The organism is Coleofasciculus sp. F4-SAH-05 (assembly GCF_040222985.1).
In the GTDB taxonomy this organism is placed as follows: Bacteria; Cyanobacteriota; Cyanobacteriia; order Cyanobacteriales; family Coleofasciculaceae; genus Coleofasciculus; species Coleofasciculus chthonoplastes.
In genome coordinates this window covers 1-51,431 of the sequence record NZ_JAVKBY010000191.1, presented here as the reverse complement: position 1 = coordinate 51,431, position 51,431 = coordinate 1, and the positions used below count along the sequence as shown (strand labels likewise).

Below are 51,431 nucleotides of genomic sequence, written 5' to 3'. Positions count from 1 at the left end.
TGGTTAAGGCTGATATCGAGCAACAATGCCGGGTATCAGCCAAGCGTCAGCGTTAACGGTTATCGACCAAAAGTTACACCGTGGACTTATACCAAGGCAGAATTACTTATGGGTAGGTTTGTCTAGGTTTTTAGAAGCGGTTGTTGTCGTGTTTTGGGTGGGGTGCGATCGCGTTGGTTTATTGAATACTGAACATCCCCTGACTGAGACGACAACTGGGAATTGTTTATCAAAGCGCGTTGGCGGAGCCTGTTCCGAAGATAACGTATCGCATCGACTTTTTTACAGGTTCACTCTTTAACTGATTCACAGACGTTGTGCTTCCTTGAGACCTTTCACACTCTTACTGATGAGACAAACTTCAACTCCTGGTTTCAGTTATAGTAGTGGTGTTAAATCGGGATGAAATCGACCCTATAGGCGGGCACATTTTCCCATTATGAAGTAAGTCTCCCACAAAACTACGGCATTTGTCAACACTGAAATGGAATTTATTTTCCCCGTTTGGGAGTTAGGGGTGAATTCGATGATTTTATCGGGAAACGCAGAGGTTCGCAGAGGGTAGCGCAGAGGGTCGCAGAGGGGTTATTTTAGCGTTTGGGGTGGGGTGCGATCGCGTTGGTTTTTTGAACACTGAAAATCCCCTGACTGAAAGGCGTACCGAAGGCAACTGAGGGTATCTAAATGGATTATAATTAAAGGGCTTAAATGACTCAAAACTCCTAGTCATGTTCAGTACAACAGTCACCGATACCGGACAAATTACGATTCCTCAAGAAATTCAGGACTACCTTAAACTGAGTAGTGGCAGTAAAATTGATTTTGTTATTGATGAAGACGGTCACGTTAAACTGATTCCTCTTAATGTTTCTGTAGAAAAATTATCAGGGTTTTTACACCGACCGGGCATCAGGAAATCTACCCTAGAAGAAATGGAAGTTGCCATCTCTGAGGGAGCAAATGATTGGACTTGATACAAACATTCTGGTTCGCTACCTTACCCAAGATGACGAACAGCAGTGGCAACAAGCAGTCGCACTGATTCAACAAAACCAGCCCTGCTTTATTGCCAATATTGTCCTTTGCGAGTTGGTTTGGGTTCTCAAAGGAGGCAACTACGGGTTCCATAAAGATGAAATTATCAATACCCTAGAAGCAATGTTACATAGTTCGGCTTTTGAATTTGAAAACCGTTCTACTGTTTATCAAGCCTTAAAGCGATATCAACAAGGTAGCGCTGACTTTTCGGATTATTTAATCGGAGCGATTGTCCATCAAGCGGGTTGTACTCAAACAGTTAGTTTCGATCGCAAGCTGAAGAACGAAAAAGGGTTTCGTTGTCTGGAATAGGGTTCAAACCCAATCAACGACTAGAGTAGAACTCGATAAAAAACGATCGCAATTAGCCTCTCAACGCGATCACTCTTCTATTCTCCCAGAAAGGCGATGCCAACCAATCCAACATCGGCTAGGGATACCCAAATAGCTACTGAAAGCTTTATATGGTAATGGTTTCAGCCTACCTGCTTCCCGTCAGCCTCTCGACTCTCCCCACTCCCTCTCAGCACTGTTGTGGTCTGGACTAAGTAGGATCACTTAGAATATACTTAACAAAACGATAAAAAAATAAATAAACTTTTCTAGTTTGTTACGTGAGAGGCTATAAATCGCTGTGAGTCAGCAATACATTGAAGTTGATTATCTTGAACCTGAGAATATTCAACCCCGACGGCGCTATGATCCCGACGCGATCGCAGCTAAATACCGCTATCGCCCTTGGGTGGTTCTCTGGCGGGCGTTAAGGATTATCTGGAACTTCGTACAGTTTATTCTGGGTCTCAAGTGGGACGAGTGGCGCAACCAAGTTGAGAGGAATCGGTTTAAACGCGCTACTCAACTGCGACAGATCCTGACTCGCCTCGGTCCGACATTTATTAAAGTGGGACAAGCGTTATCCACGCGCCCCGATTTAGTTCGCAAAGATTTTTTAGAAGAACTGATTAAGCTACAAGACCAACTTCCACCCTTTGACAATAAAACAGCCTTCGCGATTATCGAGTCAGAGTTAGAGCGTCCGGTGAGTGAAGTCTATCGCCAAATTTCCCCTGATCCAATCGCGGCGGCAAGTCTCGGTCAAGTCTATCATGCTTATCTCTATACCGGGGAAGAGGTGGCGGTTAAGGTACAACGTCCTAACCTACTCAAATACCTAACTCTGGATCTCTATTTAATGCGGAAGTCAGCCGGCTGGTTATCCCGATGGCTTCCCCTGAATCTGGGTCATGATCTGACATTAATTGTCGATGAATTTGGCATTAAGTTGTTTGAAGAAATCGATTATGTCAACGAAGGTCGCCATGCGGAACTCTTTGCTAGTAACTTCCGTGATGATCCCAGTGTTAAAGTGCCAGCCATTTACTGGAAGTACAGTAACCACCGAGTTTTAACCTTAGAGTGGATTAATGGGTGTAAGTTAACCGATACCAAAAGTCTTTGCACGGCTGGACTTGATGCTGACCAAGTGATTCAAACTGGCGTCATCGCGGGTTTGCGTCAACTCTTAGAACACGGCTTTTTCCACGCTGATCCCCATCCCGGTAACTTGTTTGCTATGCCCGATGGTCGCATGGCTTACATTGACTTTGGCATGATGGATCAGTTGGAGGAAGAAACGAAAGAAACGATTGTCAGTGCGGTTATTGATTTAATTAATAAGGATTATTTGGAGTTAGCGAAAAAGTTTGTCATCCTCGGCTTTTTAACCCCAGAGACAGACATCACACCAATTATTCCCGCCTTAGAACGAGTGTTGGGAGAAGCCGTAGGTCAAAGTGTACGGGACTTTAATTTTAAAACGATTACGGATAGTTTTTCCGAGTTAATGTTTGAGTATCCGTTCCGTGTTCCGGCAAAGTTTGCCCTGATTATTCGGTCTTTGGTGACTCAGGAAGGGTTGGCGTTAACTCTGAATCCAGAGTTCAAAATCGTTGAAGTATCTTATCCTTACGTTGCCAAACGTCTACTCAAAGGTGAATCGCCAGGTATGCGACGGCGGTTGATTGAGGTGTTGTTCAAGGATGGCAGATTCCAATGGCAACGGTTAGAGAATATGATTGCGATCGCGCGATCTGATGATAACTTTGATTTACTCCCCACAGCGCAACTAGGATTGCAATATCTGTTATCTGAAGAAGGGAAGTTTTTGCGGCGTCAGGTACTATTGGCGTTAACCGAAGATGACCGATTGCACACTGAAGAAGTACAACGCCTCTGGAATTTGGTCAAAGATGACTTGAAACCAGGACGATTATTTAATGTGGCGTTAAATTCTTTGGGTACTATGTCAACGGAGCAAATTGCGGCAATTTTACCCCTGACAGCGATGATGCGTGATTAGTCATTCGTCATACTCGCTCCCTTGAGAAGCAAGCTACGTCATTTGTCACACCTAAAATCTAATACCTTTTGTCTTTAACTTTTCTGTAGGGTGGGCAATAGTCATAAAGGGTGGGCAAGAGTCATAAAGCTAGAAACGCCTAGGTTATTATCCGTTGTTATTGCCCACCTCAAGTTCATTTGGAGTTTATTGATTAGTGTTAATGATTAAGGACTGATTTGCAGGTAATTTCTAGGTATTTCCGAAAGAATATTTCTGCTCATTTTATCCTGTTTAATAACTCAGCAATCTGTTGGTTGACTGTTTTAAGATCAAAACGCTGAGTTGCCTGAATTGTGGCGTGGTGAGCAATGGCGGCGGCTTGTTCGGGTTGCTGGTAACAGTTCATGATGATTTGAGCGAGTTCCTGAGAATTGCCAGGAGGAAATAGCCAGCCTGTTTTTCCTGGCTCGATTAATTCAACGACACCCCCCGCCGCCGCGCCTACAACCGGACGTCCACACAGCATGGCTTCAATAATTACCCGCCCAAAGGGTTCTGGAGCCGTTGATGTGTGGGCAATTAAGTCACAAGCTTTCATTAAGAGGACAATATCCGAGCGAAATCCTAAAAACTTAACTCGTTCTTTGAGTCCTAATTTTGTGACAGTTTGATGTAATTTTTCGACATAATCCTGCTCACCAAATAAAGCATCTCCGACAAGGAGAACGGTTACATCCTTTGGGCATTGGGCTACAGCTTCGAGTAGGATATGTTGTCCTTTCCAGGGAGACAGACGGCTAAAATGACCAACGACAAATTGTTCCTCTAGTCCAACTGTTTGTCTGATTGCATGAGCGTCAGTTGGTGGGATGTTGTAGTTTTCCGGTTCAAAGCCGTTATAGACAACGTGGGTTAGTTCTCCTCGTCCTCCAGCGTCAACAAATGCCGCCTGAGTCGCTTGGGAATTGGTAATTACTAAGGAGGCAAAGCGATTGGCTAAAGTGACAGCAACACGACGATTGGTTGAACTGAAATGATCGGGAGAGAGAATATCCCGGAGATGATACACCAAAGGGCGACGACTTAAAAAGCTAGCAAAAGCACCAATCACTAGGGCTTTTTGAGTATTGGCATAGATTAAATCATAATCACGGGCGAGAGTTGCTACTTTAATAATCAGAGAAACAATTGAGCGGATGCTGCCTAAACTATCCAGAATGCCACTCTCTTTACTCACATTAATGGGTTCGGTGGCTAGAACTTGAACAGGAATATTATTTTGTTCTAATAATTCCCGAAATGTACCATCGGCAAATAAACAAACTAAACAGGTTTCTCGATAGGGTTTGGCGACATCCGTTAGAGACAGTTCCGCGCCACCTAGCTTGCCACTTTGATCGAGGAATAGAATCTTCATGAGGATATGTCCTGATTCCTTATATCAAGTCCGGTTGAATACTCACACTTCGGCATTTAAATTGGGATACCTCAATCGCTCAAAGATAACAGGCAACAGGCAACAGGCAACAGGCAACAGGAAATACACAATTTAAATGCGTTTTAGCTTATGTCAAGGGTTGAGTTAGCGACGGCGAACAGCTAGCAATGCACCGGCTACCAAAACAAGACCAACTAGGGTAGTTGGCTCTGGAGTTTTTACCGCACCAACCAAACTGAAATCACTGTTGCGACCTCCCGGTGAAGTCCCTTGCTGTACCGCTGTCAGCTCAAGGTTTGTAATTGAAGTATTACCAAACGGCTCTAAAATACTGTACCATCCACCACCAACAGGATTATCTGTAGAAGCACTCAGAGCCGTTATTTCTTGGTCAATCCCTAAATCTGATACCTGCCATCGTACTGTATTTTCATCCCCAACAGTTAGATATCCATCAATGAATCCCCCAGTCGTATTAGCCTTCACCTGAGCTTTCTCAAACACAGTATCTCTAAATTTACCCGGTAGGTATAGGAAGCTCAAGTCAAGGGATTTTAGGATAGCTGGCTGGTCACCTGGAAGATCTAATGTAACCTTTTCTTCTGCCAGATCAATTTCACCACGAACAAAACCACCTTGGACACCTATTCCAATAACATCGCCAACCTGCTTAGATTCCAGAGGGCGTGGATCACTTGTAATCGTAAAGCCATCTTCAGTTGTACAGTTTGATAAAGTCGTGCCAGGGGTGACGAGGGGTTGACAGGTTCCGCCAACTAAACCATTTGTGAAATTAAAGGCTTGAGCCGGAGTCGCGGTCATGGCCAAAATTGTACTTGTGGCGGCGATGGCTAATTTTCCATAGATGCTAAGCATTGGTAATCCTCAGAAAAGTGTTAGTTTTAGTTCTCGAAACAATTAGTTGTCGATATAAATAAATATACTTTACGTTCTGGACGTTTTGTGTAAATTTTGTGTAAAAAGAAATTCATTTTATATGAAGATTATGTATGCCACTAAAATTAGAACCGAAACGGTTAATCCGTGTTATATCTCCGGTTAAGCCAAGAGAACTTGCCGCACTTGTTGGGCAATTTGAACCCAATTAAAATGGGTAACGGCGTAGTCACGACAGGCAGCGCGAGAAGGCATTGATATTGTGCCATTGAGTAATGATTCTAATCGGAGTGCGATCGCGTCAGCTTCGGTAGAATCAGTAATCAGTTGGGGGGAAAAGGGGGTGAGAATTTCTGGCATCCCGCCGACAGGGGTACAGAGTACGGGTGTACCACAGGCTAAGGATTCGAGTAAGATCAGTCCAAATCCTTCTAAAGATTGGCTGGGAACCACAGTTAAATCGGCGGCTTGGTAAGCGATGGGTAATTGTTCATCGGGGAGATAACCGAGGAATTTGATATGATTTGTGAGTTCTAAGTCTCTGGCTTGTTGTTCCAGGGAGTCTCGCAAGATTCCCTTACCCGCCACGGCTAACCACACATCGGGTATCTGGGATGTTATTTTAGCTAAGGCAGTTAATAAGACATCAATCCCCATGCGATGCACCAGGCGACGGGGGGTAAAGATAATTTTGCGATCGCGATCCCACTGAAGTTGTTCTCGCGCCTGTTGACGGGATAGGTTGGGTTGAAATCGTTGAGTATCCACACCACCGGGAATAATATGGATTTTAGTCCAGGGGATATTGTATTCTTGGTGCAAGATCGTGCCAAAAGCTTTACTGAGAACAATAAAGCGATCGCAACGATTGTAGACTTGCTGTTCCATCCACCGCTTCACAGATACCGCGAGTTTATTGCTTCCTTCGCGATCGCTCTCTATTGCCCAAGGACCATGAAATGTAAATGTAATCGGGATTCCTGTCGGTAAACTGGGTAACAAGGGCAGACTATAAAGGGCAAAATGCAGGTTAATTGCATCCGGTTTTGCTGTTTTACGCTGCAAAAAATTGTGATGACTCAGCCAGAGTCGTTGCCATAGTGGAGTATTGGGTTCGGCTAAGTTTGTCAGTTTTACGGGAGAGTCAGAGGATGTTTCTGGTAGTCCAACAGCACACAATTCTATCTGATTTTCGGTTAAGGCTAGGGTATGGGTGAGTTCATAAACATAGCGATTTAATCCTCCTGGTATGGTTGGGAACCAATCCTTGCCAATACAGAGGATTTGGGCGGCAATATCTGTTGATTCATTCATATTATTATTTGTCATTCGTCAAAACACTGATTTCACGGATTTATTGGATATATGGGGTAGGGAGGTGAGAGCTTATTCATACACTGATTACACCGATAATTTCGTTCTCTATGAAGATGATTTTTTATTTGTCATTTCCTTGTTGCCCGTTTCCTATTCCCTAGTCAAGTGCCAAACTATCTCTGGGAGAAATTAGCAACGCATTTAATCATAGTTTTACGGTTTTTCTAGCACAAGTTTCAAATTCTTTGTATAAGGTTTCGGCTTGCGCTAACAATTTGGTGTTTTTAACACTAGACAATTCATCTCTTTTTTTCTGTTTTATCGCTTTGCGTCTTGCTTCTTCTTGAGGATCGCGCAATCTATTGGCATGATCCGCATTGGCTTTAGCCACGTCAACCAGGTCAAAATTTTTGTTAAATTTTTCATTGACGGCTTCCACTACTTTATCTAAATGTTGTGTAGTAAGATTAAATGTGCTAATGATAAAATAATCCTTGTATGGCTTTAATTTGGTATAAAATCCAATGTAGCTCTCTAGAGCTTGAGTTACTGAAACATAAGACCAACGACTGGTCAAGGAAAGAACCGCACCAACGGGTTCTCTGATAATCAACAAAACAGCAATTTTTTGGTTAATTGCCTGTATGATCTGAGTCGGTGAGTGCATGTGATTAGTTACTTTTACCGACTTGGTCTGGTTCTTTTTAAAATGTGATGTCGCAAAGCTATTGGCTGAACCTTGAAATCCATCAATGACGAGTTCAGTGTCGGCAGTGACTAAGCGTTCAGTTTCATCTTTGCCAATTGACTTTTTCTTGAACTGATCCCACTTAATATACGGTTGGAATAATATCCATAATCTAGGTTCTCTAGCTACTACGGCGCGAAAGGAGAAAATAATTTTCCTGGCTAAAATAATAAGTCCATCGAATTGTTTATAAAGAAAATTATTCATATATTTTAAGTCAACAAAATACGATAAGATTATAGCATACTTTTTGAGCTATTGTCAATTTTTGTGTACCCACAAAATATGCAAATTTATCCAATTTGATAATTGTAAATTTAAGACAATTTAATGGAAAATAAAAACAAAAATATCATAATATAAAAAATAATTTACCCTCAATTATTTCAACCATAATCTAGTATTATATTTCTCTTTTTTTTGATTATTATTTTGATATTGATAATACCTCTGTGCGGCCATACCTATACCTGTGAATCCCCAGAGAATTACACCTTGCACCGAAGCAAATGGATTGCCCAAAGGTATCTGTGACAAGCTAGCAAAAGCAATGGCACGAGCCACCGCAGCAAAAGGATCGAAGCGACTCTCAGAACCTTGGAACAAACTAAAAAAAGATAGCAGTATCCCCCCCATATAAGGAAAGGTTCCCAGCCACCCCAAGTTCAAAAGTGTAGATAAAATAGCACTATCATGGGATGGACCCCCTAGTCCCTCACCTGTCCAACTTGTAAGCGCCTCTCCAAGGTATTGATTATAAGTTTCCTGTCTGGCCTCACCACTGTTGTCCTCCTCAAGATTAGAGAAGGTTTCAAAACGGGAATAAATAACGTCTGAAAACGGTTCTATGGTAGTTAAAGGAATAACTAAAATTATTGTTACCATGATCGTCACAATTATACGCATCTGAATATGAGGTTTCAGAGAATTAATCATAGCAAATAATCCCAATGCCCAGCTCAACCAAGTCGTGCGTTTTTTAGTCAAAAGAAAAGCAACGTAACCAGCTACTGTGGCAGGAATACCTAAAACCCCTTTACGGTCATTAACAAATAGCAATAACAACCCTGCCATCATAACGGTTCCAAAGGGTCTGTTGGCATTCATCGTACTCCAAACATTAATCAGTAGAGCATAAGGTTGTCCACCGCTAGCAAAATTTGCATTGATTAACCAGGAACGATCCCACTCCGGTAAAACTAAAAATTGGATGATGCCATAGATTCCCATTACCAAAACTCCCCAGAGAAAAACTCGCTGAATATTTTGGCGATAGCTGGGATAATTTTGCCAATTGACGAATAGGTAAAAACCAAATAGGAGTGGAATCAGCCATTCCAATAAGTCTAGTACGACCTGAATCGGTGATCGGTAAATAAGTCCGACCAAAAAGCCATAAAACACACCGATAAAAGAGAAAACAAAAGGCAAGCCACCTTGGCGATGAATCTTGGGCAAATGTTCCCAAAGCGTAAAAACTGTTACCAAGGTCACCAGATAAGGCGCGAGTAGTATCGGACTCGGTTCGGTAAAGCCACTTTTCCAATCCGCTAAGCGTCGGACAAAGGGAGTCAGAAACCACAACCACCAATTAAAACCGACAAAAAGAAGAGGCTCTCGAACATATAAAAACATTCCTATAGCAAAAGCTCCAACAGGAAAAGCGAGGTTGAGTATTTTGCCAGCACCTGCCAAAATTAATAAAAGTGAAAAACAGATGAAAGCGAGGATTACTATCCATGCTTGTTTCGATTGTTGGGAAACCTGAATGCCTTTTTCATGAAAGTTAGACATGATTTATTGCCGAGGGTTTTTTGAGGCTCCTTAACATTCCTTAGTACAGGGTACAGAATTTATGTCCAGGGATTTAGAATGTTACGTCAATTAAACATTGGCTAAAGATTTTTCCTTGGGGTGCAACGCTTCCTCATACAGCGCTAGTCGATTTTGAGCAACAGACTGCCAACTATAAGATTGTGCAGTTAAATAGGCATGGTGGCGTAGTTGTTCTAAATAGGAGCGATTTGTAATCAAGCGCTCTAACGCTTGTTCGATCGCCTGACTGTCACGGATAGGAATTACAATGGCATCATGGCCATCTCGGACAATCTCCATGGGTCCGGGTGCGGCTGTGGTAATTGGTGCTAAACCACATGCCATGGCTTCGATGAGGGCTTTGCCAAAGCCTTCGGAAATGGGGGTAAATAATTTAATCTGGTGTCCCTTTAACAGGCTAGGTAATTGTTCATGGGGATAACGGGGGACAACTTGGATGCGATCGCGTACAGTGGGATCAAAATCCCGATAGACTTGCTCGACGCTGGGGCATTCTCGGCATTCTGTACCGAAAAAACTCAGGTGGACATGAGGATAGCGAGTTAAAATCTTATTCAGTGCGGGTGCGCTATAGTGAATCCCTTTACGAGGAATGTAAGTACTCACTTGGGCAATGCGAATCACTGTATCTGTTGCCTCTGGTAGTGGCTCAAAGGGCAGATTTAGAAAGGCTTCGGGAATTCCATTGGGAAAAACATGAACCCGTTCTGATGCTACACCTAACTGTTCAACCACATACTTAGCTTCTTCACGATTGAGCAGGTAAATTAAATCGGCATAACGCAGAGAAGTTGCAACTTCCCAAAGTCGAAAGCTACCCCGATAGAGAGGATATATCCAACTCAAACGCAAGTTTCCTTGTTGGGCATCCTCAATGTCAGCCAGGTGTTTCAAATGTTCTAAACCATGACTCCTTGTCACCAGCATGGGAGACTTGTGGCGAGAGAGGCGTGGTATTTTTGCCCATAGCCAAGCATCACCCGTGGAGGCGTCTACCACATCAACGGGTTGCTGACGAGATAATTTGGCAATATGATTTGCCACAAATTCTGGAAACAATAATTCTTTGATTAGGGTTGGTAACCATTTGGGCAGATTATCAATAGAGTAGTAATGGACTTCATGCCCAAGTTTTTGATAGTACTGACCCAGTTTAATCGTACTCCCGGCTGATCCAGAATTTGGGTCGAGGGTTTCATGAATCGTTAGCAGTATTTTCATCGGTTAATTAAGTAATATGAGAATTATTTTTTATGGTGTCCATCTTGACACATCAAAACCATATTTGTCGCTGAGTTTATTAATGTCTTCTCGCAATTCATTGAATACTAATTTGCGTTGTTCTGGAGATATTTTGCAGTTTGTTTTTATTTTTCCACCCAAACTATTATAAATTATTTTTTTTGTCGAAACCGGAATTAGATTAGCTATAAAACGCAAAAATTTATTATTACTCATAGATTTCCACAATCGTTCATCTGTTAATCGTTGATTATTCGCGTTAAAAACAGTCCCTATTCCTTGAAACTCATAACTTGTATCTATATTCAAAAAATGACAAACCTTTTGAACCACACTTAGCGGATCACGTTTGAGGTCATCAAAATCTAACAATAGAATACTGTCAGGATCAAACCGTTGATAATATTCATCGATTTGTCTAGCATATTGTGATACCTCAATCAAATGCCGATCGATTCCTTCAGACAGAGGCTTCTGTGTTTCTCTCCATCCCAGGGCATGTCCGTGAGTGTAATGAGATTCTATCCGTTCCCAGGGATTTCTGAGGATATAAATAAATTTAAAATTCGCTTTATCTTTGAGTGTCGCAATTCGGGCAGCAACATTAGGACGTTTGGGAATTCTCGTATAATCGACTGACGCTTCCAGAGCCACTTTATGCTGTTGAGGATGCCAATCCCAAAGGGTTTGATACCCTTCAAAGCCTTCAGCCCAGCGTTGATCATTGGAGAAAAATCTTGGTTCTTTTTGACGGCATGGTGAAATCTGTGGATGCTGAGCTAAGTAAGCAAAAAGACTGGTTGTGCCACCTTTCATTGTGCCAATAATTAAAGCAAAATTATTCATGTTATATCGCTACACTAAACTCTTGTATTTTTTGATTAATTTATCGTTAAGATGATTAATGTCATAATCATTTTCCACTCGCAATCGACTGGTTTGACCGATTTTCGTCCAAAGCTGATGAGCTTCAACCAAGATTTTAATTTTTCCTGCTAATTCATGATAATTTTTCTCCGGTACTAAAAAGCCGGTTACTCCATCCTCAACTAATTCCGGAATGCCACTGTGGTAAGTGCTGATTACTGGTAACCCCATTGCCATTGCTTCCATTAAGACAACCGGAATCCCTTCTTGATCCCCGTTTTGACCCGTGATGCTTGGTGCTAACAAAATATGCGAATTATTTAAAATAGTGATAACTTCTTCCTTTTGTTTCCAGCCCAGCAGTTTAATTTGTTCTCCGGCATTTAGTTCCTTGATTAGCTGTTCTAGGGACTCTCTCAACTCGCCGTCACCGATAATATTATATTGAATATGGGAATAGGACTGGCTTAATTGGGCAACGGCCCGAATTCCATACTCGATTCCTTTTTTTTCAACCAGTCTAGCAATACTCACTAGGCGAATAGAACCATCTGGATCAGGATGCCGAGGCGTAAAGGTAAACTGTTGACAATCAATTCCCATGCGGTGTACAATAATTCTCTGCTGATCGCAACCTAATTGAATTAGCTGATTTTTCCAATTGTTACTGATTGGCATGAAAATGTCTCCTGTCTCAAAGAGTTGATCATAGAGACTATCCCCATATTTTTTCAGATGTCCACTGAGATCCAATCCATGAAATATCGTGCAGAGTTTTCCCTTTATTGCACCCATATCTCTCAAGTCCATGCCTTTAAGTCCTTCTGAACCAAAGTGGCATTGGATGATATCATAATCGGGACGCTTTCCCAGGAAAGGAATTACGGTGTAAAGTAGTCTTAAAGACGTTGCCTTTTTCTTATATTTAAACCAATTCAATGAACGCCATAACAGGATTGGATCTTTAAAAAAATTGGACAAAAATAAGCCGATTGCTTTCCAGACGCGCCTCAAGTAACTATCGGGTATTTGAGGATAATAGTATGTATGGCTTAATAGGTTATGTTTTTCTACGTCGGGATGAATTTTGCCTTCTTTCTTCGGTTTAGTGGCATAAATATCAACGTGACACCCCCTATCTATCAATCCGGTAATTTGATTCAAAATAAACGTTTCTGATAAACTAGGGAATTCGCCAACTAAAAAAGCAGTTCTCATTGTTTAATTCTCATTTTTTACTGTCAGTGTTTACCGGATAACTAATTGGCTAATTTATCACAAAGTAACAGACATCTTGAATCTGGATAAGAAGGAAATACGTGAACCTCGGCAAATTCGCTCTTTAAGACATCAATAAATTCCTCAAGTGTGTACCAAGAGTTCTCTTCCCACCACTCCATAGCTTTTTTATTGTTAACAGGAATTACTTCTTTTAATTCAGAATAAGGGATAAACTCTATTAATAACCAGCGTTTGCAAAACTTAAACAACTGGTTAAACATTTTGTCAAAGCCTAGTTTTCGCTGAAATATAAGATGGTGAACAATCGTTAGGCACATCACCAGATCACATTGTAGGCGCTGATCAGGAGAGGTGATAAATTCACTATTTAGGTAAGCATCCCTTGCTGTCCAGTCAATGGCTAGTGGTAGAATAGATAAATTATTTTCCTTTGCGTCGTTATAGAGTTTTTGCACACAGGCTTCATCATTATCAAATGCTACAACTTGGCTGCCGCAACCTGCTGCTAATTGAGCATACCATCCTTGATCACTATCTATGTCTAATACAGATTTTGGCTTCAATTCTGATAAAATCTTATGGACAGATTTTTGTTTCGTTGTCCATTCTGGAGACGGATCAAGGGAAGCGAAAAAATCATCGTAACTAATTAAGGAATTTATCTTGAATCTAGGAATTTGGATCTGCTCTACTTCTCGTTTTAATTTCCTTAAAAAACTTAAGCTTGATTTTTGAGTTTGGTTTTTATTAGTTTTTGATTTTACTATATTTTTGGCTAATTTAAAAACATTTAATGGGATATAATGCCTAGTTAAATCGATAATTTTTCTAGTATAGATTTTCCATTTATTGGCATTTACAGAATAAGCATAAAAAGCGTCTAATTGTTCTTTAACAATATAAGTTCTCGCACCGTATGAGTGCATTAATAAAGTGCGAGCAGTGTTAACATATTGATGTTGCATAAGGCTTAAAAAATGAATAAATGACAAGTAGAATTTTTTTGAGGCTTCCCCAGGCCAATAAAAATCATCTTCCGCTGAAACAATTGAGCAAAAATCTACAAAAATAGGTCTGCTCCAATCAAATAAAATATTCAAAGGATTAGCATCATAAATTGTCAGGTTATACTTGCCCAGCTCTAGAGTCAGATCTATATGTAACAATGTCGCGTCCTTGAACATGTCACTACACCATTCATGAGGATACGTGATAAATGGAATTGTTCGATGCTTGAGAATGAGACTGTAATCATCAAGTTTTAAATCAGATATTTCTGTTTCTATAATAAGGTTTTTGGTCATTATTTTTTGAATAATTTTTTCCTCAAATAATCTTCGATAAAGTGATGCATTGTACTCAAATATTCCCCGATATATTTGCCCATTAAATCGAAAAAGACGTCCATTTCGATCCCGAAAGGAAAGCGGATCTAATACAATATTATTTGCTACAACATTATCCATAGTTAAGCTCCCTTAAATTGCATTTGATGGTAGTTCCAAAGCTTGCCCTGCTGGGCTAACAACTCCTGATAGGTTCCCTGTTCCACAATCTGTCCTTGCTCCAGCACCACGACTTTATCTGCTTCAGCAATCGTCGATAACCGATGGGCGATCGCAATCACGGTTCGTCCCACGGAAAGCTGCTCTAATGATTCCTGAATTAGCCGCTCTGATACTGAATCTAGGGCGCTAGTGGCTTCATCTAGAATCAGAATATCTGGGTTGTGTAGCAACGCTCGTGCGATCGCCAGCCGCTGGCGTTGTCCCCCAGATAACCTCACCCCTCGCTCTCCGAGAACCGTATCAAAGCCTTCTGGCATTTCTTGAATAAACTCTAAAGCATTGGCTAAACGTGCGGCTTCTCGAATCGCTTTTTCATCGGTTTCTTGGGTGCCATAAGCAATATTATTACTTACCGATGTATTAAAAATAAAGGTATCCTGGCTGACAATCGCCATCTTCCGCCGCACGGAATTGATATCATACTCTGCCAAATCAATACCATCAATTCTAATCATTCCCCGGGTTGGATCGTAGAAACGCGGAATTAGATCAGCCAGCGTTGTTTTGCCAGCACCCGATCCACCCACTAAAGCCGTAGTTTTTCCTTTCTGAATGGTTAAATTAATGTTCTTCAATACCAGGGTATCCGGTTGATAGCCAAAATCAACAGCGACAAACTCAATGCCTTGGGTTAAGCCAGGAAACTGAACCGTTCCATTTTGCAAATAGGGTTTGTCCTCCCGTCTCAGCAAGTCTCTAAGATTACTGAGTGAGCCATGAAACTCACTCAATTTTACTCTAGAGTTATTCACCTGACGGACAATGGGCATCAGCCGAAATAGCACAAATAAGAACGTCAGTAATGAAGCAGGTTGTAACTGTCCGTTGGGAATAAAAATTGCAAACGCTATAACCAGCATTCCCACCAGAATCGTAATCGCGATGCCTTCTGATAAGGGAACCACTAAAGCACTAGCGGATGCAATTTTTTTTGTCGTTTTCACAATTTGATTGCTGGCGGCATAAAACCGCTGACGTTCAAACTCCTGAGTCGCAAATGCCTGAACCGTTCTAATTCCACTGATAAATTCGATCGCTGTTGCCACAAAGGAGCCATTAGCTTTTGATCGTTCAAAGGATACCTCTCGTACCTTGCCAATCAGGGTGGAGAGTCCAACGGCTAACAGACTAAACAGCATCAACGAGACAATCGTGAGTTGCCAGGAAATTAATAAAATGGAAACAACATAAGCTAACAACGTCGAACCCCGAGCCAGCAACACAGCCGTAATGTCAAAGGAGCGTTCGAGTTGCTTACTTTCAGTCGTCAAACTGTTGATCAATTCACCCGATCGCGTTGTCGAAAAATAACTTAACCTCAACGCCTGAAACTGCTCAAACAGCCGCTTACGCAGTCCATCAACTAAATTGATTTGAGCGATCTTACTATAAACCTGTCCTAAATAGGTCAAGCCACAACGCAGCCAAGTAACTAGCAGAATCAATGCTGATACCCGATAGAGTCGCTCTGTCGCTGGAGCATGAACCGCTAACACCCAGGTATCCAACCACTCAATTCCCGTTTGAATCGGGGGAGCGTCAGGATTAGTGAACCCTTGCAAGAATGTTAAGATAAAGCCGACTCCAAATCCCTCAAAAACGGCAGCAAGTAATGTGAAGATTACAGCCAGAACGGCGATGCGACGAAAGGTTTTGAACTCTCGAAACAGAAATGCATTCTCTTGCCAAAAACTGGTTCCTTTCAGGAACTTGCGGATTGGAGTCGGTAACATTAAAGACATCCCTATTTTCTTGACAGCAAGGGTGGACTACCGTCATTTGTCAAAACACTGATTTCACGGATTTATGGTAAAGATGGTGGTCGGGCGATGAGAGCTTATTTATACACTGATTACACCGATAATTTCGTTCTCTATCAAGATAGTTTGTCATTTGTCATTTGTCAGGGTTTGAGGAATATATTTGTTATTGGCAGGGCAGGGGCTTTCTGGCTCCCCCTTCCGTGCAATAAAAGCGAAGCATCCACTGTCCGAGGGGGGTAGGGAAGTCAGTTACCGTAGGGTGGGCAAGAACAACCAATGATATAAGCGTTGCTCGGTTTATAACTCTTGCCCACCCGACCAAAAATCACCCTATTCAGACTGGTGCAAGATGTGAGAAACCAACTACTGAGAGACTAACTCTCTTGCATAAGTCCGCCAGAAAAGCACCTCATCCAGCGCCAAATGACAAGGACTAACTAAACTCATCTCACCCCGGATTACATTAATCAATTGGGGCAGTTTGTTGAGTTTAAATTTACGTAGCCAGCGTCCTACAGGTTTAATGATCGGGTGGTCTGCTACCGTCGTGTTAAACTTAAACATTGGGAATAACTTGCCGTTTTTACCCACTTGCCACTGCTTAACAAAAATAGGTTCTGGTGAAGACTTCCGCATCAGCATTGCCAAAACTAGCATCATTGGACTGAAGCTGAGTAACAAAAAACCCGCCGTGCTGCTATTCATAACGTCTTGGAATATCTCCATTAAAGGACGACGTTGTTTCGGTAATCCAGCAAGAGAAGGAACATTGATAACAACGGGTTTTCCGGCTCGCTCACAAGCATCTAGCCAACGTTTCAGTTCAGTCTCTCCCAGTTCTTTATCTAAGGAAACGAGTTTGACAGGAGACTGTTTCAAACATTCTGTTAACCGTTGGTCATTCTCAAGCGCACTCAGACGAATAGGGTTAGCAACAGTGCTGCGTTTGACGAATAGCTGATCTTCATGCCATTGCAGCACCAAGGAGCTAGACAGGGAATTTGGGGATTTTGCGGTGGTAGATGTCATAGGATTAGAAGGATTAGTCATCAATTGCGAGAGGGTCATTGCCGTTGATAATTTCGATTAGATGAGCGGAGTAATGGACAATTCATCCACTCGGAGATAACGTTTTAGTTGAGACCCTTTTGGGGAAGTGTTAACTGCGATTAAAACTGTTTAGGCAGTTAATCAATAGAAGTGATCATTGAAGACAATAATTATACCGTAAACCAACGATGTTGCTGACAAGCTTGCGTTAAATTTAGGCTGTTTATTCATCTTTCTTTATGATAGTTCATATTTTGCCGAATGTCTCTAACTTTTTAGCCCAAAATTGATGAGATAATCTTATAAATGGTGTAAACCTCTGATGAAAGTTTAATATAAAAAACAGTCCTGATATAACTTTCACGAAAACTTTATAAACTTGATGCATCTTCACGTAATCTTTAAGAAACAGGGCTTGACAATCAGGGAACATTTCCCAATCAACCAATGACAAATGACAAATGACTAATTAAGCTCTAACAATTGACTTTTTTTGTGCTTCGTGTAGGCGACATAAGGATTAGCATAACGACTAGCGCCATTTGCCACAACGCCGATCGCGTTTAAGGGAGCGAGCAAATTAGTTGCCTCAGTTAGTTCCGATTGCGTCACCCGATCTAAACGGGCAACTAATATGACACCCTGACAAAAAGAAGCCACTTGCATGGCATCGACAATACCCAGAATCGGTGGAGTATCCAGTAACACTAAGTCATAACCCTGCTCAAACTGTGCGATTAATTGCTTCATCCGTGGGCAACTGAGCAACTGAACTGGATCAGCGGGTATGGGTCCAGCGGTTAAAATATCAATCTCGGCACCGAATAGGGATAGCTGCTGGGGAACCACCTCTTTTGTATCATTGGCGAGTATGGTTGCCATCCCTTGATCATTAGATAAATGAAGCTGTTGGTGCAGTGTCGGACGGCGCAAATCCGCATCAATCAAGAGAACCCGCTGGTGTAAGCGAGCCGCACTTAATGCCAAACCCAAGACGAACGTAGATTTTCCCTCACCGGGTAGGGTGGAGGTGATTACCAAGGATTTGAGTTTGCCATCGGCGTTTAATAATTGAATATTTTTGTAAATCAGATCTAAGGATTCCCGCAAAGGCAGGGATTGCAGCAAAGGCAGGGTTTTCGATTCAGCAGTGGACGACTTACTGAAGGGGAAGTGGATCAGCTTTCCATTCGTACTCAGGTGTGGTAATTGGGGCAGAATACCAAGTAAGGGCAATGCCACCCGTTGCTTCAACTGATCTGAGGTATGAACCGCATCATCCAGTGCTTCCCGCCCAAAGGCAGCAATCCCGCCCAAAAAGAGTCCAATCACCATCGCCAAGAGTACGTCTTGCTTGGTTTTCGGACCGGTTTGTTCTCCCAATTGGGGCGCTTCCACAACTTGCCACTTAAATCCGCCCCTAGCGATTTCGATACCTAACTCCTGTCGCGCTTCTAGGAGTTTTTGCAGGGTATTGCGTTCAACTTGAACCTCCGGTTGCAGGCGCTCATACTTGGCGATGAGTTGGGGAAAGCGACTCAGTTGCGCCTGGAGTTGCTGCTGGGTTTGAGCTAAACTCTTGTCCTTGGCTTCTAGAGCTTCCAGACTGGTTTGGGTTTCCGCAAGCTGACGAGACAGGGTCAAATCGGTTTCTCCCAGTTGTCCGGCTTGCTGTAAATTTCCTACGGTATCTGGGGAAGTTTGTCCGAGTACCCGATTGGCTTCTGCTTGTAACAATGCTTGCTGACGCTGACGCTTTTGCAGCAGTTGCTGCACCGTAGGATCAGCATCGGTAAACCTTACCCGTTGCTCCGCTAGCGCCAGTTCTGTCTTTTGCAGTTCATCCAGCAGGGTTTGGTAACGGGATGACTCACTCAAGCGGGAGGATGTCAGCGCTTTTTGGGGAGAACGTTCCAATTGTTGCTGTAATGCCTGATAACGTGCCTGTGTTTCTTGGTACTGAGCGCGAATCGTCTCTCGTTCTTGCTCAATCGTATTTAACATTTGAGTCACTGTAGTGGCTTGTTCCACCGGATCAATCAGGTTCTGACTTTGGCGAAATTGTTCTAAGGCTTGCTCTGCCTGGTTCACACTCTCCCGGGCGGTGGGTAATTGATTATTAATAAAGGCTAAACCTTCGGCGATGCGTTGCTCCTGCTGCTGGAGGTTGAACTCCTGATAGACTTGCTGAATGGCGATGAGAACATCTTGGGTTTGAACTGGATCATTGCTGGTATAATCGACTTCCACGATTTTCGTTTCATATTCTCCCTCCTCCTTACGGATTACCGATAACGATTCCTTCAGCATTTCCACCTCCAGGGTGGGATATTGGGGGAGGAGCAAATCCACGGCTTTTTGCAGGAGTTGATTACTTCGCATCAGGTTGAGCTGGGTGGCGTAGTCGAGTTCCAGATTCGATTCTTTTACCTGATCTTCAAAACCGGGTTGTCGATTTTTAGTTGCTTCTTTGAAATACGGCTCAATCAATAGCTCCATGGAACTTTCGTAGGTGGGTTCTTTCGTCAGTGATAGGGGAATTGCCATCGCCACAATCCCACAAAAAACACCCAAAAACCAAAAGCGGCGGCGTAGTAATACGCCAAACAATTGCCCGTAGCCAAACTCCGTGTCTGTTCCCTGGGGATTACTGGATGTCACTGTCACGATTACTCAACTTGAATGGATGAATTCAGAGACTGATTCGGTTTAAATCCACACACCTGCTCCATTAATTTACTCACCTTGGCAAAAAATACTTCTTGTGAGAAGTTACTCAGGGCATGGTGACGAATTTGGGCATAATCCCATGATTGTCGATTAAATTCGACGAGTGCGTCATAGATGGCTTCTGGGCTTTGTTTCTTAAAAAACACACCGGTTTTGTTCGGGATTTGTGTATCCAGAACACCGCCTGCACCGTAAGCAATGACTGGGGTACCACTGGCATTGGCTTCAATGGGAACTAATCCATAGTCTTCTAATGCCGCAATAATCACGCCTCGCGCTTTTGACAGATATTTAGTGCGCTCTGCGTCACTAACATAGCCGAGAAATTGAATATTTTCCAAGGCTTTGGCTTGAATCCTTTCTCGTTCTGGTCCATCGCCAGCAATCCGTAGGGACCAGCCTAACCAATTAAAGGCTTCGACAATAATATCAATGCGTTTATAGCTGATCATTCGGGATGAAACATAGAAATAATCCTCCTTGTGATCGTCAAAAATAAACTTGCTGGTGTTAATTGGGTAGTTGATCACTTGGGCTGGTTTACCATAGATGTCTCGAATCCGCTCAGCCACTGTGGTTGAGTTGGCAATATATAAGTCAGGGTCCTGAGCATAGTGGAAATCCAATGCTCTGAGCTTTTTACAGATTTTTTCAATTAGGGGAGAATAGAGTCGAAAATCCTTGTATTCCTTCAGGTAGGTTTCGGTGTCCCAGAGAAACCGAGTGACGTTATGACAAAAACAAATATGCATCGCGTCAGGACGTTTTTTCACACCCTTAGCGAAGCTAGTGGTGCTACTAATGATTAAATCATACTTTTCCAGGTCTAATGCCTGAAACGCGGGATAGTAGAACGGTGCCAAGAGTCGGAAGTTCTTTGTGGCTCCGGGAATGTTTTGTAGTCTTGTCGTGTTGACCGGGCGATCGCCTAACTCAATGGTTTCCTCCGGATCATATAAGGATGTAAATACGTCGGCTTCTGGGAAGTATTGACAAAGTAGTTCAAAAACTCGCTCGGCTCCCCCTCTCTGTGTTAAATAGTCATGAACTAAAGCAATTTTCATAAGGTTCGTTATATTATCCACTTAGATCTGTTTAATTGTTTCAGAACTGCGGAAAATAGGTAGACAGCACAATTATTTTATGTTTTTTGCTTTTTCCGTACCTGTTTACGCGAAGTTGCTTCAGTTGTTAACCTGTTCGGCTTTTTAACCGCCTATTCTTGACACTCAAAACTACTCTTACAGCAGTTCCTAACACGCTGTAGTGGCGTGATACCGCTAGAAGAGTCGAATAGATATGACTACATCGGGCGCAATAATTTATACTCCCGCCGTTTCTAAACGTAAGCCTTATCCATTAAATTGGATATACGACACATGTAATACAGTTATGCATGTAATACAGTTATGTTAGACACAACGATTTACTACTGCTTACTGTGTATTACATTAAGCCGGAAAGCACTGTAGAGCCTAGTTTTCATAACGAAGCTAAATTCGTAATTTCACTAAGCAACTGCTTACTGTACAGATAATGGAATCGTAAGAGAGGAAGTGACTAGGTATTTATCCTGGATGTATCATATCATGATTCTGGGAACAATTGTCAATGACAATCATTGAAAAAAATAATATCCCTACCCGCCACTCAAAGATATATAGCAATCCTATATAGGATTGCTATAGGTGCAGTTAAGATAGCTGCTGCCTTTTTCAACGTTGAGCTGAGTGCAACGGTCTTATGCCGTATATCATAAAGCTATATTGAAGTCAATGACCAAAGTAGAGTTGACTAAGTTCTGCCAAGGAAACATCGTTTTCCGGTTGGGGATCACGCCAAAACGGATGAATCGGGAGTTGCGGTACTCGACGATTGGTTTTAGGTGACGATAAAATCTGCTCAATTACGTTTAAATAGCCTTGAGCCGTACTCTCCCAGGTATAGTGATTTAAGACCAGTTGCTGAGTCCGTTGAGAAAAACTCTGCCACTCAGATTCATTACAGATTAACCGCTCCAATCCTCGCGCCATATCCGCCGGATCATCGGGGTCAATCAAAACCCCATAGTCTTGATTATCTGTCTGTAAGCTTTCTGTAATTCCGCCATTCTGGGTAACCACAACCGGTAATCCGGCGGCGGCGGCTTCTAAGGGGGCTAAACCAAAGGGTTCAAACAGAGAGGGTAGGGCAAATACCGAGCGGCGTTGGGCTAAAAAGCGATAGGTTGCGGCTAGGGCGGGTTGATCCGGTACGCAAAAGGCGCTAATTTTGCCCCATAAATTATGGTCATTCACCACTTCCCGGATTGGTGCCAATACCTTTTGTTCGGTTTGTTCATCCTTCACCTTCTCTTTTAGCGGATTATCTAACCCAGCCGTAATTAGCACGATATTGGCTCGTTCTTGCAAGATTGGACTATAGGCAAAAGCTTGCACAAGTCCTAATAGATTCTTTTTGGAATCTAATCGACTCGATGCCAGAATCACGGGTAAATCCCGCCGCGACTCAGCAATATCTCGCGCTAATTTATCTTGAACTAACTGATAGGTTGCCTCTTCGTTGTCAGAGCGAACCTTAGCACTAAACATAGTCGGGTCTACTCCCGGTGGAATCACCGCAAAGCGAGTATCATTATCGACATCGACAGCACCCCGATAAGCCGGATGACTATATTGCTTGAAGCGTTCTTGGCGAGTATTAGTAATGTTGAGTGCCGAGTGATTCATGCTTAAACGTTCGACAACCAGGCGGCGTCCAAAGAAGTAATAGTCGTTCATCTGTGCCAAATTTTCTGGCGTCACGTTTAATTTGTCCATCTTTTGGGCGCCCAGGGAATGGGCGGTAAATGTAAACGGTACGCCTGTTTGCGCTTCAAGTAATAAACCCGCCAGTCCCCCATCCGCGTAGTGGGCGGTGATGATATCGGGAATTTCCCCTTGGTCTTGATAAAATTTCAGAATGTTGGGTACCCAATCTCGAACTATAGCAGTCCAAAGTAACTCTTTGCGTAAAAATTCCTGGGCTCCGGCGGGTAAGCGGACAATCCGGAGATTTTCTACACCGGGATACGCATCAAAGGGTTCAGCAAACCCCTCCCACTCGGGATCAATGATTTGACGGGTGAGAATATCAACCCGGTGCCCCTGCGCCGCGATCGCCAGGGCGACTTGCTTGACGTATACAAGTTGACCGCCAAAGTCGGGATGTTCTGTAATATACCTATCCTCTGGGTCAAAGTTGCCTTGGGGGTTGAGAAAGCTGATGTACATTGTCTGAATGATGAATGGTGAATCAGAGACGCAACGGATGAGTTGACATCAGAGTAATGATGTCTGGATGATAAATGAGAGACGCAACGGATAAGTTGACATCAGACAAAATTCCGCTCAGAACCACTATCAACACCTAGAGGATAACGAGTATCAACGTACATTATAGGGGCTAAAGATTATGCAATCCGGTCAAATCCGACTCAACAAGGTGACAAAAGAATGGGTGATTTATGCACCCAGTCGGCGTAAGCGTCCCCAGGATTTTCAGCAAAAAAGTTACCAAAAACAAACTTCAGGGATTCTACCGCGAGATTGTCCCTTTTGTGCCGGCAATGAATATAAAGCTGAGAGAATTTTCCTAGAGATGCCCAGCCGACACCACAAAGGCTGGCAAACGCGGGTTGTACTGAATAAGTTTCCCGCCTTAACTCCCGATGAAGACAGAGAGCGATCGAAGGAGGGGATTTATTTAATGATGCCCGGTTATGGTCAGCATGAAGTAATTATTGAAAGTCCTGATCACTATCAAGATCTTGCCACAATGTCAATCGAGGACGTAGAAATTGTGATTGAGACGTATCACAAGCGCTACGTCTCACTCATGCAAGTCCATAAGAATATGATGGCAATCATCTTTCGCAATCATGGGATGAAAGCCGGTGCATCCTTAAGTCATCCCCATTCTCAAATGATTGTAACGGGCATGGTTCCTCAAAATATTCGAGTGCGAGAACAAGAAGCCCAGCGATATTACGATCAATGGCAACGATGTGTGTATTGCGATATTTTAGAGTTTGAGCAGCATCACCGCAGACGGGTGATTGCTGAAAATGAATCATTTCTGGCGTTTATTCCCTTTGCGGCTGATGTGCCGTTTGAAATTTGGATTATGCCGAAGGAACATGAAGCCGATTTTGGCAGTATCTCCACTATTGAAAAGTCCCATTTTGCGTTAATTCTAAAAAATGTCCTGACTCGGTTGTATGACAAGCTAAGTGATCCCGATTATAATTATGTGATTAATACGGCTGCCCGTTATAAAGCCGAAGAACCCCAGGTTCATTGGTATTGCCAAATTAGTCCTCGGCTAACGACTCCAGCCGGGTTTGAACTGGGTTCTGGGATTAGTATCAATCCTTCTTTACCTGAAATTGATGCCGATTTTTTAAATTCTTAAGTTTATTGGTCATTCGTCATACTCGCTTCGCGAGAAGCAAGCTACGTCATTCGTCATTTGTTATTAGACAGAGAATAACGATAAATACAGCCATTCCGTAACAATTACAACTGGAGCGGGGCGGGTTTAGTTGCATCTGGGTGAAGAAGAAACAATAATAGTAAAACCCGCCCCTACACAGATGCCAAACTACGTCATTTTTCCTTTATCATCCGCGATCGCACTAGGGAGCATTTCAGGGACAGTACACTATTTATGGAATAGATCTTTAACTGCCATTATTGGTTCTACAAATTCTCGGACTCTTTCTCGCGCAGTTCTCGCACGGCTTCCCGACTTAATCCTGTTGTTGCCGCGATCGCTTCGTCATCTAGTAGGGTGAGTAGCTTTTTAGCAATAGCGCGTTGTTCTTCTTTTTTGCCTTCTTCCCGACCTTCTTCCCGACCTTCTTCCCGACCGAGAGTAACCGCTCCTTGCTGATCATAAATAAACATTTCTCGACGCTCCAAATCTTCGATTTCTTCGATGGTTAGGTTGGCTTGATTGGCAATTTCAAAGGCTCGGTGAAGTTCCGGGATATTGTCCATATTTGTGGGAACTTCATCGAGCGATCGCGCTGATTTGATAAAGTAAATCCATTTGTCAGTAATCGTTTCTAGTTCTTCAATTTCTTTGGTAAACTTGGGTAATTCAACAAAAATCATTTCAATATCGTTTTCTGGATAAACATAGCCCTCCGATACTTCTCGATAAACGAACCGGGAGGTAAACGGATGGCGACCTGGGAACATCTCAAAATCAGTTAAGGTTAGAGCAATAACGGGTTTAAGCATTCGGTAGCCTTCTCCTTTTTGCAGTTGAAAGGCGTAGGTCTTGGCGGCGTTAAACAAGACTCTCTTCCCAAAGGATTGCACATTCAGCACTTGCATTTCAATGATTACTAGTGTGCCGTTTTTCAGTCTAGCTTTGACATCCAGGTAAGTGTCTTTTAAGCCTTCAACTTTCGGGAACAAGTTGGGATTAATGATTTCTAAGTCTTCAATAGTAGAGTTACCATCATAAATCAAGGCATTGAGAAAACTAATCAAAATGTCTTTACTTTCAGCGGAACCAAATATTTTCTTGAAGGCGTAGTCAGTTTTAGGATTGATAAATGTCATCGTTTGGGTCAAAACATGAGGGTTAAACTATTATAGCTTAGCTAGGGCTTCATGGCATTAAAACTTACCTAATTCCTCATATTGGCTTGTTCAAAACTGGCGATCGCTTCGTCTTCTCGTCCTAAATTTTTTAAGGCTAACCCGCGATTATTCCACGCTTCTGGGTAATCTGGCTGTAATTCTAATGCTTGATCAAAAGACAGAATGGCTTCGTCTTCTCGTCCTAAATTCCGTAAGGCTAACCCTCGATTGTTCCAGGCTTGGGCATAATTAGATTTTAATTCAATCGCTTGTTCAAAACAAACAATTGCTTCTTCATACCGCCCTAAATAATCCAAGGCTAACCCGCGATTATTCCAGGTTTCTGGGTCATCTGGCTGATTGTCTAAGGCGTGGCTGAAACTGATTAACGCTTCCTGATAACGTCCTAACTGGATGAGGGTAACTCCGTGATGATTCCAGGTTTGGGCATCATCAGATTGTAGGGCTAAGGCTTGATCATAACTCTCTAAAGCCTCTTGGTAGCGTTCGACACTCTCTAAGGCAATTCCTCGATTCGCCCAGGCTTCAGCAAAATTAGGTTGAATGGCTAAGGCTTGATCATAACTGGCGATCGCAGCGTCCCAGCGCCCTTCTTGTAATAATAAATTGCCTCGGTTTACCCAGGCGGGATACAAATTCGGTTGGAGTTCTAGGGCGTTATCAAAGGTGGTAATGGCAGCCTCTGGGCGGTCTAAATGCATGAGGAGTAATCCTTTATTATACCATGCCTGGAAATAGTCCGGCTTGAGGGTAATTGCCCGATCAAAACTGCTAATTGCGTCCTCTAAGCGTTCCAACTGACACAGAACCGTTCCCCGATGTTTCCAAGCCTCCGGGTGTTCCGGATACAATTCAACCACCCGATCCAAACAAGCGATCGCCTCTTGGGGACGTTGTAACTGCATCAAGGCGGTGCCTTGAATATACCAAGCATCCACATAGTCGGGTTGAATTGTCGTCGCTTGCTGACAACTGGCGATCGCGTCTGCTAAATGCCCTAATTGAAATAATAAATGACCCCGATAAAACCAGGCTTGGGCATAATCAGGTTTCAACCTTGTCGCTTTATCCAAACAAGCGATCGCGGCGTTGGGTTGTTCTCCCTGCATCAACGCCATTCCCTGCATGTACCACGCCTCGGCATAATCGGGATTAAAATAGGTAGCATTCTGGCAACTCGAAACCGCTTCTCGATACCGTCCCAAATTATATAATGCACTACCCCGATTGCCCCAGGTAGAATAATCATCTGGTTTAAGCTGCAACGCTTGATCATAAGACGCGATCGCATCCTCTAAACGTCCTAAGCTAAAGAGGGCATTACCGCGATGAAACCAGGCTTCTGGGTAATTGGGTTGCAGTTCAGTTGCCTTTTCGCAGCTTGTCACGGCTTCAGCATAGCGAGTTAAATGAAACAGAACCAATCCCCGATTATTCCAAGCTTCTGGGGCGTTTGCTTGTAAGGTAATGGCTTTTTCATAACTTGCTAAAGCATCGTCTAACCTTTCCAATCGATAAAATGTATTTCCTTGCTGAAACCACACCTCGTAATCATTGGGCTGTATTGAAACCGCTTGTTGCCAATTCTCTAATGATTCATTATAACGGTTTAAATTAAACATAATCCAGCCTTTATTTTTCCAAGCATTCAGATAGTTAGGATTTAATCTTGTGGCTTGATCAAAGCTAGTTAATGCTTCCTCTTGGCGTCCCCCATTCATCAATACTAACCCTTGCATATACCAGGCTTGCACATAATTGGGTTGGCAGTGAGTCGCCCGTTGACAACTGGCTAACGCTTCTTCATAGTGTCCCAAATTATACAGCGTACTTGCCCGATTTCCCCAAGCCAATGCAAAATCAGGATTGAATTGTGTCGCTTGGTCATAGCTAGCTAAAGCATCCTCTAGGCGTCCTAATTTAAACAGAATATTCCCCTGATTAAACCAAGCTTCTGAGTAATCCGGTTTCAGCGTAATCGCTTTCTCATAGTGCGTCAATGCCGCGTCGAACCATCCAAGATGAAAACAAGTATTCCCCCAATAAAACCAAACTTCTGGCATATTGGGGTGTAATTGGGCAGCCTTCTCAAAACTCGCGATCGCTTCTCCATAGCGCCCAATCTTAAAGTATTCAATTCCCTGTTGCAACCACTGATTGGCTAAATAATCATTTGTCATTTGTCTTATGTCTTATGTCTTATGTCTTATGTCATTGTTTACATCCATGACCTGATTGGTTGCCCCATTCTCAGATTTTCTTATATTTTAAAACTCGGTCAGGGCGGGTTTTGCACAAACGTTACCATCCATAACCACGCATAAAATCCCTAAACCCGCCCCTACAAACCAGGTTCCCTTAAAGGTCGTGAAGGGTCAACACTCAACACTTTTCCTAACGGCGATCGCGAAACAGAAGAATAAAGGCAATCACTATAGCTATCACTCCTGTGCTAATACTCCCCCAAAATACAGGAGTGAACAAGAATGGCGTCTCTTTCGCTGGGGGCAGTTGTTCGACCAAAACCGTCGCGGCGATACTGCTGACAATTAATCCGATACCAATTAACGCGACGGTTGTATTCAGCGTGCGATTACTTTTGGTTTGTTCAATACCACTCACGCTTCCAATCGTGCGAATCAAATTTTCCATCAATGGTAATCCGGGACGAAATGTCGCGCCATCCGTAGCGACTTGTTGCAGATATTTTTCATCCGCTACTTCACTAAAGTGGTTCAAAAATTTTAAATAGCTGCTTGTTTCTCGTTCCAGCTTTTGAATCCGCTTTTGATAATTTTCTAAATTCCCCTGAATCGTTGTTGTATAGTAATCTAGGTCATTTAAATTCATGGCATAATCTGATAATATGGGCAAGGTCTGGATTAAAGTTGATTGCAGTTCTTTTAAATTTAAGCCTTGAGCAGGAATCGGATTAGGCAAGGTACGGACACTGGCAACTAAACGTCGAATTTCATAAGACTGAAGTTTTAACTCTTGAGTACGACAACGACTTTGCCAGTATGCCCAAATAATTTTATGGCGATAGCTAAATAAGCGGATTAAATCCAAGTGAATATCATACATATTTTGCCGAATTTCCGTAACTTTTTTGCCAGCGGGAAACATGCAAATTATCAGATGATAGTTTTCCTGACTAAACGACTCCCAGTCTTGCTGCCAATTATCGGGAGAATGCCAATATTCAAATACCCTTGCCCCCAACAATCGTCCTTGTTCTCTAAATTCAGGAGTCCATTTAGAATTGGGGGTGAGCTGTTTATAACAGTCTTTAGCCAGTTGCTTTGGGTCTTGATTACTATCAGCAATTTGCACCGACACTAACCAGGTTTGACCAATTGTGCATTGCTGGGTGGGGAGCAGTTCCCAGGTATCCAACTGATGATTAATGTGAGACGCAATAATTTGCTTGAGTTTGTTTAAGGTTTCAATGCGTTGGGTCGCATCATTCGGTTGTTTCGTTTCCGCATCTTTATAATCTCCCGAACAATTAACTTGCAGGGCGTAAGCATCTCCGAGTTGCAGCGCTCGATAGTATCCATCTAAGGGAGATTCAAATGCCTTAATCAAGAGTTGGACATAATCCGCTTCGGGATTTTCTATGGCTGCTAATTGGTTGAGTTTGTCATCGTCTAAGTTGGGATCGATTTTTTGCCAAAATTGGTGGCGGTAGTGATGTTTTTCCGGTAGAGAGTGACCGAAACTCTCGCGCAGGTCATATAAGAATAGATCGACGGTAGGGTAGATTAGCTGAGTCGGTTTGTTCATCATTGATGACCGTGGGAACGGGAGTGAGGGAGATGGGGGAGATGGGGGAGATGAGGGAGATGGGGGAGCCGGGGGAGCAGGGGGAGCCGGGGGAGCCGGGGGAGCAGGGGGAGCCGGGGGAGCCGGGGGAGATGAGGGAGACGATGAAATCGGCAACAGTTTTTACCAAATGTAACGGATTGCAAAGTATAATAAAATCCAGAGTACACCGACAAGCACCTAATTAAAGAGTATTACTATCAGATGCGAGTTGCGATCGCTGGAGCGGGTTTAGCTGGACTTTCCTGTGCCAAATATCTAACGGATGCAGGTCACACCCCTATTGTTCTAGAACGTCGGGACGTTCTCGGCGGAAAAGTTGCCGCTTGGCAAGACGAAGACGGGGATTGGTACGAAACCGGGTTACATATCTTCTTCGGTGCCTATCCCAATATGCTACGGCTGTTTAAGGAGCTAGATATTGAGGATCGGCTACAGTGGAAAGACCACACCATGATTTTCAATCAGCCAGAGAAACCGGGTACCTACTCTCGGTTTGATTTCCCGGATTTACCGGCACCGATTAACGGAATTATTGCGATTCTGCGGAATAACGATATGCTGACCTGGTCGGAGAAGATCCGGTTTGGCTTGGGTTTGATTCCCGCCATTATCAATGGTCAGAAGTATGTCGAACAGATGGACAAGTATTCCTTCTCCGAGTGGTTACAGCGCCAAACTATACCGCCACGGGTAGAAAAGCAAGTCTTTATCGCCATGGCGAAAGCCCTGAATTTTATCAACCCTGATGAAATTTCGGCAACCGTGGTGTTGACGGCGCTGAATCGCTTTCTTCAGGAAAAGAATGGGTCGAAAATGGCATTCCTGGATGGTTCCCCGACGGAGCGCCTCTGTCAACCCTTGGTAGACTACATTACCGCAAGGGGTGGAGAAGTGCGATTAAATGTTCCGGTGAAGGAATTTTTACTCAATCCGGATCAGACGGTACAGGGATTTTTGATTCGGGGTGAACATGGGGACGAAGTGCTGACAGCGGATGCTTATGTATCAGCAATGCCTGTCGATCCCTTAAAATTAATCATGCCTCAACCTTGGCGAGAGATGGAATTTTTCAATAAGCTAGAGGGGTTAGAAGGGGTTCCGGTGATTAACCTGCATTTGTGGTTTGACCGGAAACTAACAGATATTGACCATCTACTATTTTCGCGATCGCCCCTTTTGTCAGTGTATGCTGACATGAGCAATACCTGTCGGGAATATGCCAACCCTGACCGTTCGATGTTGGAGTTAGTCCTCGCCCCGGCTAAAGATTGGATTGGTAAATCGGATCAGGATATTGTCGAGGCGACGATGGAAGAACTCAAGAAACTCTTCCCCAAACATTTTGATAGTGATACCCCTGCCCAGTTGCTCAAGTATCACATCGTCAAAACCCCACGTTCAGTTTACAAAGCCATTCCGGGACGACAAGCCCATCGCCCCTCCCAAGAAACGCCCATTGCCAATTTTTACTTGACTGGCGATTACACCATGCAACGTTACCTTGCCAGTATGGAGGGTGCCGTACTTTCTGGTAAGCTGACATCGCAGGTGATTGTCAGGCATCCTGAGTCGGGAGGGTCAAGTCAAAGGGTGTTTAAGCAGGTGGACAGTAAAGAGGTTGTCGGGGCGGGTTAAGAGAAAAATTCATTATCCTAACCCCACTATCCGTCTTTACCGTAACTATCCCAGCTAAAGCCCTGGAACTAAAATCGGCGAGAAGCTGTTTTTTGTCTATGGGCTGGAAGCTGGCGTTCCGTTGAACTGGGTTCTAAGACTGACCCGCTAAATTTTAGCGTACTTGAGCTTGGGTTCTGGGAAACATGTTTCTCGACTATAGGAGTCAGTACCATTCTTTTGACTTCTTTTGACGGTTAACTGCTATGACTTAATCCAGGATCTACTCCGCAAGCCCCTAACCGAATTACCTGCAACGAATGCTTCAATTGCCTAAATCTCCGCCCATGAGAAAGCTGGTTCCTGAATCTGAGGCTTATGAAATCTGTCGTCAGATTACAGCAAAATATGCCAAGACGTTTTATCTGGCTACCTTACTTATGCCAGAACAAAAGCGTCGTGCTATATGGGCAATCTATTTCTGGTGTCGGCGAACCGATGAACTGGTGGATGGTCCCCAAGCCCGTTTAACCACGCCGGAAACCTTGGATCGCTGGGAACAGCAGTTAGAATCTGTTTTTGCGGGACAGCCGATCGAGGACGCGGATGTGGCGTTAGTGGATACGTTGCAACGATTCCCGATGGATATTCAACCGTTTCGGGATATGATCGCGGGTCAGCGGATGGACTTATTCCGCAGCCGTTATGAAACCTTTGAAGAACTTCAGCTATACTGCTATCGTGTGGCGGGTACGGTGGGATTAATGACCAGTCCGGTGCTAGGATTTGACTTGGATTGGAGTCAAACGCCCTGGAATAGTAAGTTTGGGACGAATCCGGTAGAGGAAGCGATCGCGTTAGGGATTGCTAAACAGTTGACCAATATCCTCCGCGATGTTGGCGAGGATGCTCAACGGGGTCGAATTTACTTGCCATTAGATGAATTAGCGCTATTTAATTATACTGAAGAAGATTTATTTAAGGGAGTTGTGGACGAGCGCTGGCAGGAATTAATGCGCTTCCAAATTCAACGGGCGCGTAAGTTTTATACTTATGCAGAAAAGGGTATTGGGGCACTGAGTCGGGATGCGCGTTGGCCCGTCTGGGCGGCTACAATGCTGTATCAGGGGATTTTAGATGTCATTGAGCATAATAATTATGATGTATTTACGCAACGGGCTTATGTGTCTAAGGGGCGGAAGTTGCTTTATTTACCAGTAGCGTGGTTAAGGGCGCAGGCGCTTTAATTGTCATTGGTCATTCGTCATTTGGCTTTTTCATGAGTTCCTGGTAGGGGCGCACCGACGTGCGCCCAGAACACTATCTTCATGTTTATCCAATTAAGCACGAATTGGCTTATGTGCAAAACACCAATTGGTAATCTCCTGTCCCAGATTCTCCCATTGCGAACGTAACGATGGCTCAACCATATTGGCAACTTTATGTAGCGACTTTTTCTCAAGCCAGCTAATAGTGTTATCTAATATATTCTTTCCCAAACCCAAAGACACATGGCAAGTACATTGACTACTTGAATTGCAGACCCAATCACTAAGACAATGAATATCAATTCTACCTAAAATATTAGGTTCATTAGGAATACTGTTTTGCCAGAATTTACATACATTAGCATCAGTTTTACTAATTATATTTTGTAGTATTACACCTTCTTTGATATCTAAAAATAATCTTAAATCATTATTTTTAATCTCCTCTAATACTTTTAATGCTGCTTGTCTTTCTTTACTTTGTGATAATTCAGGTAAATCAGATAAAATGGAGATAGGTATTAAATTTTCTATTTCGCGTACATCTAAAATTATAAATCCAGCATTAATTTTATTGGAATTAGCTTGATTTTTAATTAATTTAGCAGTATCACCGAGACTACCATTTGGAGCGAATTGATCACTATCCACTAGGCAGAGACAAAAACGGTTTTGGTTTTGCTTGATTTTGCTGTACTCAGTGGCAATTGTACTTCCCCCGCCCCCTCTATGCTCACAAGCTAATTGTATTTTTATATTGTTCCATATCAGGTAAACCTTAGCGATTGTTTCATACAAAACTGCATCATGAGTATTTTCACACAGCAGTATAGTCTTCTGTATTATTTCGGAATCATTGAAAAATTTTGGAGGAATTTTAATAACTGTTTTACCCGAGTCAGAGCAAATCTGTTGTGTTTTATACTGATTGTTAATTTCAATGTACTTAGTTACCGTAGAACGATATGACTGAAACTTTGTGAAATTATTAAATGCTTTGTTGTATACAGCTCTATCTGATAAAGATAAATGTGGACATTTCCTAATTTTATCTAAAGTGGGTCGATTAGAAATTACTGCATGTTTACCCTCTTTTTGTGCAAGTGCAAGCATTTCAAGGGCTTTAATTATGTCATCAGACCAAGTATTTTGTTGTTCATCTTGGCTGACCAAAGAACTATGGATATCAATCAGCATTTTATTCAAATTCCATCTCAAAGAAACCTAGGGGCCAATCAATAAGATAGCCATCTGAATCAAATTTAGAAGTTCTTGTTATTATTGATTCGTTATCGTTAGATGGCTCAAACAAAACAATGTTTATATCCTCAGCATTAATTTTTTTGTCAGCAACTAAATGCCCTAGTCTGTTTACTAATACTTCACTATGGGTTTCAATTACCAAACGAAAATTTATATTTTTATCCTTAGCGGCTTTAACCGAAGCAACCAACACATCTGTTAGGATTCCCTGCAAACGAGGATGAAGATGCAACTCAGGCTGTTCTATAGCAAATACCACAGGAGTTTGACTTGCTTGTCTTGCTTGTCGGCGTAGATTGCCTTCTGCGCGACGTTCTGGAGCTTCACACAGCAGCCAGAGTTGAGTAATTATAGGAAGAAGTTGAGAAAAACCAAAGCCAGTATCCGCGACATTTACGGGTTTATCTGAATCTCTAGGAATTATTTCTATAGAAATATGACCAAGGCTAGACTTAATTGACGGCTTAAATCCAAAATTCCGAAAAGTCCAGTCGGCAAAGTTTTTCATTTCTGATTCTGTTAGATTTCGCAAGAACATGGATAGATTACGTCCTTGATAGTCTACTTCATCGACTGCTAGATCTTGAGTGCGGTAATAACGTTCCGCTATAGCTCGTACTGGACCCATATATCTAATCTGCCTTGAAATTTTTCCTATAATACTATCACAATCCTCAATAATAAGTGGCACTGCATTAGCAATTATCAGATTCCTTAATCTTTTAAAAATTTCAGTATCTATTGTCCAGTTTTTAGTTTTAGTTTTCCAAGAGTTTTTAGCATATTGATTATCCTGAATGTCTTTTAACATTTCTTCAGAACTTCCCAGACCAAACGAACGTGCCATTTTCTTGATGGTTTTTTCAGAAGTACGGGGATCAGCTATTCTCTTAGTTTCCTTTATGAGCATATCCGGGATTTTGCGAAACCTCGGCAAGCGTCCTCTAATGTAAATAGGTAGACTTTCTATTTCCTCCGAAGCAGAATCTATTTCGGATTGGTATTCAGTAATGATTGGCAAAATATAGCTGTTGCTTAATTGTTGATATCTATACTTAGTTTCTGCCTTTAAAAAGTTCTCATTGTTTACATAAAATTTAGACAAATATTCATGCTCTCCAAATTCTATTTCAATAGTTGAATCTGCAAAAAAGATAGATAATCTTCTAGGTTTATTTGTTTCATTGATTTTAAAAATTTCTAAATCAATGCGAATTTCAATGGACTCTAAATATTCTTTGGTGTAAACTAACTTAGATCTAGTGTAAGGATAAAACAAATCAGATTGAAATTTAAATGAAAATAAAATACCTTGTTGTGCATTTTTTCTATGTGCATCTTCATATACGCCAAAATCCACTAGATGACCATTCCATAGAATTGGACCTGTTGTTCTAGATTCAACACTTTGCTTAAGTAAAGGTAAAACACGAAGAAAAGTACTCTTGCCTGAGCTATTTTGTCCAAGCAGAACAGTAATAGGCTTTATCTGAATAAAACCAGTATCAGATAAACAACGTAGATTTTTAATTCTGATGGAATACATTTATGCCTCTTGAAAGTATTTAAAATGCCTTGTAGACCAATCGACTATCTCTTTATTTATAAAAAATAGGGGTTGTCTTAGTGTTGATCATTTTGAGTATAATGTGGGCAAACTATAGCTTAACATATCAACTAAAATACTTGATCGCTTAAACCATAAAACACCTACCGTTGACACAAAATGGGACTTAATCCCTATAGCCCGCCTTCCACGCCTGTACGCTAAATTGCTGACATCCAGCTTCTGAGACAATAGGGACAAAGTTTGCCATGTCCTCGTAGCGATCGCACTCATCGATACCAATGCAATGCTTGACGGTTACAGCATTTTAACCACCGCTACACATCGATCAGGGCGGGTTGAGTTGCATCTGGGTGGGGTAAGCCAATAGATTGCGGAATTACACGATGCGATCGCAAGGTTGACATCCTCAGGCTGACTGGATAAGAGTTTGAGTCGTCTTTAGACGACTTGAGCTTTTAGCCAAGAACTTGAGTTCTTGGCTGGTTGGCTGGTGTTAGGGCTTACTGAAAACGGGTTCAAAGACTTACTTTAGCGTAAAGACAATAAATTTATTTCATGATTTTATCTCGACTTACAAATCTCGCATTTGTTGCTCCACACTCATCGCAATTTGCAGCGCTTCATCGAGCAAATAACCATACTGATCTGTTGGCGGATCAAGTTCTCCCGCAACCAAACTGGTTAAATTATTCTCTAATGTAACCATCAATTCATCTGGTCGTGCGATCACCCCTTGTTTCGTGCGAATAATTTCTATCTTAATTGCTTGCAGTAAACTGTTTTTTGTCACCCGCAAAGCCTTCAATACCTTTTCACCTTCTAACGAGTTATCCCCATGCAGATTATTTTCAGTCCGACTCAGTTGATTCAGCATGGCTAGGGATTTAACTACACGATTGTACTTATCCACTTGCCGTAACAACTTAGCTACAGATTTCCAGCGTTTTGCCTGATTCACAAGCCAAATATTTCCCAATGCCAAAATTAAGACTGATCCCGCCAAAAATAATAGAAATAAATTGGCAATGTCCGCCCCATCACTTGGCAAACTCCCCGATCGCTTCACCGCCAGAAACCCCACAGGCATAACAAAAATCAGAATTAGACCTAAACTAAAGACCTCAATAAACAGGAGCGATCGCAGATGTTGCGGATTTCGCCAAAATACCCCACGGTAAACCGTTGTCACCAGTCCCGCACTTAGATCTAAACCCCCGCTTTGCTCTAATTCCGCTGGAGTAATCGGCAATTCTGCTACATCATTTAGCATGAACGTATCTCCTGGATGATAAAATTATTCGGCTTAGTTTAATCCTAGAGCGTGAGTCAGCGTTTTTAAAATATGCACATAGAAATTACTCTCTAAGGGACGAAACAGCGCAAAGTCTTTTCCTGGATTACCAAAAAAGGGTCGCAGTGACCAACCCAACTGACTGCCAACAAAGCCGTATAAAAATAACCAAGCTTGCACAACCTTCAAATTACGGGATTTATCCGTATCTTGAGAATGAGAATGCAGTGATTTCATGCTTTGATAGAAAAACTGGACACCGATCACGCCAGTTAAGGCAAAAATGACGACATTGAGTAACTTAAAGAAATTGTAATCATTCACCGAGAGCAGGAAAAACAAGACCACGGGAACAAACGCCAAAAGCATGACACTGATCACTGACGTGGTGGCTAAAAGCAACACCAAATATTGGCGAAAGTTGCGCTGTGAACCCGTCACCACCTCGAAAATATATAAACTGGGCAGACATACCAGCAGTGTGATTAAATAAAGACCCGGCAACTTAATCGCTGAACTAATCGCCTGAAGCCAATGACTCGACGCCCCAATCACCAAGCCGTACAACGCCAGAAAGGAGGCACTACACACTAATAATGAAACAATTTTACGGTCGAGTCCGATTTCCTTCTCAACCTCGGTTAAAAATGCCTTGCGATCGCGTAAAAAAGACATCAAACTGGAAAAGTGATTCATCCTGTCCTCCGGGTATACAAGTCGAATCTCTACATTCCTCGACTATAGCAGGAGCGCAGGGAGAGCGAGTTTTGCGGACAAGTGGTTACACAAACTCGCCTCTACAGCTACGGGTCAATCAGACTCTTGTTACTCGGAACGAAAAGAAATTTGCCGAATCAGCATACTCACAAATTCACCCGGTTTACCTGTCGGTTGTAAGGGACTCCACGCTGTCACTTCAGCAAACTGGAGGCGGTACAACGTGTGAATGATACTTTTGACGCCTCGACGAGAGCCAATAATCGAGATTTTTACAGGTTCACGGCTAGCGGTAGATTCTGGCGTCGCTGATGGGGCGGGAGGTACTTTTTCTAGGTTATTTGGAACAAATTCTTGAGACATTGGATTCACCTAATTGTGGCTAAATATGTTATCAAACTTGGTAACACTTAAAAGATTAGCAGACGTTACCATACTTGGCAACATTTACGAGGTCATGCTCCTCTGACACGATTGTCCGCAGGACAAGGTAAGCGCGACAGAAGCATGGGAAGAGCAGGACAAGCCCTCAAACAGACGCTGGAATCCTATAAAATCAGCCAAAATAAATTGGCGGTAGCTTTAGGGATTGAGCGAAATAAAGTGTTTCGTTGGTTTCATGAAAAAATAGACCCAACAGCCGAAACCGTTGCGGATATTGTCAAAGCGCTGAATACAATCAATCCCGTCGCCGCCGAGATGTTCATTGAACTCTATCTCGGCGATTTAGTGGATAAGGAGGAAGAGTAGGACTATTTTTTATCAATGACGATAGAGTAGGTTGGGTTGACGAAAGGAAACCCAACCCAAGCAGGCTAGGGTGAACATTGTGCAGGAGTCAGGGCGGGCGCGAGTTACATCTAGGTGAGGAAAGCAACGATAGCCGTCAAACCCGCCCCTACACAATCAAAACGTTCTCCTTCAGCTAGTCATGGGAAAATGTACGACAATGATAGAGGTGTCTTGCTGGGTTCGTGCGATCGCCTCTGGTTCTCCCCCCAATGTAGGAATCGCCAAAAGGTAACTAGGATGGGTACTCGCCGTCAAAATCAGTAAATCATGACGTTGCACCATCCGCGACACATTCTGTACAAAATTCCCCCGCACCTGTACCAACCCACTCGTACTTGCCAACCCCCACTCCCTTGGCTGACAGTCAAACTCACCCACTCCCGTCACCACAATCACCAATCGAAACGTCGCTTTCAACGCCCCTGCTAAGGTTTGCGCCAACATCACCGTCGGTTTAAAGGTTACCGATACCGTCTCTTGATCCGTCGCCGCCAACACCACTCGTGCGGTATTCTCAATCGGCTGCGAAAATCGGGCAATTAATACCGGAACCTGAGAGCGCCAGATAACATTATCAATCACACTGCCAAAAAAGCTCTCACGAGTCGTGGAATACCCCTTCCAGCCGCAAATAATCAACGTCGCCTCTCGTTCGGCTGCCGTGCGGGTAATCCCTCGGTCAATCGTATCATCCACCCGCCCAATCGGTTCTACTTTAGTTACGGCTGCATGGGCAATTCGTTCCGCCGCCGCTAAAAGCTGGGTTTGTAGCATTTTCGCCTCTGGGGAAATGAGTCCGGTTTTATCCGATAAAACATGCAGCGGAAGTAAGGTTCCCTTGGCTGTTTTTGCCAAAATTAATGCCAATTGTAATAAATTATCTTCCGTCTTGGGATTCGCCACCGGAACTAAAACCCGCTTTGCCAACGATGGCGGTTTTCCTTGATTTCCTCCCTCCTGTTGTCCGTGAGGTTTCACCTGTTTTCCCCAGCGTTCGGTAATCCAAGGAGACGCGACACAGGTGACTAAAATCATCGCAATTATCCCATTTACGGTTAACTGATCCACCAGTTTAATTTCATAAGCTACTGTAATCGCTGCCAAGGTAGACGCCGCCTGTGCCATGGACAACCCAAACATGACCATAATACTAGGAAATTGAAACCCAAACAGCTTACCCGGTATCCAAGCCGCGCCAAACTTACTCACCATTTCCGCGCCAATCATCACCAACGCCACCAAGATTGATTTCGGCTGCTTGACTAAAATTAACGGGTCAATTAACATTCCCACGGAAATCAAAAAGAATGGCACAAATAAGGTATTGCCAATAAACTGAATTCGATTCATTAACGGACTCAATTGAGGAATAATTTGGGTAATCGCAATTCCGGCTAAAAATGCGCCAATAATCGGTTCAATTTCAATTAAACCCGCCGCGTAAGACACCACAAACAACGTGGCGAGGACAAAAATAAACTCCGCCCCTTCATCATGTCCAAATTGGCGAAAGAACCAGCGCCCCAGTTTAGGAACGCCCCATAATGTCGCTACTGTATAGATAGTGAGGGCGGGAATCAGAAACAACCAGAATCCTAGGGTCAGATTTCCGCCATCGGCTTTCACGACTACCGCCAGAACTAAGAGTCCCAAAACATTAGTAATTAATGTTCCGCCCAAGGTTGTGGTTACGGTTTGTGTCCGCATTAATCCCAACTTGGTGAGGATAGGTAATGCCAAAAGTGTATGGGTGGCAAAACAGGACGCGACTAGAATGGAGGCTAGCCAACTATATCCCAGGAGTAACATTGCCACTGTACCCAGAATCATGGGTAAAGAGAATGTGGCTAACCCAAAAATTGCGGCTTTATCGGCGTTATATTTTAGGTCATCCAGGCTGGTTTCGAGTCCCGCCATGAACATTAAAAATAACAGTCCTACTGTTCCCAAGAGGATGATAGTACTATCCCGTTCTAATAACCCCAAGACATTGGGTCCAACTATCACACCCGCCAGAATTAAGCCGACAATACCCGGAAGTCGCAACCGTTCAAACAGGAGTGGCGCGACTAACATAATTGCCAAAATGGTTAAGAAGACGGCAACAGGGTCAGTAATTGGACTTGAGAATAAAGCAACCGCCGTTAAGGTAGGATACATCATAGAGGAGGATGTTTTGAGGGTTTAGGGGCGGGTTCCACGACTAAGGTTTTTGGTGACCCTGATGTCCCTAAACCTGCCCTATCTGAATTATGAATGATTCTTGATGAAATGGATTAGGTGAGGAATAACATGGTTGGCTACTTAATAAAGGATGAATGAAAAAGGAGAATTACTATGGCATATAGTGACTTCAAAACTTTGGCTCACATTAGAGAATCATTTGGGTTAAGTCTGGAAGAACCTGATAACTTATTTGCGGGCATTCCTGAACTGCTGCCCAGTGAGTATCTGCAAATGACGTTAACCGAAAATGTTTCGCTGGCGACGGCTATCAATACCGAAAAGGCACGGGCTGAGTTAATTATTACTCCTGTGCTTTTGGAGGTGCGGCGACACTTTGGGTTTAAAATTGGCTTTTTCTCGGGGTCGGAGTTCAATGTGGCTCCTAGCGCTGGTTTGAATGGATATTGTGATTATATTCTGACGGCTTCCCCAGACTCTTATGAAATTCGGACTCCTGTGCTTACCCTGGTTGAAGCTAAGAATGAAAATATTAAGTCGGGTTTAGCGCAGTGTATTGCTGAAATGATTGCGGCTCAATTGTTTAATCAAAGCAACGAGGAACCGATGGAGAGTATTTCTGGGGCGGTAACTACGGGAACGGAGTGGAAATTTCTGCAGTTACGCGATCAGACTGTTTTTATTGATAAACGCGACTATTTTATTAATGAGGTGAGCCGGATTTTGGCAGTTTTAGCTATGCCGTTTCAGGCTATCCAGTAAACCTACATTTTGATACAGGAAATTGAGTAAAGGGCGACTCGAACGGGAGCATGTCAACGCAAGTAGGTTGGATATGTTTTCTGGATAATGATTTTCTACCTGTATTTGGCAACAAGCCGAAAGGGTGGAAATCGAGTGGGAAACGGGTAAAGCGCGGAATGTTTCGGACTGCCCCTGGGTATATTATCAATGCCGATGGAAACGGCGCGGCTAATATATACCAGAACAGTAGAGATACAGCTAAGGTTAAACTTAGCCAAGGTTTGTAGGGCGTCATTGACTGCGCCATCCAGATTATTTATCTGGAACTCTCAAAAGACACTCTAGGAACGGTGTTTCAACCCCCTGAAGAAGTATCCTTTGAGAATCCTCGGTCATTTATGCCGAGGAGAAGTCAAACACAAAAGATGACTATAGGCGACTTTATCGAATGGTTCAATCTATTCTCTATGTCAACCCAACAACGGGTCAGAATACGAATACCGGCTCTGCGGATGATCCCTTCCGTACCTTAACCCACGCCATCGGACAAGCTAAGGCTGACACCATGATTCTCTTGGCATCGGGGATGTACAATGCAGCGAATGGGGAGCGATTCCCGATTGTGATTCCGTCGGGGATTATTGTTATTGGTGACGAGTCGAGTAAAGGTAAGGATATTATCCTGGTGGGTAGTGGTGATTATAATAGCCCCAGTTTTGGCAGTCAATCTATTACCGTTAGAGCCGATTCTCAAGCTGAACTGCGCGGGGTGACGGTGACGAATCCTGTGGCGAAGGGAACCGGGATTTGGATTGAATCCAGCGCCCCGATTATCGCGAATACGACTTTAACCCGTTGTGGTCGTGAGGGGATTTTTGTCACGGGGACGGCAAAACCGCTGATTATGGATAATGAATTAAGCGAAAATGCCTCTAGTGGTATCTTCCTGGTGCGAAATGCCAAAGGGGAACTGCGGCGCAATCGCTGCCAACGGACGGGGTATGGTATTGCCCTGAGCGATAATGCGGCTCCGTTAATTGCTGATAATACGTTAATTAATAATAAGGCAGGAATTGTTCTCTCTCGCCAAGCTAAACCCGTTCTGCGCCGTAACCGGATTGAAAAAAATACCAATGGCGGGCTAATTGTCAATGGGTCTGCCCAACCCAATTTAGGCAGTCGCCAAGACCCAGCCGGGAATATCTTACAAGATAATGGGGATGTTGATTTACAAAATAGTACGTCATTGACCTTGGTTTCTGTGGGCAACTGGTTAAATCCTGCCCGTATTTCCGGTGCCGTTACCTTGAGTTCGGCAGAGGTTCCCGCATCAGCCCTGGGTCCGATTCAGTTTAGTGATTTGGGCAATCATTGGGCAAGTCGGTTTATTCAGGAATTAGTTAAACGGGAGTTAATTAGTGGTTTTCCCGATGGCACATTTAAGCCAGAAGCGAATATTACCCGCGCCCAGTATGCGGCGATTATTGCCCAAACGTTTAACTTACCCCGCCAGGTAGGGGCGACATCGGGATCATTTCGCGATGTGGCGGAGAATTTTTGGGCGGCGGCGGCGATTCGTAAGGCGGCGAGTATGGGATTTATTTCGGGATTTCCTGATGGCACATTTCGCCCCCAACAAAATCTGACCCGAACCCAGGCGCTGGTTTCGGTGGTGAATGGGTTGGGATTAGGGAGTGGGAATGGCAACCTACTTTTGTTTTACCGCGATCGCGCCCAGATTCCCAGCTATGCTACAGATGCCATTGCTACGGCGACACAACGGCAATTGGTGGTGAATTATCCCCGCCCTCAAGAACTTGCCCCGATGCAACCGATTAGCCGCGCCGAAGTCGCTGCCTTAATTTACCAGGCGTTAGTTTCAACTGGCGAAGCCTCGGCTATCTCATCCCCTTATATTGTTAACCCGGAGGGGTATGTTCCCTCGTTTACCGATATTCAAAATCATTGGGCGGCTGATTTTATTCGCCCTCTCGCCGGATTAAACTTAATTAGCGGCTTTGCCGATGGTAGCTTTAAACCGGATGCCCCCTTAAATCGGGCGCAATATGCGGCGTTAGTGGTGAAAGTCTTTAATCCCACACCCATCCGCCCCGCCACTCAATTTAGCGATGTTCCCGCCAACTTCTGGGCGTCAGCCGTAATTAGCCAAGCCTATCGCGGTGGCTTCCTTTCCGGCTTCCCCGACCAAACCTTTCACCCTCAACAAAGTTTACGGCGGGTTGAGTTGATTGTCTCCTTAGTCCAGGGGCTGTCGTTACCTGAGGCAGAGGGAAACCCCTTGGAAATTTATCAGGATCAAGATAATATTCCCATTTACGCCCAATCTGCTGTAGCCGCAGCTACTCAAGCCGGGATTATCGTCAATTATCCCAAACCCACCTGGTTAAACCCAAAAAAAGCCGCCACCCGCGCCGATGCTACGGCGTTTCTGTATCAAGCCTTAGTGCAACGAGGGCGTGTCAATGCTATCAATTCCCCGTATATTGTTCAAGAATGAGGGAGCTGGGGAAGCTGGGGAAGCTGGGGAAGCTGAGGGAGCTGGGGAAGCTGGGGAAGCTGAGGGAGCTGGGGAAGCTGGTGGGGAAGCTGGGGGAGATTGGGGAGCAAATAACAAATGTCCAAAGAAAAAGGACCAATGACAAAAGACAAAAGACAAATGACAAATGAAAAATGACCAATGACCAATAACGAATGACCAATGAGATAGATTCAGCCATTATCTATGCCGTAGAGTTACTCAGTCACTATGGATTTGAACTGAGGGGATATTCTGCGGCAGAATTAGTTGAGTTTTGGTTGGAAGACTATCCCGCCCAGTGGATTCGTTTGGCGGTCATTGAAGCCTTGTATCAGGGACGGTATAAGGCGATTTCGGTTGAACAAATTTTAGCCGTTTGGGGGCGACGAGAACAGCCTATCTATCGCTTTAATCATGAGTTTGAACGGTTGATTTGTCGCAAACTGCCGCAAGATTTGAACGCCCCCGTTGATACGACGTCCGAATCGATGTCCTTAATGGGGAGTTTCCCGGATATGTTTGAGTCAAGTTCTACGGTTGCGGTGGCGGAGTCAGAGGAATTTGTTGTTACTGAATCGGCGACAGAATCCATTGAAGCCTTACCGCAAACGCCCGCCCAGCCTGAACCAGAAACGGAACGGGTTAGGGAACGCGATCGCACACCTCCAGACCTACCTTCTCCCGATCATACCAGTCTTCCTGATCCAGTGGATGGGTCTCGTCGCGAAGCTAGTCACCACCCCATTGATCAATTTACGCCACCGCCTGATGATTCGGACTTTTATCTGAAACTCAAACAAGTCGCCCAACCGCTAGTGTAGCGCTGCGGAAATACTTGAGCAGCTTTGTCGATACGATGAAGCTGGGGGAGCTGGCGAAGATATTAGCTGTTGGCGTTATTTCTGCCTTCTTGCACTAGAGTGTCAATCATCATAAGTCATAATCAAGGAACAACATTTATTGTCACAATTCCATTAACTATTCTGCCTTACTCTCCGATAAAATATCAAGATAGCCGAGGGTGAGAGATAATGACCAATGAAACAATTTTTTCCAGAAAAATTTCTAATTTTGATTGTTGATGATAATCCCAATAATTTACAAATTCTTCATGTCATTTTAGAAGCCGAAGGCTACAAAACAATTGTTGTCAGCAACGGACAGGATGCGATTGAGCGTGTAAGCATTGATAAGCCTGACTTAATTATTATGGCTTTAACCATGCCCAAAATGAGTGGATTAGAGTTGTGCGACTATCTTAAGTCTCCACCTCCCCTAACAACAAGTCCAATTATCCTGATGCGGACGATTCGTGAACAAGAGTATTTGATTGAAGCATTTGAGAAGGGCGCAGCCGATACAATTACTCACCCCTTTAATCCAGCAGAAATTATTGCCCGTGTCCGAACCCATTTAGAATTGAAGCAGACTCAAAAGCAATTGAATCGATTGGTTAAAGAACACGACAAATTAACGAATTTGTTGAGAAAATTAGCGATTACTGATCCCCTGACTGGACTCTGGAATCGCCGCCATTTTTTAACGGTTGGCTATCAAGAATTTAATCGAGCTTCTCGTTACAAACGTTTCATGTCTATCCTAATGATTGACATTGACAACTTTAAGCAAATCAATGATGAGTATGGGCATACGATGGGAGATGAAGTGCTTAAGGGTGTGGCAAAAAGCATCGTTGGTTCATTGCGTGAGGCAGATTATTGTGGACGATTTAGCGGTGAAGAGTTTGTCACATTACTTCCCGAAACTGATAGTACTGGGGCGGTGCGTGTGGCTGAACGTTTGAGAAAGCGGATGGAACAAATTACCATAGGGATTGGCGATAAACAGGTGCAAATGACGGTAACAGTTGGTGTGGCTAGTTATCAATTAGACGATGCCAACATCGAGGTAATTATTCAACGAGCGAATAAAGCACTCTATCACGCCAAAAGTCAGGGATACAATCGGGTTGTATTGCATTAGGTATCCCTGAATCGCATATCATGATTATCTGACACCGCCACATTTGACAGGGCGAGTCGAGATAGGTTAATCCTCACACCATCATATTTGACAGGGCGAGTCGAGATAGGTTAATCCTCACACCATCATATTTGTGCGGCGACTCGCCCCTACAGACGACAACCGACAACCGACAACCGACAACCGACAACCGACAACCGATAACCAAACCGCGATAATTTCTATCCCATCAATTTAATCAGTATTCATGGAACTGTAGGGGCGACCCGCTGCAAAAAATAACAGAACCAATCCATAAATCTTATCGGGTCGCCCTGTATCAGGTATCGCCAATTAAAATAAAAATCGTCATGAACCATCACCCAAAATCAAGTCATTAATTGTATTAAGTTCATCAGCATTCATGGAATTGTAGGGGCGACCCGCTGCAAAAAATAACAGAACCAATCCATAAATCTTATCGGGTCGCCCTGTATCAGGTATCGCCAATTAAAATAAAAATCGTCATGAACCATCACCCAAAATCAAACCATTAATTGTATTGGCGTCACCCTGAATCACATATCATTAATTATCTGACACCATCACATTTGACAGGGCGAGTCGAGATAGGTTAATCTTCACATCATCATATTTGTGCGGCGACTCGCCCCTACAGGCGACAGACGACGGACGACAACCGATAACCAATAACCGATAACCCTAGATTGATATGCACCCCAGATTGAGGGTTTTTTTCTCATTCCTACGGATACAATATCAATGAAAGCTGAAAATTGGTTTCAGTTGCAGATTGTCTCAGTTGCCCCTCTTATTGCCCAAATGATCAGAAAGGATGAATAATGTTACCCTACCAAATCCACTTTTGATATCATTTTCTCCTACCCAGCAGCCAATAGGTAATCATATCACCTTTCCCCTTAACTTTGATGGCACCTCGCTGTTCAAAGATAAACTGGTGCTGTAACTGTTGGTATGTAGCAGGGGTGACTTGAATTTTACCCGGTTCTCCTGATGATTCCATGCGAGAGGCGACATTAACCGCATCTCCCCATAAATCATAGATAAATTTTTTCCTACCAATCACACCAGCCACAACTGATCCGGTGTTAATCCCAATGCGAATTTCAAACGACTCCCCCTGTTGCACTTGGAACTCATGAATCGCTTGTTGCATATCCAACGCCATCTGCGCGATCGCTGTGGCATGATTGTCTAGGGGACGAGGTAAACCGCCAACAACCATATACGCATCACCAATGGTTTTAATCTTCTCCAACCCATACTGATCCGCTAGCTGGTCAAATGTGGAAAAGATTTGATTCAGCATATTTACCAGTTCAATCGGTTGTAGACGTGCTGATAATGGTGTAAATCCAACAATATCGGCAAACAGAATTGTGACCTGATCAAAATGTTCCGCAATCGCCCTCTGATCTTGTTTCAGACGACGGGCAATCAGTTCTGGTAAGATATTTAGTAATAACTGCTCGGACTTTTCTTGCTCTAACTGTAACGCCGCCTCTGCCTGTTTTCGATCGGTAATATCACGCGCTACCCAAATAATCGATTGGTCAGAAATTGCCGAAATACTGGCGGCAAACCATACTGTCTTGTCTTCACTTTGGAGACTGTAATCAAAATAGATTGTTTGCTGATTGTTTAGCGCCTGTTGAATTTTATCTAACCAATCCTGAGCTGTTTCATCTTGAAAAAGATATTCGATTGTTTGGTTAATTGGGTCAATGTAAAAATCATAGAAGCGGGTGGGATTCGTCGGCGCTATTTCGATATTTGCGATTGTATTATCTTGAACATCAATAATTAAAACAATCGCATTCATCGCCTCAAAAAAAAGGCGCATTTTGCTTTCTGAGGTTCGCAGTTTATGTTCGAGTAATTTACTTTCACTGATATCTCGGGCTGCCCAAATCACGCTATCATGAGACAGTGGTGATAGGTTAGCGGCGAACCAACTATCTCGTCCGGCAACGGTCAAATGATAGTCAATACTCACGGTTTGCTGAGTTAAGAGAGCCTCTTGGATCGCTTGGAGAATAAAATCAGCTTGCTTAACTGGGAACTGTTCATGTAAGGTTTTACCCACGATTTCGGCTGACGGTTTGTAGTCACTCAGAGGATTAGTGGGGGCAATTTTTAGGCATCGTCCTGAGGCATCAATCACCAGCACCACATCCGTCATCGCGGCGAAAAGCGCTTGTATCTCTGTGACCGCTTTCTTCTGCTGCATCACACTACCTAACTGATGAGAAATAACCGTGACGAGCTCAAAGAAATGATGATCGGGTGGGTATTTTTTTGCCATAAAAAACACCAGCACGGCTAAGACTGAAACGGGTTCTTGAGCAGCGCTTGGTGTCACTATGGGGACAGCAAATGCTGAGTTAAATCCGCATTGAACCGCGAGTTCTAATCTCAGGAAAATGTCATCTGGAAACGTCGCTAAATCATCAACCCACTCCGGCTGAATTTGATGCCATACTCGTCCAGGTAGTTCTTCATTAGGTAAGATGGTTAAGGCAGCACTGTACTCTCGAAATTGGTCGAATCTTGCGGCGTCTGGAGAATCGATATCTGTACATTTACCATACCAATTATGGCTACATTCTAATGCCATACCATCCGTCGCGGGAATCCACACTTCGCCATAACTCCAGCCTGTAATTTCGCAAACTTGATGTAAGGCGATGTCCAATGCCGTCTGAAAATCCGTCGCACTACTAATGGCTTGACTCATTTTAGCTAGACGTGTTACTTGTTCCTCAGCATGCTTGCGTTCAGTGATGTCGTTAATGATACTGAGTAAGCAGTCTTGTCCACTAAAGTTAATAATATTTGCTGATAATAACCCCGTTTTTATCTGTCCTGACTTGAGACGAAAATCAAATTCATAATTGTGAATGGTTCCCTGAGTTTGTAATTGCTGGATAAAGCGAGTACGATCCTCTGGATGTAGCCAAAACTTTAATTCGACTGTGCTTGTGCCAATCAGTTCGTCTTTTTGATACCCTACCAGGTTAAGTAACCGATCATTGACCGCCAACAAGCGTCCATCAGCTAGGGTGCTGATTGCCATGGCGTTGGGAGACAAGCGGAAGGCGAGGGCAAATTGAGCTTCGCCTAAGCCTCCTGTGGCGCTTGGGGGTTGGATGGGCTGGTCTAATTCCTCGTTCCTGGGTTCCAAAATGGTCAAAGAAGAATGTAACAACAGGGCAAGGGGTTCAGGGAAAAGTTTTATTATATCGCTATTTACCGGAATCGGATCAGGGGCTTTGATGTTTGGATTCAATTCCCTGGATGGGCTGGTAATGGAGGCTTGATTCCTCATCTCGTTAGAGTTCATTGTTAGCACCGTCGCAATATGTATGATGATTCTTCTCTATTGTTCCTTGATGAATGTGAAAAAAAAGTGACTATCAGTTGTCCCGGCGACTGGAAGTCACGCCTACACAAACTTGCGTCCGCCTGCGCGGACTAAATTATTAAGGGAGTAGTTACTCCTTTCTCGCTATAAAAATACCTGAATATCTGTCTGTAAAGGCATTATCCTTGCGCTTTTTATATCATGTCCGGTCAAACTCAATTAAAAATTTAAATGCTAAAGCCTTTACTACGAAACCACTTAATTCGAGTAACGTCAGGAAAGCTACTTGCCAATACAAAAGCGACTAAAAATCCGGTCAAGCACGGATTCCGTTACCTCTTCCCCAGTAATTTCACCCAAGGCTTGAATCGCGCCACGTAAATCAATTGTCCAAAAATCTAAGGGTAACTGCTGGGTAATGGTTTCTTGTACCTGTTCCAGCGCTATCTTGGCTTGGGTTAAGGCGGCGGCTTGCCGCTGGTTAATGGCTAAATCTAAGTCAGCGGCGTGTAGGGTTCCCGTTTGTACCGCCTCAAGAATCTCTTGTTCTAATGCCTCAATGCCTTCATTTTTGGTAATGGCGGCTGTAATTACTCGGTCAATACTATCCGGATAGGAGACAGAATCGGCAGGGGCGAGATCGGTTTTATTAATGACTAAAATTAGGGGACGGTGTTTGACTTGGGTATAAATTTCTTGGTCGTCTGCACTCCATCCCTCTGTGGCTTCAATCACCAATACAATTAAATCAGCCGCCTCAGCCGCACGGCGCGATCGCTCAACGCCAATTTTCTCGACTTGATCTACGGTTTCCCGGATTCCGGCGGTATCTAGCACCTGTATGGGGATGCCACCGACGACTAACTGCGACTCTACCACATCACGAGTTGTACCGGGTAAATCAGTAACGATCGCGCGATCGCTACGACTCCAGGCGTTCAATAAGCTGGATTTGCCCACATTCGGACGCCCGACTATGGCGACGTTTAAGCCGGTTCGCAATAATTGACCGCGATCGGCGGTGGCGAGAATTTGCTTAATATCCGTTAATACTTGTTGAAGTTGGGCAATGATTCCGGCTTCATCTAAGGGGGGTAAATCCTCCTCAAAGTCGATACGGGCTTCAATTTCTGCCAAAGTATCTAAACACGTCGCCCGGATTTGGCGAATCGGTACAGCCAGTTTCCCTTGCATTCCCGCTAATGCAGCTTGGGCGGCGGCGGGGGAACGAGAACCCACTAAGTCAGCGATACTTTCGGCTTGGGTTAAATCTAACCGCCCGTTCAAAAATGCTCGCAGGGTAAATTCTCCCGGTTGGGCTAATCGTGCGCCTAATTCTAGGCATAATTGCAACACCTGCTGCACAGGCATAATCCCGCCGTGACAATGGAACTCCACGACATCTTCACGAGTATAAGAGCGAGGGGATTGCATAATGAGGAGTAGGGCTTCATCCACAATCTGTTGGGTTTGAGGATGACGCACATACCCATAGAGAATGCGGTGAGTCTGCCACAGTTGACGCCCTGGTGCGTGGAAGAGTTGACGGGCGATTTCTAAGGCATTTTCACCCGACACCCGCACAATCCCCACACTCCCTTGTTGGGGAACTACAGCCGTTGCGATCGCGGCTATTGTTTCACCTTGGACAAACTGTTCAGACATCGCTTGCTTACCCTACCCTCATCTCCTCGTCAGGGATGCGATCGCGTAAAATAGTCTTTAACTCTATCAATTCTTTTATATCTTGCTATGACAGCCGTTACGATTAACTTCAACCCAATTTTTCAACTGACTCAAGAGCAATTTTATCATCTTTGCCGAATCAATCCCGATGTAAAATTTGAACGTAATGCGAAAGGAGAATTAATCATCGTGTCCCCCACAGGCGGAGAAACGGGAAAACGCAATGCCAAGCTAACCACTCGATTTTGTTTGTGGAATGAGCAAACGAACCTGGGAGAAGTTTTCGACTCTTCCACCTGTTTTCATCTACCCAATGGGGCGAACCGTTCTCCCGATGTGGCTTGGATTCAACGTGAACGATGGGATTCACTGACAGAGGAACAGAAAGAAAAGTTTCCACCCATTGCCCCAGACTTTGTTTTGGAGTTAATGTCACCCAGCGATACGTTACCAGAAACCCAAGCTAAAATGCAGGAATACATGAATAATCAAGTCAGACTGGGTTGGTTACTCTATCGACCAACTCGTCGGGTGGAAATTTATCGCCAAGGACAAACGGTAGAAATACTGGAAAATCCGACCCAGTTATCTGGAGAAGATGTTTTACCCGGTTTTATTTTAGATTTACAAATTGTTTGGAATTGAATCCTTATCTAATTAGGGTTATTGATAGAAGGTTTGTAGGGGCACGGCAATGCCCATTGGTGTCAACTTAACCAGAAGAAGCCCAGATTTCTTTTGAGCGAGCGGCATTGTCTCGATGCCGCTTGCGCTCAGTTTTGACTAAACCTAAGAGCTTGTAATGATCAACCAAATAACTCACGACATCGGTACTC

41 protein-coding genes and 1 pseudogene are annotated in these 51,431 nt (G+C 43.5%); 15 read left to right on the top strand and 27 right to left on the bottom strand.

The window, feature by feature from the left end:
- Positions 1–728: 728 nt before the first annotated feature.
- From RIG27_RS22810 to RIG27_RS22800, 3 genes are all read left to right on the top strand, one after another.
- Positions 729–974 carry an AbrB/MazE/SpoVT family DNA-binding domain-containing protein gene (locus RIG27_RS22810; RefSeq protein WP_446348983.1) on the top strand — a complete coding sequence of 82 codons (246 nt, stop codon included), beginning with the start codon at positions 729–731 and terminating at the stop codon, positions 972–974.
- Positions 961–1,350: a PIN domain-containing protein gene (locus tag RIG27_RS22805; RefSeq protein WP_446348981.1), complete on the top strand. Its 390-nt coding sequence runs from the start codon at positions 961–963 to the stop codon at positions 1,348–1,350. Before RIG27_RS22810 ends, RIG27_RS22805 begins: the two co-directional genes overlap by 14 nt.
- Positions 1,351–1,672: 322 nt before the next feature.
- Positions 1,673–3,397 (top strand): ABC1 kinase family protein, encoded by a 1,725-nt coding sequence (locus RIG27_RS22800; protein ID WP_446348980.1) that lies wholly within the window; start codon positions 1,673–1,675, stop codon positions 3,395–3,397.
- Positions 3,398–3,656: 259 nt separating this feature from the next.
- Here RIG27_RS22800 and RIG27_RS22795 read toward each other — a convergent pair whose 3' ends face one another.
- From RIG27_RS22795 to RIG27_RS22730, 14 genes are all read right to left on the bottom strand, one after another.
- Positions 3,657–4,796, bottom strand: a complete 1,140-nt coding sequence (locus RIG27_RS22795; protein WP_446348978.1) for a glycosyltransferase — start codon at positions 4,794–4,796, stop codon at positions 3,657–3,659.
- A 165-nt stretch (positions 4,797–4,961) separates the two neighbouring features.
- Entirely contained in the window at positions 4,962–5,693 is a 732-nt protein-coding gene (locus RIG27_RS22790; RefSeq protein WP_446348976.1) for a PEP-CTERM sorting domain-containing protein, read from the bottom strand.
- A gap of 183 nt (positions 5,694–5,876) precedes the next feature.
- Entirely contained in the window at positions 5,877–7,043 is a 1,167-nt protein-coding gene (locus RIG27_RS22785) for a glycosyltransferase family 4 protein (protein ID WP_446348974.1), read from the bottom strand.
- A gap of 193 nt (positions 7,044–7,236) precedes the next feature.
- Entirely contained in the window at positions 7,237–7,986 is a 750-nt protein-coding gene (locus RIG27_RS22780) for a hypothetical protein (protein ID WP_446348972.1), read from the bottom strand.
- 174 nt (positions 7,987–8,160) lie between these two features.
- Complete coding sequence (locus RIG27_RS22775; RefSeq protein WP_446348970.1) at positions 8,161–9,573, bottom strand: O-antigen ligase domain-containing protein; 1,413 nt, start codon at positions 9,571–9,573, stop codon at positions 8,161–8,163.
- A gap of 90 nt (positions 9,574–9,663) precedes the next feature.
- Positions 9,664–10,836: a glycosyltransferase family 4 protein gene (locus RIG27_RS22770; protein ID WP_446348968.1), complete on the bottom strand. Its 1,173-nt coding sequence runs from the start codon at positions 10,834–10,836 to the stop codon at positions 9,664–9,666.
- A 30-nt stretch (positions 10,837–10,866) separates the two neighbouring features.
- On the bottom strand, positions 10,867–11,703 hold the full coding sequence (locus RIG27_RS22765; RefSeq protein ID WP_446348966.1) for a sulfotransferase family protein: 837 nt from the start codon (positions 11,701–11,703) through the stop codon (positions 10,867–10,869).
- Between the two features lie 9 nt (positions 11,704–11,712).
- Positions 11,713–12,942, bottom strand: coding sequence for a glycosyltransferase (locus RIG27_RS22760; protein ID WP_446348964.1), 1,230 nt, complete (start codon positions 12,940–12,942; stop codon positions 11,713–11,715).
- Positions 12,943–12,983: 41 nt separating this feature from the next.
- Complete coding sequence (locus tag RIG27_RS22755; RefSeq protein ID WP_446348962.1) at positions 12,984–14,432, bottom strand: hypothetical protein; 1,449 nt, start codon at positions 14,430–14,432, stop codon at positions 12,984–12,986.
- A 2-nt stretch (positions 14,433–14,434) separates the two neighbouring features.
- Positions 14,435–16,276 carry a heterocyst formation ABC transporter subunit HepA gene (hepA, locus tag RIG27_RS22750; protein ID WP_446348960.1) on the bottom strand — a complete coding sequence of 614 codons (1,842 nt, stop codon included), beginning with the start codon at positions 16,274–16,276 and terminating at the stop codon, positions 14,435–14,437.
- A 384-nt stretch (positions 16,277–16,660) separates the two neighbouring features.
- Positions 16,661–17,326 (bottom strand): heterocyst development glycosyltransferase HepC, encoded by a 666-nt coding sequence (gene hepC, locus RIG27_RS22745; protein WP_446348958.1) that lies wholly within the window; start codon positions 17,324–17,326, stop codon positions 16,661–16,663.
- Positions 17,327–17,812: 486 nt separating this feature from the next.
- Positions 17,813–20,014 carry a GumC family protein gene (locus RIG27_RS22740; RefSeq protein ID WP_446348956.1) on the bottom strand — a complete coding sequence of 734 codons (2,202 nt, stop codon included), beginning with the start codon at positions 20,012–20,014 and terminating at the stop codon, positions 17,813–17,815.
- A gap of 2 nt (positions 20,015–20,016) precedes the next feature.
- Positions 20,017–21,141, bottom strand: coding sequence for a glycosyltransferase (locus tag RIG27_RS22735; RefSeq protein WP_446348954.1), 1,125 nt, complete (start codon positions 21,139–21,141; stop codon positions 20,017–20,019).
- 708 nt (positions 21,142–21,849) lie between these two features.
- Positions 21,850–23,349 (bottom strand): glycosyltransferase, encoded by a 1,500-nt coding sequence (locus tag RIG27_RS22730; protein ID WP_446348952.1) that lies wholly within the window; start codon positions 23,347–23,349, stop codon positions 21,850–21,852.
- A 181-nt stretch (positions 23,350–23,530) separates the two neighbouring features.
- On the opposite strand from RIG27_RS22730, the gene galT reads away from it, so the two are divergent.
- Complete coding sequence (galT, locus tag RIG27_RS22725) at positions 23,531–24,529, top strand: galactose-1-phosphate uridylyltransferase (protein WP_446348950.1); 999 nt, start codon at positions 23,531–23,533, stop codon at positions 24,527–24,529.
- A gap of 287 nt (positions 24,530–24,816) precedes the next feature.
- Here the strand turns inward: galT and RIG27_RS22720 are convergent, their stop codons facing one another.
- The 3 genes from RIG27_RS22720 to RIG27_RS22710 form a co-directional block, all read right to left on the bottom strand.
- On the bottom strand, positions 24,817–25,689 hold the full coding sequence (locus tag RIG27_RS22720; protein WP_446348948.1) for an Rpn family recombination-promoting nuclease/putative transposase: 873 nt from the start codon (positions 25,687–25,689) through the stop codon (positions 24,817–24,819).
- A gap of 68 nt (positions 25,690–25,757) precedes the next feature.
- Positions 25,758–27,911 carry a tetratricopeptide repeat protein gene (locus RIG27_RS22715; protein ID WP_446348946.1) on the bottom strand — a complete coding sequence of 718 codons (2,154 nt, stop codon included), beginning with the start codon at positions 27,909–27,911 and terminating at the stop codon, positions 25,758–25,760.
- A 214-nt stretch (positions 27,912–28,125) separates the two neighbouring features.
- On the bottom strand, positions 28,126–29,520 hold the full coding sequence (locus RIG27_RS22710) for a DUF308 domain-containing protein (protein ID WP_446348944.1): 1,395 nt from the start codon (positions 29,518–29,520) through the stop codon (positions 28,126–28,128).
- Between RIG27_RS22710 and RIG27_RS22705 the strand changes: the two genes are divergently transcribed.
- The 3 genes from RIG27_RS22705 to crtB all read left to right on the top strand — a co-directional run bounded on the left by RIG27_RS22705 (position 29,510) and on the right by crtB (position 32,420).
- A complete protein-coding gene (locus RIG27_RS22705; protein WP_446348942.1) occupies positions 29,510–29,692 on the top strand; it encodes a hypothetical protein in 183 nt (60 codons plus the stop codon). The two genes, RIG27_RS22710 and RIG27_RS22705, sit on opposite strands and share 11 nt — an antisense overlap.
- A gap of 68 nt (positions 29,693–29,760) precedes the next feature.
- Positions 29,761–31,194: a 15-cis-phytoene desaturase gene (gene pds, locus RIG27_RS22700; protein WP_446348940.1), complete on the top strand. Its 1,434-nt coding sequence runs from the start codon at positions 29,761–29,763 to the stop codon at positions 31,192–31,194.
- Between the two features lie 299 nt (positions 31,195–31,493).
- Entirely contained in the window at positions 31,494–32,420 is a 927-nt protein-coding gene (gene crtB / locus RIG27_RS22695; protein ID WP_446348938.1) for a 15-cis-phytoene synthase CrtB, read from the top strand.
- Positions 32,421–32,513: 93 nt separating this feature from the next.
- Here crtB and RIG27_RS22690 read toward each other — a convergent pair whose 3' ends face one another.
- The 6 genes and pseudogenes from RIG27_RS22690 to RIG27_RS22665 all read right to left on the bottom strand — a co-directional run bounded on the left by RIG27_RS22690 (position 32,514) and on the right by RIG27_RS22665 (position 37,645).
- On the bottom strand, positions 32,514–33,638 hold the full coding sequence (locus RIG27_RS22690; protein ID WP_446348936.1) for a hypothetical protein: 1,125 nt from the start codon (positions 33,636–33,638) through the stop codon (positions 32,514–32,516).
- A 1-nt stretch (position 33,639) separates the two neighbouring features.
- The gene (locus tag RIG27_RS22685; protein WP_446348934.1) at positions 33,640–35,250 is read right to left on the bottom strand and encodes an AAA family ATPase; all 1,611 of its coding nucleotides are present in this window, start codon (positions 35,248–35,250) and stop codon (positions 33,640–33,642) included.
- A gap of 202 nt (positions 35,251–35,452) precedes the next feature.
- Positions 35,453–35,572: pseudogene (locus RIG27_RS22680) on the bottom strand (tRNA-dihydrouridine synthase); the annotation flags it as partial.
- A 273-nt stretch (positions 35,573–35,845) separates the two neighbouring features.
- Entirely contained in the window at positions 35,846–36,544 is a 699-nt protein-coding gene (locus RIG27_RS22675; protein WP_446348932.1) for a hypothetical protein, read from the bottom strand.
- A gap of 33 nt (positions 36,545–36,577) precedes the next feature.
- Positions 36,578–37,261 (bottom strand): actin-binding WH2 domain-containing protein, encoded by a 684-nt coding sequence (locus RIG27_RS22670; protein ID WP_446348930.1) that lies wholly within the window; start codon positions 37,259–37,261, stop codon positions 36,578–36,580.
- 129 nt (positions 37,262–37,390) lie between these two features.
- On the bottom strand, positions 37,391–37,645 hold the full coding sequence (locus RIG27_RS22665; RefSeq protein ID WP_446348928.1) for a peptide ABC transporter substrate-binding protein: 255 nt from the start codon (positions 37,643–37,645) through the stop codon (positions 37,391–37,393).
- A 144-nt stretch (positions 37,646–37,789) separates the two neighbouring features.
- Between RIG27_RS22665 and RIG27_RS22660 the strand changes: the two genes are divergently transcribed.
- Positions 37,790–38,032, top strand: a complete 243-nt coding sequence (locus RIG27_RS22660) for a helix-turn-helix domain-containing protein (protein WP_446340910.1) — start codon at positions 37,790–37,792, stop codon at positions 38,030–38,032.
- Between the two features lie 171 nt (positions 38,033–38,203).
- On the opposite strand, the gene RIG27_RS22655 is transcribed toward RIG27_RS22660, so the two are convergent.
- Positions 38,204–40,237, bottom strand: coding sequence for a cation:proton antiporter domain-containing protein (locus RIG27_RS22655; protein WP_446348927.1), 2,034 nt, complete (start codon positions 40,235–40,237; stop codon positions 38,204–38,206).
- Between the two features lie 174 nt (positions 40,238–40,411).
- Here RIG27_RS22655 and RIG27_RS22650 point away from each other — a divergent pair, with 174 nt between their 5' ends.
- The 6 genes from RIG27_RS22650 (at position 40,412) to RIG27_RS22625 (ending at position 45,524) form a co-directional block, all read left to right on the top strand.
- The gene (locus RIG27_RS22650) at positions 40,412–41,020 is read left to right on the top strand and encodes a hypothetical protein (RefSeq protein WP_446348926.1); all 609 of its coding nucleotides are present in this window, start codon (positions 40,412–40,414) and stop codon (positions 41,018–41,020) included.
- 50 nt (positions 41,021–41,070) lie between these two features.
- Positions 41,071–41,289: a hypothetical protein gene (locus RIG27_RS22645; RefSeq protein ID WP_446340913.1), complete on the top strand. Its 219-nt coding sequence runs from the start codon at positions 41,071–41,073 to the stop codon at positions 41,287–41,289.
- Between the two features lie 161 nt (positions 41,290–41,450).
- A complete protein-coding gene (locus RIG27_RS22640) occupies positions 41,451–43,520 on the top strand; it encodes an S-layer homology domain-containing protein (RefSeq protein WP_446348919.1) in 2,070 nt (689 codons plus the stop codon).
- On the top strand, positions 43,507–43,662 hold the full coding sequence (locus RIG27_RS22635; protein ID WP_446348918.1) for a hypothetical protein: 156 nt from the start codon (positions 43,507–43,509) through the stop codon (positions 43,660–43,662). The genes RIG27_RS22640 and RIG27_RS22635 overlap by 14 nt, the downstream gene beginning before the upstream one ends.
- Before the next feature lie 52 nt (positions 43,663–43,714).
- Positions 43,715–44,362 carry a hypothetical protein gene (locus tag RIG27_RS22630; protein ID WP_446348916.1) on the top strand — a complete coding sequence of 216 codons (648 nt, stop codon included), beginning with the start codon at positions 43,715–43,717 and terminating at the stop codon, positions 44,360–44,362.
- 217 nt (positions 44,363–44,579) lie between these two features.
- Entirely contained in the window at positions 44,580–45,524 is a 945-nt protein-coding gene (locus RIG27_RS22625) for a diguanylate cyclase (RefSeq protein WP_446340916.1), read from the top strand.
- A 348-nt stretch (positions 45,525–45,872) separates the two neighbouring features.
- Here the strand turns inward: RIG27_RS22625 and RIG27_RS22620 are convergent, their stop codons facing one another.
- The 3 genes from RIG27_RS22620 to mnmE all read right to left on the bottom strand — a co-directional run bounded on the left by RIG27_RS22620 (position 45,873) and on the right by mnmE (position 50,574).
- Positions 45,873–46,013 (bottom strand): hypothetical protein, encoded by a 141-nt coding sequence (locus tag RIG27_RS22620; protein ID WP_446348914.1) that lies wholly within the window; start codon positions 46,011–46,013, stop codon positions 45,873–45,875.
- Between the two features lie 382 nt (positions 46,014–46,395).
- Positions 46,396–48,888, bottom strand: a complete 2,493-nt coding sequence (locus tag RIG27_RS22615) for an adenylate/guanylate cyclase domain-containing protein (RefSeq protein ID WP_446348912.1) — start codon at positions 48,886–48,888, stop codon at positions 46,396–46,398.
- Between the two features lie 303 nt (positions 48,889–49,191).
- Positions 49,192–50,574, bottom strand: a complete 1,383-nt coding sequence (gene mnmE / locus RIG27_RS22610; protein ID WP_446348910.1) for a tRNA uridine-5-carboxymethylaminomethyl(34) synthesis GTPase MnmE — start codon at positions 50,572–50,574, stop codon at positions 49,192–49,194.
- 87 nt (positions 50,575–50,661) lie between these two features.
- On the opposite strand from mnmE, the gene RIG27_RS22605 reads away from it, so the two are divergent.
- Positions 50,662–51,240, top strand: coding sequence for a Uma2 family endonuclease (locus tag RIG27_RS22605; protein ID WP_446348908.1), 579 nt, complete (start codon positions 50,662–50,664; stop codon positions 51,238–51,240).
- Positions 51,241–51,431 lie beyond the last annotated feature (191 nt).

What these genes read in the sequence shown, in the direction of transcription:
- RIG27_RS22810 (WP_446348983.1), top strand. Translation starts at nt 729, where the DNA reads ATGTTCAGTACAACAGTCACCGATACCGGACAAATTACGATTCCTCAA.
- RIG27_RS22805 (WP_446348981.1), top strand. Translation starts at nt 961, where the DNA reads ATGATTGGACTTGATACAAACATTCTGGTTCGCTACCTTACCCAAGAT.
- RIG27_RS22795 (WP_446348978.1), bottom strand. Translation starts at nt 4,796, where the DNA reads ATGAAGATTCTATTCCTCGATCAAAGTGGCAAGCTAGGTGGCGCGGAA.
- RIG27_RS22790 (WP_446348976.1), bottom strand. Translation starts at nt 5,693, where the DNA reads ATGCTTAGCATCTATGGAAAATTAGCCATCGCCGCCACAAGTACAATT.
- RIG27_RS22785 (WP_446348974.1), bottom strand. Translation starts at nt 7,043, where the DNA reads ATGACAAATAATAATATGAATGAATCAACAGATATTGCCGCCCAAATC.
- RIG27_RS22780 (WP_446348972.1), bottom strand. Translation starts at nt 7,986, where the DNA reads ATGAATAATTTTCTTTATAAACAATTCGATGGACTTATTATTTTAGCC.
- RIG27_RS22775 (WP_446348970.1), bottom strand. Translation starts at nt 9,573, where the DNA reads ATGTCTAACTTTCATGAAAAAGGCATTCAGGTTTCCCAACAATCGAAA.
- RIG27_RS22770 (WP_446348968.1), bottom strand. Translation starts at nt 10,836, where the DNA reads ATGAAAATACTGCTAACGATTCATGAAACCCTCGACCCAAATTCTGGA.
- RIG27_RS22765 (WP_446348966.1), bottom strand. Translation starts at nt 11,703, where the DNA reads ATGAATAATTTTGCTTTAATTATTGGCACAATGAAAGGTGGCACAACC.
- RIG27_RS22760 (WP_446348964.1), bottom strand. Translation starts at nt 12,942, where the DNA reads ATGAGAACTGCTTTTTTAGTTGGCGAATTCCCTAGTTTATCAGAAACG.
- RIG27_RS22755 (WP_446348962.1), bottom strand. Translation starts at nt 14,432, where the DNA reads ATGGATAATGTTGTAGCAAATAATATTGTATTAGATCCGCTTTCCTTT.
- hepA (WP_446348960.1), bottom strand. Translation starts at nt 16,276, where the DNA reads ATGTCTTTAATGTTACCGACTCCAATCCGCAAGTTCCTGAAAGGAACC.
- hepC (WP_446348958.1), bottom strand. Translation starts at nt 17,326, where the DNA reads ATGACATCTACCACCGCAAAATCCCCAAATTCCCTGTCTAGCTCCTTG.
- RIG27_RS22735 (WP_446348954.1), bottom strand. Translation starts at nt 21,141, where the DNA reads ATGAAAATTGCTTTAGTTCATGACTATTTAACACAGAGAGGGGGAGCC.
- RIG27_RS22730 (WP_446348952.1), bottom strand. Translation starts at nt 23,349, where the DNA reads ATGTACATCAGCTTTCTCAACCCCCAAGGCAACTTTGACCCAGAGGAT.
- galT (WP_446348950.1), top strand. Translation starts at nt 23,531, where the DNA reads ATGCAATCCGGTCAAATCCGACTCAACAAGGTGACAAAAGAATGGGTG.
- RIG27_RS22720 (WP_446348948.1), bottom strand. Translation starts at nt 25,689, where the DNA reads ATGACATTTATCAATCCTAAAACTGACTACGCCTTCAAGAAAATATTT.
- RIG27_RS22715 (WP_446348946.1), bottom strand. Translation starts at nt 27,911, where the DNA reads ATGACAAATGATTATTTAGCCAATCAGTGGTTGCAACAGGGAATTGAA.
- RIG27_RS22710 (WP_446348944.1), bottom strand. Translation starts at nt 29,520, where the DNA reads ATGATGAACAAACCGACTCAGCTAATCTACCCTACCGTCGATCTATTC.
- pds (WP_446348940.1), top strand. Translation starts at nt 29,761, where the DNA reads ATGCGAGTTGCGATCGCTGGAGCGGGTTTAGCTGGACTTTCCTGTGCC.
- crtB (WP_446348938.1), top strand. Translation starts at nt 31,494, where the DNA reads ATGCTTCAATTGCCTAAATCTCCGCCCATGAGAAAGCTGGTTCCTGAA.
- RIG27_RS22690 (WP_446348936.1), bottom strand. Translation starts at nt 33,638, where the DNA reads ATGCTGATTGATATCCATAGTTCTTTGGTCAGCCAAGATGAACAACAA.
- RIG27_RS22685 (WP_446348934.1), bottom strand. Translation starts at nt 35,250, where the DNA reads ATGTATTCCATCAGAATTAAAAATCTACGTTGTTTATCTGATACTGGT.
- RIG27_RS22675 (WP_446348932.1), bottom strand. Translation starts at nt 36,544, where the DNA reads ATGCTAAATGATGTAGCAGAATTGCCGATTACTCCAGCGGAATTAGAG.
- RIG27_RS22670 (WP_446348930.1), bottom strand. Translation starts at nt 37,261, where the DNA reads ATGAATCACTTTTCCAGTTTGATGTCTTTTTTACGCGATCGCAAGGCA.
- RIG27_RS22665 (WP_446348928.1), bottom strand. Translation starts at nt 37,645, where the DNA reads ATGTCTCAAGAATTTGTTCCAAATAACCTAGAAAAAGTACCTCCCGCC.
- RIG27_RS22660 (WP_446340910.1), top strand. Translation starts at nt 37,790, where the DNA reads ATGGGAAGAGCAGGACAAGCCCTCAAACAGACGCTGGAATCCTATAAA.
- RIG27_RS22655 (WP_446348927.1), bottom strand. Translation starts at nt 40,237, where the DNA reads ATGATGTATCCTACCTTAACGGCGGTTGCTTTATTCTCAAGTCCAATT.
- RIG27_RS22650 (WP_446348926.1), top strand. Translation starts at nt 40,412, where the DNA reads ATGGCATATAGTGACTTCAAAACTTTGGCTCACATTAGAGAATCATTT.
- RIG27_RS22645 (WP_446340913.1), top strand. Translation starts at nt 41,071, where the DNA reads ATGTCAACGCAAGTAGGTTGGATATGTTTTCTGGATAATGATTTTCTA.
- RIG27_RS22640 (WP_446348919.1), top strand. Translation starts at nt 41,451, where the DNA reads ATGGTTCAATCTATTCTCTATGTCAACCCAACAACGGGTCAGAATACG.
- RIG27_RS22630 (WP_446348916.1), top strand. Translation starts at nt 43,715, where the DNA reads ATGACCAATGAGATAGATTCAGCCATTATCTATGCCGTAGAGTTACTC.
- RIG27_RS22625 (WP_446340916.1), top strand. Translation starts at nt 44,580, where the DNA reads ATGAAACAATTTTTTCCAGAAAAATTTCTAATTTTGATTGTTGATGAT.
- RIG27_RS22615 (WP_446348912.1), bottom strand. Translation starts at nt 48,888, where the DNA reads ATGAACTCTAACGAGATGAGGAATCAAGCCTCCATTACCAGCCCATCC.
- mnmE (WP_446348910.1), bottom strand. Translation starts at nt 50,574, where the DNA reads ATGTCTGAACAGTTTGTCCAAGGTGAAACAATAGCCGCGATCGCAACG.
- RIG27_RS22605 (WP_446348908.1), top strand. Translation starts at nt 50,662, where the DNA reads ATGACAGCCGTTACGATTAACTTCAACCCAATTTTTCAACTGACTCAA.